The sequence below is a fragment of the Cypionkella sp. TWP1-2-1b2 genome (genome assembly GCF_049896245.1).
Classification (GTDB): domain Bacteria; phylum Pseudomonadota; class Alphaproteobacteria; order Rhodobacterales; family Rhodobacteraceae; genus Cypionkella.
Map to the genome: position 1 here is coordinate 1 of NZ_JAFCTX010000019.1, position 53,519 is coordinate 53,519.

The 53,519-nt window shown below is 59.1% G+C and carries 65 protein-coding genes and 1 pseudogene (1 of these 66 running past the window's edge); 39 read left to right on the plus strand and 27 right to left on the minus strand.

What is annotated here, in order from left to right; translation table 11 throughout:
- Positions 1-88: 88 nt before the first annotated feature.
- The 4 genes from ACP7AP_RS13425 to ACP7AP_RS13440 all read right to left on the minus strand — a co-directional run bounded on the left by ACP7AP_RS13425 (position 89) and on the right by ACP7AP_RS13440 (position 3,922).
- Positions 89-499 (minus strand): VOC family protein, encoded by a 411-nt coding sequence (locus ACP7AP_RS13425; protein WP_426034718.1) that lies wholly within the window; start codon positions 497-499, stop codon positions 89-91.
- A 507-nt stretch (positions 500-1,006) separates the two neighbouring features.
- Entirely contained in the window at positions 1,007-1,645 is a 639-nt protein-coding gene (locus ACP7AP_RS13430; protein ID WP_426034719.1) for a toprim domain-containing protein, read from the minus strand.
- 120 nt (positions 1,646-1,765) lie between these two features.
- On the minus strand, positions 1,766-2,413 hold the full coding sequence (locus ACP7AP_RS13435) for a hypothetical protein (protein WP_426034720.1): 648 nt from the start codon (positions 2,411-2,413) through the stop codon (positions 1,766-1,768).
- Between the two features lie 72 nt (positions 2,414-2,485).
- Positions 2,486-3,922, minus strand: a complete 1,437-nt coding sequence (locus ACP7AP_RS13440) for a DUF6880 family protein (RefSeq protein ID WP_426034721.1) — start codon at positions 3,920-3,922, stop codon at positions 2,486-2,488.
- A gap of 225 nt (positions 3,923-4,147) precedes the next feature.
- Here ACP7AP_RS13440 and ACP7AP_RS13445 point away from each other — a divergent pair, with 225 nt between their 5' ends.
- From ACP7AP_RS13445 to ACP7AP_RS13460, 4 genes are all read left to right on the plus strand, one after another.
- Complete coding sequence (locus ACP7AP_RS13445) at positions 4,148-4,645, plus strand: integrase family protein (protein WP_426034722.1); 498 nt, start codon at positions 4,148-4,150, stop codon at positions 4,643-4,645.
- A gap of 123 nt (positions 4,646-4,768) precedes the next feature.
- Positions 4,769-5,098, plus strand: coding sequence for an HNH endonuclease (locus tag ACP7AP_RS13450; protein WP_426034723.1), 330 nt, complete (start codon positions 4,769-4,771; stop codon positions 5,096-5,098).
- Positions 5,095-5,838: a GIY-YIG nuclease family protein gene (locus ACP7AP_RS13455; RefSeq protein WP_426034724.1), complete on the plus strand. Its 744-nt coding sequence runs from the start codon at positions 5,095-5,097 to the stop codon at positions 5,836-5,838. The genes ACP7AP_RS13450 and ACP7AP_RS13455 overlap by 4 nt, the downstream gene beginning before the upstream one ends.
- Positions 5,839-5,843: 5 nt before the next feature.
- Positions 5,844-6,014 (plus strand): hypothetical protein, encoded by a 171-nt coding sequence (locus tag ACP7AP_RS13460; RefSeq protein WP_426034725.1) that lies wholly within the window; start codon positions 5,844-5,846, stop codon positions 6,012-6,014.
- Here the strand turns inward: ACP7AP_RS13460 and ACP7AP_RS13465 are convergent.
- The 3 genes from ACP7AP_RS13465 to ACP7AP_RS13475 are packed head-to-tail and all read right to left on the minus strand — an operon-like array spanning position 5,986 to position 7,712.
- Entirely contained in the window at positions 5,986-7,230 is a 1,245-nt protein-coding gene (locus ACP7AP_RS13465) for a phage portal protein (RefSeq protein WP_426034726.1), read from the minus strand. The genes ACP7AP_RS13460 and ACP7AP_RS13465 overlap by 29 nt on opposite strands.
- 3 nt (positions 7,231-7,233) lie before the next feature.
- Positions 7,234-7,449: a phage head-tail joining protein gene (locus ACP7AP_RS13470; protein WP_426034727.1), complete on the minus strand. Its 216-nt coding sequence runs from the start codon at positions 7,447-7,449 to the stop codon at positions 7,234-7,236.
- Positions 7,446-7,712, minus strand: coding sequence for a hypothetical protein (locus tag ACP7AP_RS13475; RefSeq protein WP_426034728.1), 267 nt, complete (start codon positions 7,710-7,712; stop codon positions 7,446-7,448). The genes ACP7AP_RS13470 and ACP7AP_RS13475 overlap by 4 nt, the downstream gene beginning before the upstream one ends.
- A 48-nt stretch (positions 7,713-7,760) precedes the next feature.
- Here ACP7AP_RS13475 and ACP7AP_RS13480 point away from each other — a divergent pair, with 48 nt between their 5' ends.
- The 4 genes from ACP7AP_RS13480 to ACP7AP_RS13495 all read left to right on the plus strand — a co-directional run bounded on the left by ACP7AP_RS13480 (position 7,761) and on the right by ACP7AP_RS13495 (position 9,147).
- Positions 7,761-8,117, plus strand: coding sequence for a hypothetical protein (locus ACP7AP_RS13480; protein ID WP_426034729.1), 357 nt, complete (start codon positions 7,761-7,763; stop codon positions 8,115-8,117).
- 64 nt (positions 8,118-8,181) lie between these two features.
- On the plus strand, positions 8,182-8,418 hold the full coding sequence (locus ACP7AP_RS13485) for a hypothetical protein (protein ID WP_426034730.1): 237 nt from the start codon (positions 8,182-8,184) through the stop codon (positions 8,416-8,418).
- On the plus strand, positions 8,408-8,632 hold the full coding sequence (locus ACP7AP_RS13490) for a hypothetical protein (protein ID WP_426034731.1): 225 nt from the start codon (positions 8,408-8,410) through the stop codon (positions 8,630-8,632). The genes ACP7AP_RS13485 and ACP7AP_RS13490 overlap by 11 nt, the downstream gene beginning before the upstream one ends.
- 14 nt (positions 8,633-8,646) lie before the next feature.
- Complete coding sequence (locus ACP7AP_RS13495) at positions 8,647-9,147, plus strand: DUF3489 domain-containing protein (protein ID WP_426034732.1); 501 nt, start codon at positions 8,647-8,649, stop codon at positions 9,145-9,147.
- A 78-nt stretch (positions 9,148-9,225) separates the two neighbouring features.
- Here ACP7AP_RS13495 and ACP7AP_RS13500 read toward each other — a convergent pair whose 3' ends face one another.
- From ACP7AP_RS13500 to ACP7AP_RS13510, 3 genes are read right to left on the minus strand one after another with little or no spacing between them, the layout of a single operon-like run.
- Entirely contained in the window at positions 9,226-9,666 is a 441-nt protein-coding gene (locus tag ACP7AP_RS13500) for a hypothetical protein (protein ID WP_426034733.1), read from the minus strand.
- Complete coding sequence (locus ACP7AP_RS13505; protein ID WP_426034734.1) at positions 9,641-9,949, minus strand: DUF7220 family protein; 309 nt, start codon at positions 9,947-9,949, stop codon at positions 9,641-9,643. Before ACP7AP_RS13505 ends, ACP7AP_RS13500 begins: the two co-directional genes overlap by 26 nt.
- Positions 9,946-10,329: a hypothetical protein gene (locus tag ACP7AP_RS13510; RefSeq protein WP_426034735.1), complete on the minus strand. Its 384-nt coding sequence runs from the start codon at positions 10,327-10,329 to the stop codon at positions 9,946-9,948. The genes ACP7AP_RS13505 and ACP7AP_RS13510 overlap by 4 nt, the downstream gene beginning before the upstream one ends.
- Positions 10,330-10,515: 186 nt before the next feature.
- Between ACP7AP_RS13510 and ACP7AP_RS13515 the strand changes: the two genes are divergently transcribed.
- On the plus strand, positions 10,516-10,713 hold the full coding sequence (locus ACP7AP_RS13515) for a hypothetical protein (RefSeq protein ID WP_426034736.1): 198 nt from the start codon (positions 10,516-10,518) through the stop codon (positions 10,711-10,713).
- Positions 10,714-10,771: 58 nt separating this feature from the next.
- A complete protein-coding gene (locus ACP7AP_RS13520; RefSeq protein WP_426034737.1) occupies positions 10,772-11,026 on the plus strand; it encodes a hypothetical protein in 255 nt (84 codons plus the stop codon).
- Between the two features lie 520 nt (positions 11,027-11,546).
- Here ACP7AP_RS13520 and ACP7AP_RS13525 read toward each other — a convergent pair.
- Complete coding sequence (locus tag ACP7AP_RS13525) at positions 11,547-12,455, minus strand: LysR family transcriptional regulator (protein WP_426034738.1); 909 nt, start codon at positions 12,453-12,455, stop codon at positions 11,547-11,549.
- 97 nt (positions 12,456-12,552) lie between these two features.
- Between ACP7AP_RS13525 and ACP7AP_RS13530 the strand changes: the two genes are divergently transcribed.
- From ACP7AP_RS13530 to ACP7AP_RS13570, 9 genes are all read left to right on the plus strand, one after another.
- A complete protein-coding gene (locus tag ACP7AP_RS13530) occupies positions 12,553-13,551 on the plus strand; it encodes an Ldh family oxidoreductase (RefSeq protein ID WP_426034739.1) in 999 nt (332 codons plus the stop codon).
- A 115-nt stretch (positions 13,552-13,666) separates the two neighbouring features.
- Positions 13,667-14,671, plus strand: coding sequence for a glycine betaine ABC transporter substrate-binding protein (locus ACP7AP_RS13535; protein WP_426034740.1), 1,005 nt, complete (start codon positions 13,667-13,669; stop codon positions 14,669-14,671).
- Positions 14,672-14,744: 73 nt separating this feature from the next.
- Positions 14,745-15,617 carry an ABC transporter permease gene (locus ACP7AP_RS13540; protein WP_426034741.1) on the plus strand — a complete coding sequence of 291 codons (873 nt, stop codon included), beginning with the start codon at positions 14,745-14,747 and terminating at the stop codon, positions 15,615-15,617.
- Positions 15,618-15,620: 3 nt separating this feature from the next.
- Entirely contained in the window at positions 15,621-16,637 is a 1,017-nt protein-coding gene (locus ACP7AP_RS13545; protein ID WP_426034742.1) for a quaternary amine ABC transporter ATP-binding protein, read from the plus strand.
- Positions 16,638-16,658: 21 nt separating this feature from the next.
- Positions 16,659-18,110, plus strand: a complete 1,452-nt coding sequence (locus tag ACP7AP_RS13550; protein WP_426034743.1) for an aldehyde dehydrogenase family protein — start codon at positions 16,659-16,661, stop codon at positions 18,108-18,110.
- Positions 18,107-19,111 (plus strand): membrane dipeptidase, encoded by a 1,005-nt coding sequence (locus ACP7AP_RS13555; protein WP_426034744.1) that lies wholly within the window; start codon positions 18,107-18,109, stop codon positions 19,109-19,111. Before ACP7AP_RS13550 ends, ACP7AP_RS13555 begins: the two co-directional genes overlap by 4 nt.
- Complete coding sequence (locus tag ACP7AP_RS13560; protein WP_426034745.1) at positions 19,108-20,787, plus strand: hypothetical protein; 1,680 nt, start codon at positions 19,108-19,110, stop codon at positions 20,785-20,787. The genes ACP7AP_RS13555 and ACP7AP_RS13560 overlap by 4 nt, the downstream gene beginning before the upstream one ends.
- 5 nt (positions 20,788-20,792) lie before the next feature.
- Positions 20,793-21,476, plus strand: coding sequence for a DUF3726 domain-containing protein (locus ACP7AP_RS13565; protein ID WP_426034807.1), 684 nt, complete (start codon positions 20,793-20,795; stop codon positions 21,474-21,476).
- A gap of 16 nt (positions 21,477-21,492) precedes the next feature.
- Positions 21,493-21,867: a RidA family protein gene (locus ACP7AP_RS13570; RefSeq protein WP_426034746.1), complete on the plus strand. Its 375-nt coding sequence runs from the start codon at positions 21,493-21,495 to the stop codon at positions 21,865-21,867.
- 711 nt (positions 21,868-22,578) lie between these two features.
- On the opposite strand, the gene ACP7AP_RS13575 is transcribed toward ACP7AP_RS13570, so the two are convergent.
- Positions 22,579-23,451 (minus strand): LysR family transcriptional regulator, encoded by an 873-nt coding sequence (locus ACP7AP_RS13575; RefSeq protein ID WP_426034747.1) that lies wholly within the window; start codon positions 23,449-23,451, stop codon positions 22,579-22,581.
- Positions 23,452-23,546: 95 nt separating this feature from the next.
- Here ACP7AP_RS13575 and ACP7AP_RS13580 point away from each other — a divergent pair, with 95 nt between their 5' ends.
- The 8 genes from ACP7AP_RS13580 to ACP7AP_RS13615 all read left to right on the plus strand — a co-directional run bounded on the left by ACP7AP_RS13580 (position 23,547) and on the right by ACP7AP_RS13615 (position 28,460).
- Positions 23,547-23,771 (plus strand): putative inorganic carbon transporter subunit DabA, encoded by a 225-nt coding sequence (locus tag ACP7AP_RS13580; protein WP_426034808.1) that lies wholly within the window; start codon positions 23,547-23,549, stop codon positions 23,769-23,771.
- Positions 23,768-24,127: a hypothetical protein gene (locus tag ACP7AP_RS13585; RefSeq protein WP_426034748.1), complete on the plus strand. Its 360-nt coding sequence runs from the start codon at positions 23,768-23,770 to the stop codon at positions 24,125-24,127. Before ACP7AP_RS13580 ends, ACP7AP_RS13585 begins: the two co-directional genes overlap by 4 nt.
- Positions 24,109-25,197 (plus strand): restriction endonuclease subunit S, encoded by a 1,089-nt coding sequence (locus tag ACP7AP_RS13590; RefSeq protein WP_426034749.1) that lies wholly within the window; start codon positions 24,109-24,111, stop codon positions 25,195-25,197. Before ACP7AP_RS13585 ends, ACP7AP_RS13590 begins: the two co-directional genes overlap by 19 nt.
- A 79-nt stretch (positions 25,198-25,276) precedes the next feature.
- On the plus strand, positions 25,277-25,690 hold the full coding sequence (locus tag ACP7AP_RS13595) for an MbcA/ParS/Xre antitoxin family protein (RefSeq protein WP_426034750.1): 414 nt from the start codon (positions 25,277-25,279) through the stop codon (positions 25,688-25,690).
- Positions 25,684-26,394 carry an RES family NAD+ phosphorylase gene (locus tag ACP7AP_RS13600; RefSeq protein WP_426034751.1) on the plus strand — a complete coding sequence of 237 codons (711 nt, stop codon included), beginning with the start codon at positions 25,684-25,686 and terminating at the stop codon, positions 26,392-26,394. The genes ACP7AP_RS13595 and ACP7AP_RS13600 overlap by 7 nt, the downstream gene beginning before the upstream one ends.
- An 83-nt stretch (positions 26,395-26,477) precedes the next feature.
- Complete coding sequence (locus ACP7AP_RS13605; RefSeq protein ID WP_426034752.1) at positions 26,478-26,609, plus strand: hypothetical protein; 132 nt, start codon at positions 26,478-26,480, stop codon at positions 26,607-26,609.
- A gap of 227 nt (positions 26,610-26,836) precedes the next feature.
- On the plus strand, positions 26,837-27,880 hold the full coding sequence (locus ACP7AP_RS13610; RefSeq protein ID WP_426034753.1) for a hypothetical protein: 1,044 nt from the start codon (positions 26,837-26,839) through the stop codon (positions 27,878-27,880).
- 1 nt (position 27,881) lies between these two features.
- The gene (locus tag ACP7AP_RS13615) at positions 27,882-28,460 is read left to right on the plus strand and encodes a hypothetical protein (RefSeq protein ID WP_426034754.1); all 579 of its coding nucleotides are present in this window, start codon (positions 27,882-27,884) and stop codon (positions 28,458-28,460) included.
- Between the two features lie 463 nt (positions 28,461-28,923).
- Here ACP7AP_RS13615 and ACP7AP_RS13620 read toward each other — a convergent pair whose 3' ends face one another.
- The 3 genes from ACP7AP_RS13620 to ACP7AP_RS13630 all read right to left on the minus strand — a co-directional run bounded on the left by ACP7AP_RS13620 (position 28,924) and on the right by ACP7AP_RS13630 (position 30,025).
- Complete coding sequence (locus tag ACP7AP_RS13620) at positions 28,924-29,403, minus strand: VOC family protein (RefSeq protein ID WP_426034809.1); 480 nt, start codon at positions 29,401-29,403, stop codon at positions 28,924-28,926.
- A 79-nt stretch (positions 29,404-29,482) separates the two neighbouring features.
- Positions 29,483-29,737 (minus strand): hypothetical protein, encoded by a 255-nt coding sequence (locus tag ACP7AP_RS13625; RefSeq protein ID WP_426034755.1) that lies wholly within the window; start codon positions 29,735-29,737, stop codon positions 29,483-29,485.
- An 81-nt stretch (positions 29,738-29,818) separates the two neighbouring features.
- Positions 29,819-30,025 carry a hypothetical protein gene (locus ACP7AP_RS13630; protein WP_426034756.1) on the minus strand — a complete coding sequence of 69 codons (207 nt, stop codon included), beginning with the start codon at positions 30,023-30,025 and terminating at the stop codon, positions 29,819-29,821.
- A gap of 322 nt (positions 30,026-30,347) precedes the next feature.
- Between ACP7AP_RS13630 and ACP7AP_RS13635 the strand changes: the two genes are divergently transcribed.
- The 4 genes from ACP7AP_RS13635 to ACP7AP_RS13650 all read left to right on the plus strand — a co-directional run bounded on the left by ACP7AP_RS13635 (position 30,348) and on the right by ACP7AP_RS13650 (position 33,396).
- Positions 30,348-31,106, plus strand: a complete 759-nt coding sequence (locus ACP7AP_RS13635; RefSeq protein WP_426034757.1) for a PRC-barrel domain-containing protein — start codon at positions 30,348-30,350, stop codon at positions 31,104-31,106.
- Positions 31,107-31,178: 72 nt separating this feature from the next.
- Positions 31,179-32,243: an NADP-dependent oxidoreductase gene (locus ACP7AP_RS13640; protein ID WP_426034758.1), complete on the plus strand. Its 1,065-nt coding sequence runs from the start codon at positions 31,179-31,181 to the stop codon at positions 32,241-32,243.
- Positions 32,240-32,917: a type 1 glutamine amidotransferase domain-containing protein gene (locus ACP7AP_RS13645; RefSeq protein WP_426034759.1), complete on the plus strand. Its 678-nt coding sequence runs from the start codon at positions 32,240-32,242 to the stop codon at positions 32,915-32,917. Before ACP7AP_RS13640 ends, ACP7AP_RS13645 begins: the two co-directional genes overlap by 4 nt.
- A gap of 86 nt (positions 32,918-33,003) precedes the next feature.
- Positions 33,004-33,396 carry a DUF3775 domain-containing protein gene (locus tag ACP7AP_RS13650; protein ID WP_426034760.1) on the plus strand — a complete coding sequence of 131 codons (393 nt, stop codon included), beginning with the start codon at positions 33,004-33,006 and terminating at the stop codon, positions 33,394-33,396.
- A gap of 166 nt (positions 33,397-33,562) precedes the next feature.
- On the opposite strand, the gene ACP7AP_RS13655 is transcribed toward ACP7AP_RS13650, so the two are convergent.
- From ACP7AP_RS13655 to ACP7AP_RS13670, 4 genes are read right to left on the minus strand one after another with little or no spacing between them, the layout of a single operon-like run.
- Positions 33,563-34,105, minus strand: coding sequence for a DUF3489 domain-containing protein (locus ACP7AP_RS13655; protein ID WP_426034761.1), 543 nt, complete (start codon positions 34,103-34,105; stop codon positions 33,563-33,565).
- A gap of 12 nt (positions 34,106-34,117) precedes the next feature.
- Positions 34,118-34,342, minus strand: coding sequence for a hypothetical protein (locus ACP7AP_RS13660; RefSeq protein ID WP_426034762.1), 225 nt, complete (start codon positions 34,340-34,342; stop codon positions 34,118-34,120).
- Positions 34,332-34,559 carry a hypothetical protein gene (locus ACP7AP_RS13665; protein ID WP_426034763.1) on the minus strand — a complete coding sequence of 76 codons (228 nt, stop codon included), beginning with the start codon at positions 34,557-34,559 and terminating at the stop codon, positions 34,332-34,334. Before ACP7AP_RS13665 ends, ACP7AP_RS13660 begins: the two co-directional genes overlap by 11 nt.
- Positions 34,560-34,573: 14 nt before the next feature.
- Positions 34,574-34,768, minus strand: coding sequence for a DUF6900 domain-containing protein (locus ACP7AP_RS13670; protein ID WP_426034764.1), 195 nt, complete (start codon positions 34,766-34,768; stop codon positions 34,574-34,576).
- Between the two features lie 116 nt (positions 34,769-34,884).
- Between ACP7AP_RS13670 and ACP7AP_RS13675 the strand changes: the two are divergent.
- The 3 genes and pseudogenes from ACP7AP_RS13675 to ACP7AP_RS13685 form a co-directional block, all read left to right on the plus strand.
- Positions 34,885-35,138, plus strand: a pseudogene (locus tag ACP7AP_RS13675) (hypothetical protein); the annotation flags it as partial.
- A 230-nt stretch (positions 35,139-35,368) separates the two neighbouring features.
- Positions 35,369-35,665, plus strand: coding sequence for a PRC-barrel domain containing protein (locus tag ACP7AP_RS13680; RefSeq protein WP_426034765.1), 297 nt, complete (start codon positions 35,369-35,371; stop codon positions 35,663-35,665).
- 86 nt (positions 35,666-35,751) lie between these two features.
- On the plus strand, positions 35,752-37,086 hold the full coding sequence (locus ACP7AP_RS13685; RefSeq protein WP_426034766.1) for a PQQ-dependent sugar dehydrogenase: 1,335 nt from the start codon (positions 35,752-35,754) through the stop codon (positions 37,084-37,086).
- A 64-nt stretch (positions 37,087-37,150) separates the two neighbouring features.
- On the opposite strand, the gene ACP7AP_RS13690 is transcribed toward ACP7AP_RS13685, so the two are convergent.
- Positions 37,151-38,260 carry an alpha/beta hydrolase gene (locus ACP7AP_RS13690; protein ID WP_426034767.1) on the minus strand — a complete coding sequence of 370 codons (1,110 nt, stop codon included), beginning with the start codon at positions 38,258-38,260 and terminating at the stop codon, positions 37,151-37,153.
- 462 nt (positions 38,261-38,722) lie between these two features.
- Between ACP7AP_RS13690 and ACP7AP_RS13695 the strand changes: the two genes are divergently transcribed.
- Both ACP7AP_RS13695 and ACP7AP_RS13700 read left to right on the plus strand, forming a co-directional pair.
- Complete coding sequence (locus ACP7AP_RS13695; RefSeq protein ID WP_426034768.1) at positions 38,723-40,813, plus strand: catalase; 2,091 nt, start codon at positions 38,723-38,725, stop codon at positions 40,811-40,813.
- Positions 40,814-40,865: 52 nt separating this feature from the next.
- Positions 40,866-41,966 (plus strand): flavodoxin family protein, encoded by a 1,101-nt coding sequence (locus ACP7AP_RS13700; RefSeq protein WP_426034769.1) that lies wholly within the window; start codon positions 40,866-40,868, stop codon positions 41,964-41,966.
- Positions 41,967-42,278: 312 nt separating this feature from the next.
- Here the strand turns inward: ACP7AP_RS13700 and ACP7AP_RS13705 are convergent, their stop codons facing one another.
- A complete protein-coding gene (locus ACP7AP_RS13705) occupies positions 42,279-42,710 on the minus strand; it encodes a CHRD domain-containing protein (RefSeq protein WP_426034770.1) in 432 nt (143 codons plus the stop codon).
- 437 nt (positions 42,711-43,147) lie between these two features.
- On the opposite strand from ACP7AP_RS13705, the gene ACP7AP_RS13710 reads away from it, so the two are divergent.
- Positions 43,148-46,699 carry a chemotaxis protein CheB gene (locus ACP7AP_RS13710; protein ID WP_426034771.1) on the plus strand — a complete coding sequence of 1,184 codons (3,552 nt, stop codon included), beginning with the start codon at positions 43,148-43,150 and terminating at the stop codon, positions 46,697-46,699.
- Positions 46,700-46,732: 33 nt separating this feature from the next.
- Positions 46,733-47,137 (plus strand): hypothetical protein, encoded by a 405-nt coding sequence (locus ACP7AP_RS13715; protein WP_426034772.1) that lies wholly within the window; start codon positions 46,733-46,735, stop codon positions 47,135-47,137.
- A gap of 59 nt (positions 47,138-47,196) precedes the next feature.
- Here ACP7AP_RS13715 and ACP7AP_RS13720 read toward each other — a convergent pair whose 3' ends face one another.
- The 3 genes from ACP7AP_RS13720 to ACP7AP_RS13730 are packed head-to-tail and all read right to left on the minus strand — an operon-like array spanning position 47,197 to position 50,617.
- Entirely contained in the window at positions 47,197-47,499 is a 303-nt protein-coding gene (locus ACP7AP_RS13720) for a hypothetical protein (RefSeq protein ID WP_426034773.1), read from the minus strand.
- Entirely contained in the window at positions 47,496-50,000 is a 2,505-nt protein-coding gene (locus tag ACP7AP_RS13725) for a cbb3-type cytochrome c oxidase subunit I (RefSeq protein WP_426034774.1), read from the minus strand. The genes ACP7AP_RS13720 and ACP7AP_RS13725 overlap by 4 nt, the downstream gene beginning before the upstream one ends.
- Complete coding sequence (locus tag ACP7AP_RS13730; RefSeq protein WP_426034775.1) at positions 49,997-50,617, minus strand: cytochrome c oxidase subunit II; 621 nt, start codon at positions 50,615-50,617, stop codon at positions 49,997-49,999. The genes ACP7AP_RS13725 and ACP7AP_RS13730 overlap by 4 nt, the downstream gene beginning before the upstream one ends.
- Positions 50,618-50,701: 84 nt before the next feature.
- Here ACP7AP_RS13730 and ACP7AP_RS13735 point away from each other — a divergent pair, with 84 nt between their 5' ends.
- Positions 50,702-51,211, plus strand: coding sequence for a DUF2231 domain-containing protein (locus tag ACP7AP_RS13735; protein WP_426034810.1), 510 nt, complete (start codon positions 50,702-50,704; stop codon positions 51,209-51,211).
- Here ACP7AP_RS13735 and ACP7AP_RS13740 read toward each other — a convergent pair.
- The 3 genes in view from ACP7AP_RS13740 to ACP7AP_RS13750 are tightly spaced (each overlapping or abutting the next) and all read right to left on the minus strand, a layout consistent with a single transcriptional unit that may run on beyond the window.
- Entirely contained in the window at positions 51,181-51,690 is a 510-nt protein-coding gene (locus tag ACP7AP_RS13740; RefSeq protein ID WP_426034776.1) for a CopD family protein, read from the minus strand. The two genes, ACP7AP_RS13735 and ACP7AP_RS13740, sit on opposite strands and share 31 nt — an antisense overlap.
- Positions 51,687-52,424 (minus strand): cytochrome c oxidase assembly protein, encoded by a 738-nt coding sequence (locus ACP7AP_RS13745; RefSeq protein WP_426034777.1) that lies wholly within the window; start codon positions 52,422-52,424, stop codon positions 51,687-51,689. Before ACP7AP_RS13745 ends, ACP7AP_RS13740 begins: the two co-directional genes overlap by 4 nt.
- Positions 52,425-53,519 carry the 3' portion of a PQQ-binding-like beta-propeller repeat protein gene (locus ACP7AP_RS13750; protein WP_426034778.1) on the minus strand. It continues 819 nt past the right edge of the window, so 1,095 of the gene's 1,914 nt are visible here — the last part of the coding sequence; its start codon lies off the right edge, out of view; it ends in the stop codon at positions 52,425-52,427. It abuts the gene before it with no gap.

Below are 53,519 nucleotides of genomic sequence, written 5' to 3' on the forward strand. Positions count from 1 at the left end.
TTCCACGCATAACACTCCAGCTGCTCCCGCCTAAAAGCGGGATTGTTGCACGACTGGGGTGGTCAGTTTTGGACGCTGTTCCACCCCGTCAGCTGGTCACTTTTGCACGCTGTTTTACACACAAGATCTCCCATACGTGGCCATCGAGATCGTCGAAGCTGCGCATGTACATGGAGTCGTTAAGCTGAGGTTCGCGCCTTGGTTCGCTGGCGCCCGCTGCGATAGCCTTGTCGACGATCTGATCGATTCTGGTCTTATCGTCAAAGGTAAGGCAAGTGAGCACTTCGGTTGACTTGTGCGCATCAGCCATCGGCTTTCTGGCAAACTCTTTGAATTTGCTGTGCGTAAGCAGCATAACATTGATCTCATCCGAAAAGACGATGCACGCAGCCGTCTCGTCGGTGAATTTCGGGTTGTGGGTGAACCCCATAGCCTTGAAAAAAGCCACTGACTTGTTGAGGTCCTTGACAGGGAGATTGATGAAGATCTGGGTCGACATGTAGGTCACCTTACTAAGTTGCGCTGCTACTTCTGCCGATTTTTGGGTTCACGCCCCTGTTCGCATTTGATTTTTTGCCCGTCAGGCACCGTCGCAGTTCGCGCGATAGATGGACTTGGTCGGCATCGCAGCTTTGTCTGTCAAAAATTCCATTGACGAGTATGTATAGCACGGCGAGCTCCATCGCAGATTGATCTGCATCAGCACTTGCAGCAGTCCGACCTGCGGAGATGATCGAACAGCGGTTAGACCAAACGACACGGCGCGCCACACCGCTGCATGCAGCCTCTTGCCTTAATGCTACGGCTTCGGGCTGAAGCGGAAATGTCAGTTTTGATCGGTTTGTCGGGGTGAAGCAAACTGCAGTTTCTGGCTTAACCTCGCCGACCGATGGAACCTTTCTATCTGCTTTCCGGTTCAATTATTGTGATTTAACCCATAAGGAGGGCTCCAGATGAGCTATATTTAGGGTTTCTTGGTTGCTGTGCCCAAAGCCAACAAACAAGCCTAAAGGCTTATCCCGTTGATCCCGGTCCCACTACATCTTGTGCTGTGCTGCGCACTAGAAGCCGCGATTTTTCGTTGTGGGATAGATGAAGGTGGGCGCGTTTGGCCCGGGAAGACGGCTCGACGTGCGTTGACGGTCGCGGTGCGAGTCAGTGACAGATTGTAGATCTGATCAGCCTGGCGGCGAGCAACAGCGGCGGCGTAGAGCCGGGCGTATTCTGAATTGGGTTTGGCCCGATCAAATGACTGGCGTATGGTCTGGGCGTCTTGAGCGGTAAACAGCACCCGCATGACATGGCCCCGATACTTGTAATGTTCGAGGATTTCCTGGCCGATGAGCTGACCTTCCCGATCACAATCGGTAGCAAGCCATACCTGCTTGGCCGAACGCAGCGCCTCACGAATTGCTTTGAGCTTCGCCGCCTTGCTTCCACCTTTTGCCGGTCGTGTGCCATAGAGTTCCTGGGGGCGCAGCAGAACCGGGGACCAACGCTTCCATTCCGGCACCACATCCTCTGGTTCGAGCAAGTCAAATAAGTGTCCCTCGGCGGGCAGAACCATGCCGTAGCGGGATCCAATGGCGGCGCGGACGTCTTTCGCCTGGCTGGTCTTCTCGGTGATGACGATCTGATCGATCATAATGCCCTCGTTTAGGGCAAAGAGCCCTGACAGGAACATAAAGCGAACATCCGTATACCGCAACCGAGATTAAATGAACAAAAATCACCCAAATGCCCAGATTGTCATTACGCATCATGGTCAGTGAAGGGTGGTGGGCCGCCCCATGGGCAGTGTTTCCAAGGTTTGTGCCCGCGCCTTCTTGCAAGACTGGATGACGACGTTGATTTCGTGCTCGGCGATCCGGCTCATCTGCTGAAAATGCTTGATGGTCTCGGTGATGCTGGCCACGCTCGCGGGCTGCGAAGCCAATTGCTCCACTGCTGCGAAAATCGAGCGCATCTCACCGAGAATGCTGACCGACTTGTGCGCACTCTCCGGCAAATCCATCTCATCTTTGTCGACAAACAACCCGTCAACAAAGCCTTCGATCTCCTCGCGCCGAACACGGGAGAACCTGGTCAGGAATGCAAGGCTCGCAGGAGCCGTTGCGATCCGGGCGAGCTTGAAAGGGTCCATTCGCTTTTGATGCGTGCTGAGGGCATTCCACAACCCTTGAAACAGCGTACCAAAGAACTCCTCGGCGTCAGATTTGCTCTCGAATACCGGCAACTCGTTGTTCCAGATGCGCTGTATCTCCTGCATCGGGGAAACCGTCATGTCCGGCGTCGCAATGTTGCCCATGAAGCGCGCTCGGACCTGATGATACGGGAGGGGGCAGGCATAACGCTCGAGCAACGCTTTCGGAGAGAGAACGCTGGTTGCCTGATTTTTCGATGGTTTTCTCATCCAATCTCATCCTTATAGTAGGCATCACCGCAGGGCAGCGGCCGCGCAAGAGTCGAGCCGCGCCGTGTATTGCTAACTTGAGTGTTCCCAGAAACTATACTTCCGCCCGTGCTGCGCCTTCAGCCGCGCCACATAAACATCATGCGTCTCAAACGCTCCGAAGTCGTCGATCCTGGACGCGAGTTCGGCGCATTCGGCGAAGTGCTGAGCAGCATAACCGTAACGTTTTGACCTGGCCGCGGTCAACGTAAAGTCGATCATCGCCCGCAGGGCCAGCGTGGCGGCCAAGGGGTAACGCTCGGACAAGGCTTCGGCGGCCGGGGTCAGGATTTCATAGTGATTGCCGTCGATTTCGCTATGGCGGTCAATCAGAAGCCGGGCGGCGCGGTCCGGCGACGGCCAGTCCAGAAAGAAGCCAAGGGCGGGCAGCAGGCCCGGATGCGCCGCAGCGTAGACCATCGCACGTTCCTCGGCTTCGACATCGTCGAAATCGGGAAGCCGCTTCAGAAAGGTGCGCAGGTAGTCAGGCGAGAGATCGCGCTCGAAACAGGCCCAGCGGAAAGCCTGCGCCTCGTCGTTGCGGTCAAGCGCCTCCAGCACTTCGATGCGGGCATCCTGCCATTCGTGCGAAACCCAGCGGCTGTTGTCCACTTCCGCCCGCTCGATGAAGCCGAGCGCATCTTCTGCCCTGCCTGCGGCCAGCAGGCGCGCCGCGATTTCGGCGGCGATCTTTGGCACCTTGCGCGTGGCAGGATCGTACTGGGCGATGAACGCATCCACGTCGCCCATCGCATCGGCGATGTCCTTCAGCGCCATCCCGACCAAGCTTTGCCGGGCGCGTTCCTCCATCTGATGCGCATAGGTGGCACCACCGCTGCCATAGGCCACCGCCTCCCATTCGCCTTTCGGCGGCACAGGAACTGGCGTCGCTGCCAGGACCTCGATCCGCTGCTTGAGATGGGCGAGCCCCTCGGCCCCCAGCGCGGGAGTCAGGATGGCGATCAACCCGTCATACTGTCCGTAGCCGTTGTCGCGCAAAGCCTCGAGTGCCGCATCGGCCAGCGCCGCTGCCGGTGTCCCGGCGGCAAGTGCAATCTCGCCCAACAACGCGCAGGCATCGTGAAACACGCCAATGACGATGCCGCTGCTGTCATCGCGCCGCTCGAACAGCGGCGTTGCGACCTGCATGAAGCGCCACAGAAGTGCCAGCCCTTCGGTCGGGTCGGCTGGTGCGATCTGCTCCCTGATAGCCCGAAGCTGGCTTTCCAGATCGGTGACCAAGGGCTTGCGGTTCTGCCAGTTCACAAAGCTGCGCGCCCGCGCGATGCTGGTCAGTCGTTTGGCCACTTCGCGTCCAGCTTCCTTCGGGCTTTTCGCACCCGCCAGTTCCAGCCGCAAGCGCCGCTTCGCCACCGCAGAGCCGGTGCTGATTTCGATCAGCAGTTCCGCCAGACGCATTGCGCCCAGAGTTTCGAGGTTCTTTGCATTCAGGGTTGTCTTCGATGCCATTGGAAATCCGTATCAATTTTGAGCCACCCTAGCAGCGCTCGGCGACGAGCGAAACGCCGACGCTGATTCGACACCAAGACCGGTATTGCGTCATTCCCAGCAAGTTCAGCCGCCCCAATGCCTACGCAGATTTTCCTTTTATTGCGCAATTTCAATGTGTTCGTTGACTGTTCCCAGATGATCCCCACAGTAGGGGTCAACCACGATCATCGCGCAGGATCGCCCATGCCCAAACTGACCAAACGCACCATCGACGCCACCGAGCCGCAGGCAACGGAATTCTTCCTCTGGGACGAAGGCATCCCCGGCTTTGGGCTGCGCGTGATGCCAAGCGGGCGAAAAAGCTTCGTTGTGCAGTTCCGCGCCGGGCGGCGTGCCCGGCGGATGAGCCTCGGGCCTAGCACGGTATTAACCTGCGATCAGGCGCGCACCCGGGCGATCACCATCATCACCGGAACCCTGCCCGGCAAGCCACTCAGCGACCTCCAGCCCTTCTGGCAGCGCGTCCGCGCCCGCGCAGGGGTCAAGGATGTCCGGATCCACGACCTGCGCCACACCTTTGCATCGACTGCCGTCGCATCCGGCCAGGGGCTGCCGATGATCGGCAAGCTGCTCGGCCACACGCAGGTGCAGACCACGGCGCGTTACGCCCACCTCGCGGCAGACCCGGTCAGGAGTGCCGCGAATTCCGTGGCTACATCGCTGCGCGAGGCGCTTGGTTAGGTCTGCCGGATTGTTTGCCTCCGACACCTATTGTGCCGCCCAGTCGCCGCACGACCAGTATTTCTTTGAGCGGCGCAATGAAATGGTGGCAGGGGTCGTGAGGCCATCTTCCGCGACCGACTGATGACCTATTGGCAAGGCCGCTGCCCCCTGACCGGGATCACCGACCCGGCCCTGCTGCGCGCCAGCCACATCATCGCGTGGAAGGATTGCGCCAGCGATGCCGAGCGGCTGAACGTGCACAACGGCCTACTGCTTTCGGCGCTGTGGGACGCGGCCTTCGACCGGGGTCTTGTGACCTTCGATGACGATGGGCGTCCTAAATTCTCGCCGAAGCTAAGTGAAACAGCGCAGTCCGAGTTGCGTTGGCATGCGCCCATCCCGCTCACCGACAAACACCGCGCCCGCCTTGATTGGCATCGGGCGAAAGTCTTTGACAGGACTGCACCATGAAGCCCCGCTCGATCAACATCTTCCTCCTCGACGGCGATCCGAACGGCATCCGGGTTGCCCAGATCATGATGTCGACAATCCAAGCCATCGCCTTCCGCCGCAACAAGTTGGGGGAAGTACGCAAGACATTTCCTGAGATTGAGCGGCCTGGGGTGTACATCTTGATCGGCGAAGATGAATCCGAACAGGATCGTCAGCTTGCCTATATCGGCGAATCCGAGGGTGTGGGTGCCCGTTTGTCATATCACAACTCGAACGAATTGGGGCGAGACGCCAAGGGCTTTTGGGTCGACACCGTCGTTCTCATAAGCAAAGACGAAAACCTCACGAAGAGCCATGCGCGCTATGTGGAAGCATGCCTGATCCGTAACATTGGCAGCAATCCTCGCTGGTCGCTTCCAAACGCCAAACGGCCATCTGAAGATGCCGGCAAGTTGCCGCTGCCTGATCGCGCGGCAATGGACGAGTTCGTCGATCAGACAAAAACCCTCGTCGGTGCCCTTGGCTGGGATCTTTTTCGCGAGATGCTAGGGAGAGCGACAGAAGCGGTCCAGGCCGTGCGCGACATTCCAGCGGGTCCGTCTGCAGACAAGTCGCGTTTTTTCTTTCGCGGCGAGGGGTTTGCCGCCGAAATGGAACTCGGGCCATCCGGCGAGTTCATGGTCAAGTCTGGGTCCAAAGCACGTTTGAGGACAACGACGACGATCCCATGGTCGCCGCCAGGTTGGCGCCAATGTTGACCTGATTGCCAGTCGCGCCAGACGCCACGAAGGTGAAGGCCGTGCCGTTGATCCTAAGGGTGCTGTTGACGGCTGGTTGCGCCGAGAAGGTGATCGCCCCGCTTGCAGCGACCGTGCCAGCGGTGATTGGTGCCCCGAAAGCCGCCTTCAACCAGAAGCCGAAACCCACCGCCTAGATTGGCACCTCGACATCGCCGTCGGTGGTGATCGTAGGTCCAACGCCCCCGCCAGCACCGCCGTTTCCAGCCAGCGCGCCCAGACCGGGCGGCACAGCTGATGCGCGATCACCCCGTGCTGCAACTGCTCGACCCGGCGGCGAAACTCGACCAACTCTGCCCTGAGACTCGAATAGTTGGCCTGCCGCACATCGCCGGTCACCAGATGATAGGGCAGCCCGAGCGAGGCCGACACCGACAGCAGGGTCCGATATTGAAACGCCTCATAGCCGCCACCAACATCGGCAGGGCTGGAGAACTTCACATCCTCACCCGGCAGCAGAACCTGCAAAGTGCCGGGCTCCAGACTGACGGTTGCGCCGCTATCGTCGGTCGCCTCGATCTCGCCCATCAGCTGCTCTTCGGGTGCTGTCTTGGTGATGAAGCCCGCGAACATCGCCGCCGTCTTCTTCCGGTCAAGTTCTGCATCGTCGTACTGGTCGAGCAGGAACAGGCGCACCATCGCCGGGGCCACATGCGGCAGACCCCGGATTTGCCCTGCATCAATGGGGCGGTAGATGTGCAGAACGTCCCCGGCCGGGACACGCACCGTCTCAGACGTGGCCATGCCCTGATCGGTACTGTCGCCGGGATGGCGGCGGCGGAAGTGATAGGCCTGACGCCGCCCGATGGCATCGAACTCAATACCGCAGCGGATGCGGTTGCCATTGGGCGCAGTGTCGGTTGCATCAAAGGGCAACATTTCCGATTGCAGCAGTTGCAGCTGAAACGGCACCAGCAGACCATCTTCTGCCCGGCGCGAACGCAGTCGCACAAAGCATTCGCCCGCAACGAACATCTCGCGCGCCACCATCGCCTGGAGGCCGTAGAAATCGGTCAGCCCATCGGCATCCGCCTCATCGGTCCAGGCGAGCCAGAGCCGCTGCACCCGGTCGCGCAGGGCCGGATCCTCGATCAGCGACGAGGGTTTGATGCCATCACCGACGAGGTTCGACGCGAACGCCTCGCAGGCATTCGCCGCATAGCCGTTGGTCACCACCAACTCACGCGACCGCGCCAGCAGACGCGGCCCGCCCGAGGCAACCAGCGAATTGATGTTTTCCAGCGGCGGCAGCCAGCCCCGCAGCCGGCGCTGCGACATCGCGCCTTCCAGCCGGGCCCGCAAGGTTGCAGGGCCGCCGATCTTCCGGCGGCGAAAGGCATCGAGCCAGCCCATGCGTCAGGGTCCCTTGCTGGTGATCACGCGCACCTGCCGGATGATCTTGCGTCCTTCGGCGGTCGCGATCTCGCGGTCCAGCACTTCGATGGCCCGGTCGATCTCGGCCAGACTGCGGTAATCGACGGTCTTGCCGTCATAACTCACTCGCGCCACGCCGGAGGAGCGCTGCGTCGAGAGGGTGTCGCGGCGGGAGCGGAGTTCTGCAATCGTCGTCATTTGATTTGACCATAAGCTTGAAAGCGTTGCACTTGAGAGACTTGCCGCCCGCTGAAAGCGAATCCATGACCCCCTCCGAAATAATGCGCGATCTCGCGCGGAACGACATTTTTCCAAAAGCTGCCATGGCCGCCGAAGGCGAACGGCGTGAAGAAATGACACCGATCTTCGTCGAACTGGTTGAACGGCTCGGACGCCAACAGGTGACCGCCGCCACTGCCGGTCGCTGAAAGGATCAAGCCATTACCATCGACACCATCCACAAAGATGTCGCCACGCTGCCCGGGATGCAGCAGATCTGAGGCACGCAGATGAGCACCCGCGCGCAGATCGCCATCCAGATCGGCCCCGACGAATGGGCCCATGTCTACGTCCACTTCGACGGCTACCCCGCCCATATGCTGGCTGCGCTGGAGCGCTGGAAGCCCGAAGATATCCTCGCTGCCCGCGAAATCTGGCAGGTCACGCCCGAGGCACTGGATTGCTTCGCCCCGCCCTGTGCCCCGCGCATCCTGCCGCGCCCGACGCGAGAGTTTGCCCATCTTTACATGTGGATCGGATGCCGCTGGGTCAGTGTGGTGCCGCAGGAGGATGCGGATAGACCCCGGACACGACAGCCCGGAGTACAATCAGAGAGCACTGATATTGCTTGGAATTACCTACCCTAAGCACCACGTCAGAGCGATTGTGATGACACGGAAACGATGCAACTCACCCAAGGAAAACCACGCCATGACCACCCGCCGCGCCACCGCCACCGCCACCAACGACAAAGCCCTGAACGCCTTCCTCGCCGCCAAGCGCGAGATCGACGGGATGCTGGTGCGCATCAAGACGCTCAGCGACGACCATTTCGAGACCAACCCCGACGAAATCAACTGGGGCGATGTTGGCACCCTGAACCACTACGCCGGCCTGCTGCGCCAGATCACCGACAGCGCATTCCATGAGGGCGAACATGCCGCTTGACCCCGCACAGCGCCATCAGATCGAACAGGACGCCATCACTGCCGCGTGGGAGGCCAAACGCCTCACCGCCTGCGACGACGCCATCGCCTTGCTGCTCGAGATCGCCGATCTGCAAACCGACGATGATGGCGATGTCATCATCGGGGCCGACGAGACTGGCCACAACGATCTGCTCGCCCGCATCAACGCCTTCCTTTCCGACCATGCCGAATGACAGGAGCCAGAACCATGACCGACCTCACCGACACCCAGACCCTGATCCTCAGCACCGCCTGCGCCCGCGAGAATGGCCTGATCTTCCCGGTCACCGCCAACCTCAAGGGCGGCGCTGTGGGCAACATCTGCAAGAGCCTCCTGAAGCGCGGGTTGATCGAGGAAATCCCCGCCGCTGACCCGGATACTGTCTGGCGGCATGGCGAAGCGGGTTCGCTGACCCTGCGCGCCACGCCACTGGCCCATCAAACCCTCGGGATCGGCGATGCGCCAGAGACCCCCGAGCCCACGCCAGTCCCCAAGCACCAGCGCAGCGGCACCAAGCAAGAGGCGGTGATTGCGCTGCTGAAATCCGAAGGCGGCGCGACCATCGCCGAGATCATGGCCGCAACTAAGTGGGCCGGTCACACCGCGAGGGGCTTCCTGTCCGGGGCGCTGAAGAAGAAGCTCGGCCTGACCATCACCTCCGAGAAGGTGGATGGCAGAGGGCGCTGCTACAATATTCCTTCAGCCTGATTGAATGCCGCACCGCTGCCCCTTGCGCCGCCGTCGACCGATACCCGGTCGGCGGCTTTCGCCTTCAAGCCCGTCAGACTATTTGCCGATCTGGCGCTGCTCCAGCGTCTCGTCATCGCCGTCGGACTTCATGACATCGGCGATGAGGTGGTTCACCATTTCGTCGAAATAGCGTGTCAGTTCCCGATGCAGGTTCTGAAACTCGGCGGCGATTGTTCGCTCGAAATCGCGCTTGCGGGCTCGCACCATGACAGTCGTTCGTCGCTGGCGAGGGTGCCGATAGGGCTTCACATCATGCTTTCGACACAGCGCGACGAACACCCGAACGGCCCAGACATCCGGAAGGATGTACTGCAATTCGATTTCAGGCTCCGAGGCATTAGCTCCGGCCAAGTCCAGCCGGGCCTGCATCCGCCCGAGCGCTGCCCCGGCCGCTGCCCGTTCTCCGGGCGTCGCGCCACGCGCGAAGAGCGCCTCGAGTTTCTCCAGCTTATCACGGATGTGTTCGTGGTTGTTCATCTTCACCGCAGCCTGATGGTTCAAGTTCAGGCGTAAAGCACCACCGTCTCAGCAGGTCAACCAAGGTCTGGAGGCATCGCCCTCGCTCGAACAGCCGCCGCAGCACATAGCCACGCACCAGCGACACGCCGGCGAAGGCAAGCCCGATGGTCAGGTGCTCTGCCAATCCCGTTTCGATCCCGAACCATGGGAACACCACGATCTGCGTCGCGATGGCCAGCACATAGCCCACGACCACATTGGCGACGGCCTCGACCAGCGACATGGCGCGCGATTGTTTCATGCTGGCACTTCATCCATCGGCCAGCAATTCAACTGCCAAAGTTCTGAGCGCATGCGCTGCAACCAAAGGGACCACGCCGTTGCCACAGAGGCGAAGCCGGTCCACCCGGTGGGCCAGCCCATCAGCGCCTCGACGAACAGCGGGTTCAAGGTCCGGCGCACATCGCAGGTATCGCTGCCAGCCACCTTCATCACCAGGACCTGGCGGCCAAGCAGGCCGTTCACCGGCGTGTTGACAAGGCTTGTCGCCCCGTCCTTGTGATCGCGCGCCGTCGGCGTCATCCACAGGCGGCTGGCATGGGTCAGATCGGCGGTCTTGCGGTTGCCCGCGCTCGGCTTGCAGCCATCGTTCGCCATCGGCGTTGGCCAATCCCGCGCCATACGGTCCAGACCCTTCTCGTCGCGCCTCTCGCCACCCCGGCTGCGAAAGCTGGGTTCGCGCTCTGGGGTCGCGCCAGCAGGGCAGCTTTCAAGAGCGGTGTGTTCATCCAGTCGGGTATGGAGATACCAAGTGGCTCGATCGCGGCACTGGAGCCAACGGCACTCCAGCCGGGAGATGATTGCGCCGTGGCACTTCCAAGTGGCGTCTGGACTTTCAGCCGTGGCTCCGAACCGGCGCGGGAACTCACCTTCTTTTCCGAGCGACTCGGGATTTCGGTTTCATTGTTGCATTTCGATGATGACCGCAAGGGTGCTGAGATCGTCGAGGATGAGCCATGGGATGCCTATGATCAGTTCACCGCCAATGGCCAGTTTTCCACTTAGCGACACTTCCAGAAGATGAATACAAAACAAATACTTAACGACGACGAGGGGCGATAAGATGACAGAAACCACCGAAGCTCCGAGATCCTATTGGTTCGTTGGCGCAAGCTACGGTCGAACGGAAGACCAGACGCCTCGTTTCCTGAGTGAAGGCATCTGGGAGAATGGCTACGACGACAAGCATCTCGACCTGGTGCGCTCAATGCAGCCCGGCGACAAGATCGCGATCAAGTCGTCCTATACCAGAAAACACAATCTACTAGATGTACGCCTATCTGCGTTCAAAAAAGGGCTCCGGCGATGGGTATTCTGACGACGCCGAAGGGCTGTTGCTGCATCCGGCTGCTGATTCCCATCTCGACGAACCTGTCGTCATTCAAGGCCACAAAATCAGGTTCATGACTGTCGACCTGACGGCCAGCGCGTCAGACATTCGCGCGGAATTGCTGCGCGTGCCATATGGTAAGAATGGTGACACAGAACGGAAGCACTGACGTTGGGGCTCGTGCGACCCAAAGTCAGTGGTGATTGCCATGAAAAACTTCGCAGGGCGGGATCGCCGGGCGAACTCGAAGCGTGCCTTGCACGACATGTTCTTCGCTGCAACGAGCTTGGAGCGCGCTCACAATGATGTTCTTGGGCGCGGAGGGCGGAGAACGGACGTCCAAATTGTTATTTGGTCCTGTACTCGCATGGCTAAAGCGGTCGTTCATTGGTGGAAAGGGGTCTGCGGGCGAATCTTAGCTGGGACGAACGTATTCCGCGATACGGTCGGCCAGTGTTAAATAGGAACTTACGATTTGGAACGCCGCGCACGGAACTTCGCTGCTGCCCTACTCAGAGTAGATCGATACGATGCTGTGCTGTTCTGTCATTTCGGCGATGGCTGAAATGAAGTGTTCTTGGAACGCACGCGCCAGCGGGCTTTGCACGCGTCCTTCACGTCTGAGTATGCCCACTTTGCGGCGGCAGCTTTGGTCGCTTACAGGGCGCGCAACCAACTGCGGTGGAAGCCCGACGGTGGCCAGCCCGGGCAAAAGGGTAACCCCGATGCCGGCGCGCACCATGGCGAGCAACGAGGTCACATTTCGCACCCGCAGTTTCGTTCGTGTAGCGATGGCCTGAAAGTCTGCGGCGCGGATCCCGCGCGTCGTCTCGTTCAAGATCAGGGGCACATTTTCCAGATCATGCCAATCTACCGGGTCTGCGCGCTGTGCCAAGGCGGAGGTTGCCAGACAGACCAACTGCATTCGGTCCTCAAAGATCGGCGTCACAACAAGGCCCGCATCGGCGATCCCCATGCTGGCGATGCCCAGATCGGCCTGCCCCGTCGCCACGAGCCTGAACACGTCCGCACTGTCGGTATCCACCAGATCAATTTCGGCGCTGGGCCGGTCTGCCACAAACTTTGCCAGCATCTCGGGGATCAACAAGGCCGCTACCGAAGGGACCGAGGCGATACGCAGCCTGCCACTGTTGCCGAAGGCATGCTGTTCGATCAACTCGATCGCGGTATCGTGGTCGCGCAAAAGCACCCGTGCGACCCCTGCTACATAGCTCCCCAGTTCCGTCAAGCTATGTTTTCGGTCCGATTCAAACAGCGGTGCGCCCAGATGGTCCTCCACCTGCTTCAAGGTCATGGAAATGGCGGATTGCGTCCTGAACAGCCGGTCGGCTGCATCGCGGATATTGCCGCATTCGGCAACTGTGACAAAGACGCGCAAAGCCTCGGTTCGAATCATGGCAAACTTCAATAACTCTGAAACAGAGTCAATTAATAGTCGTTTGGCTGAAGCGGGTCAAATGGCTAACTGCCAGTGGCAACAACAGGAGAGTGCCATGACCGGAAAACAGTTCAGTTTGAATGAGGTCGAGGCGCTGGCTTGCCAAGTCTTGCTGACGGCAGGTGCCTCCCCTGCGGCAGCTTCCGCCGTTGCCCGGTCTATCCGTCAGGCTGAGCGGGATGGCATCCGCAGCCACGGCCTGCTATATTTGCCCATCTATGCAGAACATCTGCGCTGCGGCAAGGTTCTGGGACTGGCCGAACCCATCTTCTCGCATCCCAAGCCCGGCAGCATCCGCGTCGATGCAGGCAACGGCTTTGCCCATACCGCGATTGATGCTGGTTGGGAGGCTTTTACCAATGCGGCGCGTGTTTGCGGGATTGCAGCCCTGACACTGCACCGATCCTACAATTGCGGCACGCTGGGCCACCATGCCGAACGTTTGGCCGAAGGAGGCCTGATCGGTCTGTGTTTTACCCACGCGCCCGCATCTATTGCGCCGATTGGTGGCAAGGTTCCAGTGATCGGCACCAACCCCTTCGCCATTGCGGTGCCGGATGGAGCAGGTGGAGCGCTTTTGGTGATCGACCAATCGGCCAGCATCATTGCCAAGTCCGAAATCCTGCTGCGCGCCCGCAAGGGCGAACCGATTGAACCGAACTGGGCGCTGGATGTTGAAGGCAGGCCCACCACGGTCGCAGAAGAAGCTTTACGGGGTTCAATGCTGCCGAACGGAGGGCAAAAGGGCTTTGGTCTGGGCCTGATGGTGGAAATTCTGGCCGCCGTCTTGTCTGGTGCCAACCTTAGCCAAGACGCCAGCCCGTTTTCGGGCACGGCGGGCGGGCCGCCCGGCACCGGGCAATGCTTTATCGCGCTGGACCCGTCAGGGTTTTCCGGGGCGGTCTTTGACCAAAGCTTGCGACGGCTAGCGGGGTCGATCACGGAACAGCCCGGCGCGCGCCTGCCAGGTTCGCGGCGCAAGGCCAACCGCACGCGCATTGAAGCCGAGGGCGTTCTGGTGGATGCCGCTTTGCTGGCCCGCATCGCGGCCTAACTTCATTTTTTCTGAATTTTACTTGATTTATATTCGTTTGATTGAAGCTGTCCCTCCGCCTAACGTTCCGTCAATGCCTTGCGACCAAGGCGAATCAATCAAACGGGGAGCCAGAATGAAAACCACATTGAAACTGACGGCTGCGGCGCTGCTTGCTGCGATGAGCCTAGCCTCCACCTCAGCCCAAGCCGCCGATTGCGGCACGGCGGGCACGGTGACGATTGCCGAGATGACCTGGTTGTCCGCTGGGACCCTCGCCCATGTCGCGCAAAAGATCATGGCCTCGGGCTATGACTGTGACGCGCAGCTGATCCCGGGCGATACGGTGCCCACGGCGACCTCAATGCTGACCAAGGACCAGCCTGATGTGGCGCCCGAACTGTGGGTGTCCACCGCGCAGTCGATCTGGGACGAGATGCAGACCAAAGGCAATGTCTACAAAGCGTCCGACATCTTCGCTTCGGGCGGGGAAGAGGGATGGTGGATTCCTGACTACGTTGCGGCGGAACATCCCGAAATCAAGACGATTGAAGATCTGAAGGCCAACTGGGCCGTGTTCGCTGATGCTTCTAACCCCGAAAAAGGCCGCCTTTACGGCTGCCCGCCCGGCTGGGGTTGCGAGCCGATCACCAACAACCTGTTCAAAGCTTTGGGTTTGGCTGACACGTGGGAATTATTTCCGTCAGGCTCGGGCGAGACTCTTAAAGCGTCGATTGCCAAAGCCGTGTCCCGCAAAGAAGCCTTCATCGGTTACTACTGGGGGCCAACCGATGTGATCGGCAAATATAATATGGTGCGGATGGCAACCCCACCGTTTGACGCTGAAAACTACAAGTGCCTTGTCGATATCAACTGCGCCGATCCCAAAGTCAGCGGATGGGCGAACGGCGAAGTGGCTGTAGCTGTCGTGACCTCGCTCAAAACGCGTGCGCCGGATGTGGCCGAGTTCCTGAGCAAGATGCAGGTGCCGAACGATGACATCAGCGCTGTTCTGGCTTGGGGCGATGACAATGGTGCAACCACCGACGAAGTCGCGACCTATTTCCTGAAGAACTACGAAGCGATCTGGACCACATGGGTTCCTGCCGACGTGGCCGACAAAGTGCGCGCCTCGCTCTGATCCGAGGCGACAATATAGGGGCAGCGCAAGACATTGCCTGCCCCTTCCCTTTTCCGCGACCAGAGGAACCACCATGGCCGAAGGCTTTCCCGAACTGTTCGATGTCCGTGCCTTTGGACGCGCTATAGATTCCGGCTTCAACCAGATCGTTGCCGATTATGGCCAAACGCTTGAGGCGATCTTTCTGCCCGTTCTCAAGCTGTTGCTGGTGATGGAGAAAATCCTGCAATGGCTGCCGTGGTGGGCGGTTCTGCTGGTGCTGACGGCACTCGCCTATGCCGCCTCGCGACGCTTGACGGTGGCCCTGACAGTAGCCTCCATGACCTTTTGCATCGGTCTGATTGGCGTGTGGGACGCGGCGATGGCGACCATCGCGCTGATGGTGGTGGCGACCTTGCTTGCGGTTGTCATAGGTCTGCCGATTGGCGTGGCCATGTCACGTTCGAAACGAATGCAATCTATCACGCTTCCGGTGCTGGACGTGATGCAGACCATGCCGATTTTCGTCTATCTGATCCCCTTCGTCATGCTGTTCGGTCCTGGCAAAATTCCCGCCCTGCTGGCCACCATCGTCTTCGCCATCCCGCCAGTGATCCGCCTGACCAACCTTGGCATCCGGGGCGTGGACGCGGAAATCGTGGAAGCCACGCGGGCTTTCGGTGCCTCCTCTGGCCAGATCCTGTTTACCGTCCAGATCCCGCTTGCGCTGCCGACCATTCTGGCGGGCATCAACCAGACCACGATGATGGCGCTGTCGATGGTCGTCATCGCCTCGATGATCGGGGCGGGCGGGCTTGGGTATCAGGTCTTGCAAGGCATCCAGCGGCTGCAGATCAGCAGCGGTCTGATGGCCGGGCTTGGCATTGTTCTGTTGGCCATCATCTTCGACCGGATCGCGCAGTCTTACGGCAAGCGGATGCAGACCTCCCTGAAGCTGGAGCACTGAGTCATGGCATATCCTTTTAAGATCCGCGTCGAGCATGTGTCAAAGGTCTTTGGTCCCGATCCACAAACCGCGCTGGCCAAGGTCAACGCGGGCATGTCCAAGACTGACCTCCTTGTGCAAAGCAAGAATGTCCTGGGCCTGCACGACATCAACTTGAACATCCGCGCTGGTGAGACCTTTGTTATCATGGGCCTGTCGGGCTCGGGCAAATCCACCCTGATCCGCCACTTCAACCGCCTGATTGAACCGACCGCTGGCCGGATTCTGGTGGATGATGTCGACGTGCTGACACTAAACGAGGCCGCGCTACGCGCCTTTCGCCGCAAGAAAATCTCGATGGTGTTTCAACGATTTGCTCTTTTGCCGCACAAGACGGTAATGGAAAACGTGATCTACGGGCTGGTGATTGACGGTATGCCCAAGGCGCAGGCGCAGGCCAAGGGGACCGAACAGATCACCCTCGTAGGGCTGGCGGGGTTTGAAAACCACTATCCGGGCCAGTTGTCAGGCGGCATGCAGCAGCGCGTCGGTCTGGCGCGGGCCTTGGCGACCGATGCTGAAATCCTTTTGATGGACGAGGCGTTTTCAGCACTCGACCCGCTGATCCGCCATGACATGCAGTTGCAATTGCGAGACATTCAGGCCCGGCTGCACAAGACCATCGTGTTCATCACCCATGACCTGGACGAGGCGCTGTTGATTGGTGACCACATCGCGATCCTGAAAGACGGCTTGCTGCGGCAGGTTGGCACCGGGCCCGAAATTCTGGTGGCCCCCGCCGATGACTACGTCGCCCGCTTTGTGCGCGACGTGAACCGGGCGCGGATCGTCACTTGCGGCGATCTGGCGGCCCCGGGGCAAGGGGTGGGCGACACGGTCCTCACCTCTGAGCAAACGATTGAATCCGCCTATGCCGCGCTGGCCTCCAGCGATGCGCCGATTACAGTGCGACACGCCAATGGCGATCTGGCAGGCGTTTTGACCCGGCAACGGGTGTTTGATGCGCTGGCACGGACCTGAGGCCCAAAGGAAGACATGACCATGACGCTTGAAACCCGCAACCATATCGCAGGCCGTTGGCAGGACGGGGCTGAGACGCAGCCGAACGTCAACCCCTCGGACCTGACCGACGTGATCGGCCAATACGCTCAGGCCAGCGCCGCGCAATTGGACGAGGCGATTGCCGCCGCACGTGCCGCGCAGCCCATTTGGTGGGCCGCAGGGATCCAAAAGCGGCATGATGTGCTGATGGCGATTGGCACCGAATTGATGGCCCGTGCCACCGAAATCGGCAGCCTTCTTGCCCGCGAGGAAGGCAAGACGCTGGCAGAGGGCAAGGGCGAGGTTTACCGCGCCGGTCAATTCTTCACTTACTACGCCGCCGAGGCCCTGCGTGTCATCGGTGACCATGCCCAAAGCGTGCGCCCCGGCATTGAGATTGACGTGCGCCGCGAGGCGGTGGGTGTGGTAGCGGTGATCAGCCCGTGGAACTTCCCGGTGGCCACGCCTGCGTGGAAGATCGCCCCGGCCCTGGCCTATGGCAACGCGGTGGTGTGGAAACCGGCCAACCTGACGCCCGCCAGTGCCGTGGCGCTGACAGAGATTATCGTTAGGCAGGACATTCCGCCGGGACTCTTCAACCTCGTTGCAGGTCCGGGCCGCGATGTGGGGCAAAAGCTGGTCGAACACCGGGGTATTGATGCGATCAGCTTTACCGGATCGGTTCCCGTCGGACGCAGGATTGCAATGGCTGCCATCCAGAACATGACCAAGGTTCAGATGGAGATGGGGTCGAAAAACCCGATGCTGGTCATGGACGACGCCGACCTTGATTTGGCTGTCACCCATGCCGCTGGTGCCGCCTTTGGCGGGACCGGACAGAAATGCACGGCGGCCTCGCGGTTGATCGTTCATGCTTCCATCCATGACGCATTTGTCGAAAAGCTGGTTGCGGCTGCCAAGGCTTTCGAAGTCGGCCATGCCCTGACCGAGGGCATGCAGATCGGCCCGGTGGTCAGCGCGGGGCAACTGGCGCAGAACCTCGATTATGTCCAGATCGGTAGGGCCGAGGGCGCTGAACTTCTCTGCGGTGGCACCAGGCTGGACCGCAACACCGAGGGCTATTTTATGGCTCCCGCCGTCTTGGCCGGAACCCGCAACGATATGCGTGTGAACCGCGAGGAAATGTTCGCCCCCATCACCTGCGTGATCAAGGTTGACAGCTATGCCGAGGCCCTCGCCACCGCCAATGCCAGCGAATTTGGCCTGACCGCTGGCATCATGACCCGCAGCCTTGCCCGCGCCAGCCATTTCCGCGCAAATATGCGGGCGGGCTGTGTCATGGTGAACCTGCCCACGGCGGGCACCGATTACCATGTGCCCTTCGGCGGGCGCGGCGCGTCAAGCTATGGCCCGCGTGAGCAGGGGTCCTATGCCTCGGAATTCTACACCACGGTCAAGACCGCCTATGTAGCGGCAGGAGTCCCGGAATGACCCCCAGAATTGACGGGTTGCAATATGCCAACTGGTCGGAAAAGATCTTCCGCCAATTGCGCCAAGGCGGGGTGGATGCGGTGCATGTCACCATCACCTACCATGAAACCTTCCGCGAAACCGTGCTGAACATCGAAGCCTGGAACCGCTGGTTCGAATGCTTCCCCACCCTGATCTTTCAGGGCCGCACTGCTGCCGATGTGGCGCGCGCCCGCGCCACCCGACGCACGGCGATCTTTTTCGGCTCGCAGAACCCCAGTTGCATGGAAGACGACATTGGTCTGGTCGAAGTACTGCACACCCTCGGCCTGCGCTTCATGCAGTTGACCTACAACAACCAGTCGCTGCTTGCGACCGGCTGTTATGAAGCTGAAGACTCCGGCCTGACCCGCATGGGCCGCGCCGTGGTATCCGAAATGAACCGCGTCGGGCTAGTGGTGGACATGAGCCATTCCGGCGAAAGATCCACCCTTGACGCCATCGCCCATTCCACACGGCCCATCGCCATCACCCATGCCAACCCGGCCACTTGGCACCCGGCACTGCGAAACAAGTCCGATAAGGTTCTGCGTGAGCTTTCGGCAAGTGGTGGCATCCTTGGCTTTTCGCTGTATCCGCATCACCTCAAGGGCGGCTCGCACTGTACGGCGCAGGAATTCTGCCAGATGATTGCCCGCACGGCAGACCTTATCGGCATTGGGGCCTTGGCCATCGGCACCGATCTGTGTCAGGACCAACCCGATTCCGTGGTGGAATGGATGCGCTCGGGGCGCTGGACCAAGGCCATTGATTTCGGCGAGGGTAGCGCTGAGTCACCGGGTTTTCCACCAATGCCCCAGTGGTTTCAAAATAACTGCCATTTCGGCGCCATCGAGTCCGGACTGCACGATTTCGGCATGTCGGGGTCTGAGGTGGCGGCCATCATGGGCGGCAACTGGCTCGACTTCTTTTCCCGCAGCTTTACCTTTGAATCGGTCAAACAGGAAAGGGCAGCCGAATGAGTGTGCTTCAGCAATCCGCCACCTCGGACATTTTCGCCTTTTGTCGTCCGCCCTCGCAGGTAATGCGCTTGGCCCGTATGGGCAGCGCCCATCCTACAAGGTTGTCGTTCTTGCGCGTTGTCTTGCGCCGGATGGTTGCCGAAGGCTGGCAGTTTGACCGCCCGGTCTGGCAGATGGATGCCAAGGGCGTTGGCCGCGCTGTCTACCGCGCAATAGGGCCAGAGCGCACCTACAGCCTGGTGGCTTTTGCCCATGATCTGCCCGATCACTTGAGGTCAGACCGGGTCATTGCTACCGCTTGGGATGCGACATTCGCGCTGTTCGACGGCACGCCCGATGCCGCAGATCTTGACCGTCTTGCCGCCAACGTGCCCTTGCAAGAAGCCGGGCGTGTCTCGGTCAAAGAACTTGCGCTCAGCCGCGCCAACCGGTCAGTCCGCTTGTTCGGGCATGTGGTGGACCGGCTGTCAGTCGGCCAACAGCCCGATCTGGCCGAGATTGAGGCAGTGGGATACCTGATGCGCACAACGGCGGTCTATGGGTCGGGCAAGTTCGGTGCGGCTGACCGTGCCGTGATCGCGGATCGCCCCGAACTTGCCGGGCCATTTCGGGCTGAAATGCTGTCGGTGTGGCTGACTCGCGCGTTCACAGTTGATCTGGTGGAACATATGGCAAGGGTAAGAGGTGGCGACACAGCCGTGCGTCTGGACAAAGACCTGCGCAAAAGGCTTGGCGTCGGCAACTCAACTGGCCTTGGCATGGCACCCTTCCTGGTGCGCCACCCAGTTTTGCTGAACAACTGGATGCAGGCGCGGGAGGAGGCTCTGGCGCGCGTTCGCGCGCAAGCTTTCGCATCCCCGAACTCAGTTGCCGGGCTGCGTGCGGCCCTCACAGCGGCGCAGGACAACGCTCGGACTTGGGCCTCGGAACATCCAGTGCAACTGGCAAAATTGGTCGATCTGCGCCGCGACTTGACCCTCATCGAAGCCGCGCTGGACGGGTTTCCAACCGGTGACCAGCCCTGGAACGCGCTTTGGCTTTGGGCCGAGGCCAATCTGTCGGTTGAGGGGCAGGAAGCCCTGCTGGCCATGATGCTGGAACCCCACGGCGATCTGATCGATGATCTGGCCGAGACGATGAGCACCGATGAAGCCTCCGCCTTCACGCTGGATGGCAGCGTAAGGGTGGTGGATTTTCGTGCCGACCTGGCCGCACGATACGGCTGGGCGTTGGGCTGTGACTACACTGCTCGGGCAGATGTCGCCCGGTTCTGGTACGTGTCCGAAGAAAAACTGGAGCCACGTCTCGGCGAACGGTTTACCGATGAGGGTGCAGCACTGGAACAACCACTGGGCATTGGCAGACTGGCCGCCGATCTGGCCCGCGATCTGGCCGACTGGCCGGATGAAGACCCTCTGGCCGCCTTTTTGCTGGCCCATCCCGAACATCGACTGATGGCGCGGCGCGTACAGCAATCTGCCCGCAGCCCTTATGCCGAGATTCAGGACAATCTCTTAGCCGCCGACATGCTGCCAATCGATATTCTGCGCTGCAAACTGGCGTTCTTTGGTGCCAGCCACTTTGATCCGCGGTCCGACAAGTGGGTGCGTATCAGCCTTTACAAGGGCGAACCCTTTCCCGACGACTTGGGCACACGGCAGGCATCTGTCAATTGACCGATATGAAGCACACCAACGACCGGGTGATCCTGTCGCGGAATGAGACGGAAAGCTTGTGCATGAAGGCCGCCCGTGGTGCAGGCTTCAGTTGGGGACTGGCCGAGGAAGTGGGTTTTGCCACAGGTTGGCTTGCCGCGCAGGGGATAGATGGGGCCGCGGCACTTCTGGAGATGTTGACCCGAAAACTGGTACGACCGGCAATCATCGGCACGCCCAGACCCGTGCCGGGGCATTGGCAAAGCTTCGACGACAGTCCCCTGTGCCCGATCCAGCTTGGCGTCGCACTGGTCGACCGCGCAGCGCTTGAAGACAGCCCGTTCAGCCAAGTAACGCTGCTCGATCCGGTGGAAACACCACTTTTGCTGCTGCCTTTCCTGGTTCGCGCGGCCCAGATCAGTCAAAGATCGTTGACGCTTGACTGGCAAGGGGGCCGTCTGGTCATCACGCCGGACGGTACTTTTAATAGGCAGGCAGCAGTCGCCTGGATCGATCCAAATGCGCTGGCGATGAAGATCACAACGTCATCGAACGTCAGCGTGGAGCAATTGTCGGCAGACCCAGCCCACCTTCCGTCCATTCTGGCGTCAACTATGAACGGGCTTGGCGCCATTGCCCTTAAAACGACTGTTCCCGCAACGAATGCCTCCCGAAGCGGCGCTGGAAGCGCCACAACCGACAATGACTGACCCCAAAGGACTGCAAATGAACCTTACGCGCCTGAATCCTGGGCCACGAATGAGCGAAGCTGTGACCGTAGGCGAAACGGTGTACCTTGCTGGGCAGATTCCGCACAGCCTGACCGCGGACATCACCGTTCAGACACGCGAAGTTCTTGCGGAGATTGACGCGGTGTTAGCCCAACTGGGAGGCAGTAAATCCGACCTGGTATCGGTTCAGGTCTGGCTCAGCGACATGGCAGATTTTTCCGGGATGAACTCTGTTTGGGATACATGGGTTGACACCACCAACCCGCCTGCACGGGCGACCTGCGGCGTCGACCTGGCGAGGCCAGGAATGCGAGTTGAGATGATAGCGATTGCCCGTCTGATGGGCGCTGTTGAAAGGCACCCGTCATAGCGATGAATTCCTCTTTACACGAAGCAGTTGAGACCAGATGCATTACCCGAGATATCGCTGGGCTACACGTCCCCGCGCGTGTGCAGACGCGATTGGAAGCCGATGCAAATCACGACCTCCGCGGCGCAAATGAGAATGAAAACGCCACCGTTCCCGCTGAGCGCTTGGGTGGTCTGAGTCGAGCACCATCTCTACAGCGTCTATAGGTAGCAACGAGCCGCTCACGACCCTGTCGTTGAACGAAATCGGTGCGACCACCATAGCCAGCCGCTTCTGTTTGTTTATGATTTTCGCTTTGCTACCAAGGACTTCGCGCCCTCTTGCTTCCGCAGTGCTTCCGGGCAATATCGCAACGCAAAAAGCGCCCCTGGGGGCGCTTTGCAAGTAACTGATAACACCAGATATTTTGGTTGCGGGGACAGGATTTGAACCTGTGACCTTCAGGTTATGAGCCGTAATTTGCCAAAAGTTGAAAAATGAGCGACTTCAGACTCTTACCTGATAAGCATTTGATAGCACGACCTTTGTTGGACTGGATTGGCATGGTTTCACCGGGTTCCGGCGGAACAAGACATGCACAGAACTGCATTCAAGGGTTGACCAGGCGTTGACAAGAGCTGCTGCTAGGATCCTCGAAAGATCATCAGTTAGACTCCAAAAAACCCTCGTCGCCGTCCTTGCGCATCGCCGTAAAGGGCGGAGACCCTTTGCTCAATACTTCAGCAATAGGGTCAGCAGCGGATTGGGAAATCGTCGCTCTCGGGTGATGGCATAAAAGGTTTCAGACATCCCCTCGATCTGCGCGGCCTCGACCAGAAGACCTGTCGTCAATTCGTCCTGCACCACGATGGACGGGATTACCGCCAGCCCTGCATCCTCACGGGTCAGAAGACGCAGCATGGCCATGTCATCTGCCTCGGCGGCGATGACCGGTGCCAGTTGCAGCCGCGCGGCCAAGGCATCGAATGCCAAGCGCAAGGAGGTGCCCGGGCCCGGCAGGATCAGCGGCTCTTCGGCCAGCAGCTCCAACAATGGGCGTGGCAAGGTCCCCACCCGAGTTGGCGTTCCGATCAGACTTACGGGTTGCTGGGCCAGCTGATGCACCAGCAAGAGGCTGCCCGCCTCACGGCTTGGCGCAAGGTTCGTCAGCACTACGTCCAGAGCAAGAACATCGAGGTCGCGCAGAAGTTCCGCCTGGCTACCGGACCGCAGCACTACATCGACATCCGCGCGTCCGATCAGCGGCCGCACGAACTGCATCTGAAAGTTGCGCGATAGCGTCGCCAAAGCGCCTACCCGCATGGGACGTCGCGCCTGACCCGTCTCGCGCAGAGTCGCGGTCAAATCATCGGCGGTGCGAAAGATCGCCTCGGCATGATCAAGCGCGATCCGCCCGGCCTCGGTCAGAACCAGGCCGCGCCCGCGTCGTTCAAAGAGATCATGGCCCAAAGTAGCCTCAAGCGTCTTGATCTGGGTGGAAAGGGCCGATTGCGACAGGTTCAACCACCGTGCAGCGCCAGTCAACGTGCCATCGGTGGCGACCGCGCGGAACAGACGGAGGTGATGCAGGTTCAGGACATCCATTTATTTCACCAAACAGAACAATATGATCTAAAATATGTATTTTTCTGGAAGTTACGCAAGCGCTATCTAAACGGCCATATTTCTCGAATAGGAGCCTGCCGGATGACACTGCTTCCATCCTTGACCCGCTGCGACTTTCGGTGATGATCGAAGCGCCGCAGACGGCAATCTCGGATGTGCTGGCCCGCTACGACGGCATGCGCGCGCTGTTCGACAACGGCTGGTTGCATCTGTTCGCGCTGGAGTTGGGCCGGATCGCCGCCCGCTATCGGCCCGGACTGGCGTGGCAGAGCCAAGCCACCATGCGGCAGGCGGCATGACTCTGCCCTCCCGCGCCGCGCTTGGCACGATGCACGGCAAGGAAGCAGCGCTAGCGCCGCCCCTAGCCGCCCTTGGAATCACCCTAATCCGGCCCGAGATCGACACCGACCGTTTCGGCACCTTTACCGCCGAAACGCTTCGGTCTGGCACAATGGCGGATGCTGCGCGCGCCAAGGCCAAGGCGGCCATCGCCGCAACTGGCCTGTCTGTCGGCATCGCCAGCGAGGGTGCCTACCTGCGGTACCCAAACTTCGGTTTCCTGAATTCAAAGAGCCTTGGAAGCCGGGCCATGCTGGCGACGCATTCAAGAACAGCCGCGCGAAAGGAGCCGCTGGCTTGCCCATCTATTCGGTGACGATGGACCGGGGCCTTGTTCGGCGCGACAGCATGGACAGACACATGGCGGCCGATGCCGCTGACGGCCGGAACCTGCGGGCTCAGCGAGGCGACGTCGTCTACAACATGATGCGCATGTGGCAGGGGGCCGTCGGTCTTGCCCATGAAGAATGCATGGTCAGCCCGGCCTATGTCGTCCTTTCCCCCAAGAAGCAAACATCGTCCGGGTTCTTCGACCAATGGTTCAATGCTAGGCGGATGCTTTACCTGCTCGGGGCTTATTCGCACGGCATCACCAGTGACCGACTGCGACTGTATGCAGATGACTTTGCGCGCATTCCCCTGCATCTGCCCACACTTGACGAACAACAGAGGATCGCGGCGTTTCTGTCGGAGGTGGATGGCAAGCTTGCGGCGCTGGCGGCAAAACAGGCGGCGTTGGGTCAATTCAAGTCCGGGTTGATGCAAAAGCTGTTCAGCCAGGAGTTTCGCTTTACAAAAGATGGCGGGCAGGCGTTCCCGGATTGGCAGGAAAAACGGCTGGGAAATGTAGCAACATTCCAAAAGGGAAAGGGTATTGCAAAGGGCGATATTGCTCCGTACGGCGCGACGCCCTGCATCCGCTATGGGGAAATCTACACACATTACAGCGAAACGATTCGAACAATCCTGTCTCGAACCAATGTGCCGACCCGAGAATTAACGCTCAGCCAGTCGAATGATGTGATCATTCCCGCATCCGGTGAAGATCCCCTCGCAATGGCGCGGGCATGCTGCGTTTTGCAAGAAGGTGTGGCACTCGGCGGGGATATCAATGTTCTTCGTTCACAGGTGGACGGAGTCTTTCTTGCGTACTATTTGACCCACGCCAAGCGGATTGAAATAGCAAAAATTGCGCAAGGCAATTCAGTGGTCCATCTTTACTCTGCCCAGCTGAAGCAACTCGCGATCTCTGTGCCGCATCCGGACGAACAACTGAAAATCGCCAAGGCCCTCTCGGCGATGGATGCCAAAATTCAGGCGGTCACGGATCAAGCCACCAAACTTCAGACCTTCAAAAAAGGTCTGTTGCAGCAAATGTTCGTGTAACACCCGAGCAGCGCTGGCGTGCTGTTGACATTTTGCAGCTTTTTCGAATATACCTGCCATATGCCACAGGAGGAAGCGCATGCCACAGCTACACCTGATCGAACAGCCCCCGGTGCCGCCCGTGCAGCAGATCACCCCGGTCGAGGTGCAGGCGATGCAGCGCGCTTTTGTCAATCTGGCCGAGAAGTGGGATATCACTGACGATCAGGCGGCGGTGCTGATGGGCGATATCTCGGTCCGCACCTTCCGGCGCTGGAAGGCGGGCGATCTGGGCCGCGCCGGTGTGGACACGGCCGCGCGCCTGTCGAACTTGATGGGCATCCACAAGGCACTGCGCCTGCTGTTCAAAGAACCCGTCCGCGGCTACGGCTGGATCAAGCGACCCAATGACGTCTTTGGCGGGGCCCCGGCACTTGACGTGATGCTGCACGGTCAGTTGACCGACATCATGCGCGTGCGCCGCTATCTCGATGCGATGCGCAGCCCGTGGTAGCAGCGCCGCCCGACGTCCCTTTGGTGCGGCTAACATGGGACCGGTATCATCGGCTGATCAATTCCGCCTATCCGCCAATCGACCTATTCGAGGATATCTCCGACCCCGCCGACTGGCTGCTGATCGGCGCGGGCGAGGGTAAGACCAACCCACGGATTGCCCAGACCATCGGAAATCTTGATCTGGTCCCGCCCGGACGGCGGGTCGGCGGACCAGGCGCGTCATATGTCATGGCACCTTTCACCCATGTCAGCCCCGACCATCCGGGGCGGTTTCACGATGGCACCTTTGGCGGGTTCTACGCTGGCGAGAGCTTCGAGACCGCGCTGTTCGAGACCGTGCATCACACGCAGATATTTTGTGCCGTGACGCATGAGGTGCCCGGCTGGATCGCCGACAAGCGCGAACTGGTGGGACGTATCGACGCCACGCTCACCGACATTCGCACCGACTTCCCCGCGTTGCTGGCCCCCGACTACTATGGCGCGTCGCAGGCGTTTGCGCGCAGCGCGAAGGCTGCCGGATCGGACGGGATCGTCTATCCCTCAGTCCGCAACCCCGGCGGCACCTGTTTCGTCGCCTTCTACCCCGATGTCATGGCCCCACCCGTTCAGGGGCGGCACATCAGCTATCATTGGAACGGCTCCCGGATCGACATGATCAAGGATCTTGCCCACTCTGCCGTTTATTCGATTTCGCCCTGAGGCATTTTTCATGATTCAATCCGAAGCGCAGCTTGAAACAGGTCTAGTCAAACGGTTGCAGTCTCTGGGCTGGGAAACCGCCCTTGCGGGAAGCGGTCATCGACGTTCTGGAGCAAAAGCCCAAGATCCTAGAGCGCAAGAAAATCACTGAGCGGATCATCGACAAGCTGCTGGGGCTGGTCGCGACGTTTGATGATGGGTTGGGCGGGATATGACAATCCGGGTGAAGGTGGGTGTTCATCGACCGAGTGTCCACAGTCAGGCTGCCAGCAGAAAACTTCTGACCGCGAAAGGCGTACTAAGTTGCGCTAAGGTAGGGGGGAAATCGAAAATCGTTCACAACCATAAGATGCTGTATTTTTCTGCACTCTGAGCATAACGTTCCGAAAATTCTCACTAAGCGAAGGGTCCACCAATTGAGCAGCGAGGCAATCAGTAAGCAATGACGAAGCCAAACTACCGCTACCACAAAGTTCATTATCGCCGGATAGAAGCCAAGGCTGGAGAACTTTCGTTCGAGCAGCTGTGCCGAGAGGCTCTGGAAGCGATGGACTCGCACGGCCAAGCGCTATCGATGCGTCCGGATGATCGTGTAATGAGCGTTTCGGATGGCGACGTCCAGAAGCAGGTCTTGATGAACCGGGTGGCTGATCTAACCACCGCGGTTTTTGGCGAGATCTGTCTTGTTCTCCCCAACGATCTCCAAGCGATGCTTCGGCGTTCGACCAAGCAACTGAAATTGTCAAACAAAACGGTGGCAACAGTCTTTGATCTTTCGGAAGCCCATGCCCCAGCCAATAGCCAGTTTATACGTGGAACTGCGTATTGGCTCAGCATAGGAAACAACCTTTTCTTCATTCAGCTGAACGCCCTTTCCTCGCGTTTTGTGCAGTCCTATCTGGAATGGCTCGTCAAATCAGTTGCTGCGAAGCGTGGTGTAGTTCGAACGGTCGAGTCCTTCCTCGTTGAGGTTGACGTGTCGAAAACGGGTGACAAGGGCATAGGAGAAATTAAAAATCTGCGCATTTCTGGCAGTTCTCCTCGAGGTTTGCCAGTCTCGGTAGATGACGACGAAAAAAAGCGCCCGACGAGCAGAAGGGTCAAGAGCGAGCATCAAGTTTCGGCACTCGCCATGCCGCTGGTCGAAGCCATTCTGGGAAAGCAGCGAGCCAAAAGTCTAGCCGACAGTCTTGGGCCGGATGAATATCTGTCTGCTAGCGGTGAAGTTCGCGTGTCTGGCAGCCGAACTGAACAATCTCGTGAACGCATCCGGAAAATCGCGCATGAGATCGCCGACACAACGGATGCAGAGGTGACGGTCGAAGGTAAGGATGGCAAGATCAAGTCTGGGGACGTCATCCTCCGAACCGACATGCCATTCGCTCTGCCGGTGGAAGGCGGGACCCTGCTCGATTTTGACAACGTGGCGGACCAGTTGCAGAAAGTCTATGAGCGCTTTGTAGAAGACAAGAAGATCGATCCATAAAATGATGAGGTTGCTGCACATCTTGCTACCGGCAATTGCGGCCTACTGCTTCTGGCGGTGGGTTACCTTCGCGCAACTTCCCCTCACCCTTTCTCAGATGACCAGCGCTCTTTCAATCTTCATCGCCGCTGTCCTCGTTCGTCTCGCCCGTGGGATGCCAACATTGGATTGGAAAACGGTTCCGATCGAGAAAAGAAAATTACTAACCGGTCAACTTGTTGATGTTTCGCGAGAATACGCCGGTCTTCTGGCGTTGCTGATGCTTCTTCTAATCATGGCTTTTTCTATCGGGAGCACTTCAGTTTGGTTGGCAAGTCTCGATGAGGTATGGGGTCGCATGGTCTCTGCCGCCACTGGCTTTCTGGTCGTGCTCTCCATACTTCGGTTCGGCTACGTTGTGTGGCGAGACTTGGACATTGTTTCGCTTCAAAAAGTTGTCATCGATGAAATGGCAGATCAAGAGCGTGCCGTAAAAAATGCGGAGATAGCGAGCGCAAAATTGCAGCAAATGCGGCAAGCCAATTTGTCCGGCGGGCCTGGCCCCGCAATCGAAACTCTTGATGACAGCGAACAACGCTAGATCGCGAATTTTTGGTCAATTGAACATCCCCACAGGATGCAATCATGCGCTCAATTAAATGCCACTAAACGGACACGCCACGAGGCCCCCCTGGCATGGTTCCTCCTCGGCCCTGTTTGTATACGGGGGGGCGCAGCGCGGCATTTCGCTAGCGTCTAGCTTTTTCACCGGGGAATCCAGGCGGAATCCACTTGGTGAAAAATCTTGCGTAAAAAGTAGCAATATCAATATCTTATTAAATCACGATCTGGCCGTGCTGGATTCTTTTGCGGAAGCCACCTGAGCCAGTTTGCGGAAGCCAGCAAATCCACTTGGTGGAAGCCACCCACTCCGGAATCCACCCCCGCAAAGCCACAATGCGTCGCGATTTTTCGGCCGTGCCCGCCCGTGGCGGCGCAATCATTTGGAACGTAGGCGCGACCGACATAGTCGTCCAGAAGCCCTTCCCGCGGCAACAAGTCAGTTAGCCCCGGCGGGCGGACTCAATCGCTGCGACGTCGATTTTCTTCATATCCATCATGGCCTCGAACGCGCGCTTTGCTTCAGCGCCACCAGCCGCCATCGCCTCGGTCAGAGCGCGCGGCGTGATTTGCCAAGAGATGCCCCATCTGTCCTTGCACCAGCCGCAGGCACTCTCCTGCCCGCCATTGCCGACGATGGCATTCCAGTAGCGATCGGTTTCGGCCTGGTCGTCGGTGGCGATCTGGAACGAAAACGCCTCACTGTGTTTGAACGCGGTGCCGCCGTTCAACCCGAGGCAAGGGATACCTGCTACAGTGAAATCGACCGTCAGCACGTCGCCAGCTTTACCGGACGGATAATCGCTTGGGGCAAGGTGGACTGCGCCGACCGCGCTCTCAGGAAAAGTCTCGGCGGAGAAGCGCGCCGCCGCTTCGGCGTCCTTGTCGTACCATACGCAGATTGTGCTCTTCGCAATTGCCATCGCTTGCCCTTTCCCTGTTAAATCAGTTTTCGGCTCAGTTTTCATGCGTCACCTGAACTTCTCGCTAACGATGGGTGAGTCAATCAGCCGAGGCATAGAGCAAGGCAATGTCACGGTGAAACAGCTCGCAAACTTCACTTTCCGTCAAAACTATTGCCCGGTCCGGCTGCAGAACGATCACACATCCATTGGCAAACCGATATTCCCGGTCGCCGCTCGAAAGGAGCATCTGAACAGGTACCTCGTCCATCGGACGATCTGAAACTGACGGCACAGGTTCGACACAGGCGGACAAGAGTAGCGGCAGCAGAAGCTGAAGCTGAATTGATCTCATCTTTCGTCCTCCGGTTTCCACCAGTCGACGATGATGGCGCGAATGAACTTTGCGGGATTGCTGCGGGCCAAAACGCTGAAATCACTCCCCGCCGTTTGTTGCCCGGTCATTCATCCGCGCCTTGCGATCCCCCGCTTCGCGGTTCGCGCCACCAGCATTGGGCTCGGTATTGCCCTTTATCTTGCCAGCATGTTTTGTTGCAGCGTGGTTCATTTTTTGCTTCTGCGCTTCGGCCTGAACGTTGAACTTCGTGTCGTCAGCCAGATTGTCGAGGTTCTGTTTGGTCATGGCAATTTCCTCCTTCATGGAGGATCAACGCGCTGGTCAGGATCGGGTTCCCCTTGATGGCCGCTGCGGCCATGCAGGACAGTCTGTTGCGCTGGCAAGGCCAACCTGCATCAAAAAAGCCAGGAACGATATCGCCCGCAATGCGTTGTCATTGGATGGTAGTTCTGCCCTGCTTGCGCCTGCCCCGTTGTGTCGCGCACAGCCCGAACCCATAACCGAACTATTCCATGAGCGAATTTGTACAAGGCGCATCGCGCCAAAGGAGTTGAACCCATGTTAATCAGGGCAACGGATACAACTGGTTACGATGTAAAGGCCAGCGATGGCACCTTGGGGGAAAGTGGTTGATTTGCTGTTTGATGATGCCAGCCGGACGGTGCGATTGGTGGTGGTTGAGACGGGCAACTGGTGGGCGGACCACCGCGTTCTGATCCCGGGGTCCGCACTTGGTCATCCCAACACAGCGGCGCATATCTTCCCGGTCAACCTGACGATGGCGCAGGTCAAGGGCAGCCCGGATGTCGACACCCACCGTCCGGTGTCGCGTCAGTTCGAATCCAGCGCCTATGACTATTATGGCTTCAGCCCCTATTGGGGGACCGATCTTTATATGAGCGGTTTCGCTTATTGGGGTGGCATGGTGCCGATGGCGCCGTCTCTGGAAATGGAACGGCGTGAGGAAGAAATCGCCCAGATGATGCGTCAAAACGAAGACGCCAACCTGCGCAGTGTGACCGAGATCAGCGGCTATCACATTCATGCCACCGATGGCGACATTGGCCATCTGTTGGATGTGTTGATCGAGGATACGGATTGGTCGCTGCGCTATCTGATCGTCAACACCAGCAACTGGTGGCAGGGCAAAGAAGTTCTGATCTCGCCACGATCAACGCAATCCATCCGCTGGACCGAGCAGCTGATCTACCTGGGCGTCACCCGCGACCGTATCCGAACCAGTCCGGCATATGACGCGGACCGCCGGATCGACGCGGCTTTTGAGGCGGATATGGCCAGCCACTACGGCCCGACAAAGCCAGCCGACGCGGCCATAGGCGGCGGGAATTTTCTGAAGGTGAGGTAGAAGCTCGCCCTTGGGCCGCCGAAAAACGGGCAAGCCGTGCCAGATATCCGCCAAGTTCAGCAGGAGTTGATGATGTTGCAGACAGATACCCAGAACCGCCGGTTCGTTTTGGCCGAGCGCCCGAAAGGCGAGCCGACATTGTCCACTTTGCGGTTCGATTCGACCCCAATTCCAACGCCGGGGCCGGGACAGATGCTGTTGCGCACAGACTATCTGTCGCTCGACCCGTACATGCGTGGCCGGATGAGCGACGCGCCCTCCTATGCCGCCCCGGTGGCCGTTGGCGGCGTGATGGAGGGCGGCACGGTTGCACAGGTCGTCACATCGCATGTGGCCGGTTTCAGCGCGGGCGACCGGGTGCTGTGTTTCAACGGTTGGCAGGACTATGCCCTGTCCGATGGCGTGGGCGTCACCTTGCTGGATGCAGGCATGGCGCATCCGTCTTGGGCACTGGGGATTTTGGGGATGCCGGGCTTTACGGCCTGGGCGGGCTTGACGCAAATCGGGGTGCCGAAGTCCGACGAAACGGTTTGTGTGGCCGCCGCAACCGGGCCTGTCGGGGCGACGGTGGGCCAGATTGCCCGGCTGATGGGCTGTCATGTGGTAGGCATCGCAGGCGGGGCCGAGAAATGCGACTATGCAGTGGCATCGTTGGGGTTTGACGCCTGTATCGACCACAAATCTGCCGACTTCGCCACAAAGCTGCGGACGGCGGCGCCCAAAGGCATCGACGTCTATTTTGAAAACGTCGGTGGCGCGGTGTTTGACGCGGTCCTGCCTCTGCTGAACGCGCGCGCCCGCGTGCCTGTCTGCGGCCTTGTCTCGCAATACAACGCAACAAGCCTGCCTGAAGGGCCAGACCGGCTATCTTTGCTGATGGGCCAGATCCTGCGCAAGCGGCTGACGATGCGCGGGTTTATCATCTTTCAGGACTTTGGGCACCTATATCCCGAATTTGCCAAAGCGATGGGCGCATGGCTGGCGGCAGGTCAAATACAGTACGTTGAGGAGATGATCGAAGGGCTGAAGGCCGCGCCACAAGCCTTTATCGGCCTGTTGCGCGGTGAAAACTTTGGCAAGCGGGTGGTCCGTGTCGGGCCATCGCAGATGATAGAGAACAAGGAAAACCGCGCATGAATATCCTGATGGTCCTGACCTCGCATGACACGCTGGGCGATACCGGCAAGAAAACCGGCTTCTGGCTGGAAGAGTTTGCAGCACCCTATTATGTCCTGTCGGAAGCGGGGGCTACAATCACGCTGGCCTCGCCAAAAGGCGGCCAGCCTCCGCTAGACCCCACAAGCGATGCCCCCGACGCCCAGACCGACGACACGCGGCGATTCAAGGGCGATGCCGCCGCACAAGCGGCACTGGCCAACACGATCAAGCTGTCAGACCTTGATCTGGCCGACTTCGATGCCGTGTTTTACCCCGGCGGCCATGGACCGCTGTGGGATCTGGCCGAAGACCCGGTCAGCATCCAACTGATCGAGTATTTTGCCCAAGGCGGCAAACCCATCGCCGCAGTTTGCCACGCGCCCGCAATCTTTCGCCACACCAAGGCAGCCGATAGCAACCCGCTGGTATCGGGCCGCAATGTCACCGGGTTCACCAATACCGAAGAGGCTGCGGCTGGTTTGACCGAAGTGGTGCCGTTTCTGGTTGAAGATATGCTGGTGGCGAACGGCGGCGTCTACTCCAAGGGTGCCGACTGGGCGTCGCATGTCGTTGTCGATGGCAAACTGATCACCGGGCAAAACCCGGCCTCGTCCAAAGAGGCCGCGCTTGCGTTGGCTGCGTTGCTGGCCTGAGCCGTGACCGGCGGCTTTGCGGCCCTGCCTGATCTGAAAAGCTGCAAAGCACTTTCCTCAAGACCCCAATTGCACAGGAGTTACCCATGCCCGCACTTCCGTTTGACGATGCCGAGATTGAAGAACTGGTGCTGCGCTTCAACGCCGTGATGGCCAAAGAGGGGATGGATGTTGACGATCTTGGCGGCAATGCCACGGACGACGAGGTGGCAGAAACCTTGCAGGAAACGCCGGGCGATCTGAGCCGCGACGAGATCACGCAAGAGATTGAGAGCATGAATGACGAACAGAAAGATGCGCTGGTCGCCCTGTTCTGGATCGGTCGCGGCGATGCGGAACCTCAAGAATGGGAGGCGACCAAAGCCCTCGCGCGCCAACAACATGACGGCCTTGTCAGCCGCTATCTGCTTGGACAGCCGGAAGTGGGCGAGTTCCTGACCGAAGGTCTGGAGAAGATGCTGGAATACGGTGTGGACTGATCCCCGCTTTGCGCTCAATCAAAACAGTAATGGAGCGTAGCGGTCACCACTGCATCTGAAATGCATTGCCTGATCCAGTCCCCCATCTCAGCACATACGCAGCCGCGCCGCAAAATCCCGAAACGGACGACCAAAGGAGTTGCTTAAAGCGGCGGTTGGATCAACTCTATTGGGATATCAGGATCCGATAAACCCGCCCTCTGCCTTCCTCCTTCGCCGAAGTCACAATTAGCCCCAGTTTTTTGCCCAGCGCACCCGATATCGTCCCCCTCGCAGTATGAGCCAACCATCCCGTCGCCGCGACGATTTCGGTGATGGTGGCACCTTCGGGTGCTTGAAGCATCGCGATCAACATGGCCTGTTTCGTTCCGACGCGCTGGGCCGACGGCATAGGCTTCGGCACCTCAAACGGATGTTCGGCTGTGGCGATCACCGTCTTCACGACCACCGGCTCGATCCCGACGGCCAGTAGCCCCGCGTCCGTCACCACCAGCGTGGTGCCGTGCCCGTCACCGGTTTCTCGCCAAAGCGGCTCATTCCGGCGTAGGTTGGCGTCGACTTCCTGCAGCCAGCCATGTTCGATCATCTTGTTGACCGCCATTTTCGCCGCAGCACCAGCCAACCCATTGGGCAGCGGCATGGCGATGTTGTCCGCGCGCTTCGCCCCGGCGCTGAGGATGATGGTCTGAGTTTCGGTGAGTTTGGTCATGTTGGGTTCCTCTTACTGGTCGTGTTCGGCAAGGAAGTCTGCAATGCGCGACAGCAAATCGTTGTGGCCATCTGCGTCCGCCCCGAGGATTACATCGCCATCATCGTCGCGCTCCAGATCGGCGATCTCGCATAAGAGCGCGATGGCGTCGTCGCAGGTGGCGAGGCGTTCGGCCTCCCATGCGGCGGTGATGGCATCGTGTTCCTTCTGATGGCGCTGGGCGGGATCAATCGGCATGCTCGCCCTCCTTGAAGGCGCTGTCGGTGATCTGGCGAAGCAGGCTGGCGTAATGGTTCAAATTGCCGACGTGGCCCCAGTTGATAGCGTCGGGGTGGGTGTCGAAATGGTCGTCGCTGAGGGACTTGAGGCGTTCCAGCATCGCGTCGATCTCGATCTTAGCTGTCAGGAATGCGGTCAGGACTTTGGAATTGGCAGTGGTGCGGCGGGTGTTCATCGCTGTGCTCCTGTTCAGCGCGTTGCGGCTTGACCAGCGGCGAAAGCCGCTTCCAGTGCAGCGCGGATCGACCAGACCGCGACATCGTGGAAGTCGAGGCCGTCGCTGTTTCGGGTTTCCAGTGTTTCCAGGCGGAAGTGCTTGGCTGCGATTTCCAGCAGCAGGGTTTCGCTCGGGGCTTTGGCGGCGGCTGCGGTCTTGGCGGTCACGGCGTGGTCTCCGGGGTGAGATGCATCGTTTTCGTGTAATCAGATTCGCTCTTTCCCGGAGTGTAATCAACTGAATAACAAGCAATATCATTACTTTACGAGAGGCGCACGACAGAATGGACGGGATGAGCGAGCGCGAATACTCCAGTCACTCCGGACTGTCGCGCGGAGCGATCCAAAAGGCCCCCAAGACGGGACGGCTGATGGTTCATGGCGATGGGTCGATCAATGCAGCGGCATCCGATACGCGCCAATCAGTGATGATAGATCCGGGCCAATACCGCCGCACAACTGGCGGAAACTCCAGCGGAGACAGTTGCTTTCGGGGCCGTCCGACATCTTGTCCTATCTCAAAGTCAGGACAGCGATGCCAGCCCGCAAATTCTAAAGGTATGTAACCTGCAGTGGTTGACTGTTGGCTATGCTGCGGAATTTCTGCGCACAGGGACGTGTGAATTACCCCTTTTCGATTTGGGTTATGCCTTTCCCATCAGATGGCTATATCCTGTTTTGCGGCGGCAACAGCGGAACGCAATGTGAACTTGCGCGTTGCTGATAAGAGCATTTTAGCTCTTGTCTGAACCCAAGGAGACCTACCAAATGGATCATTCATCACACGCACTGCTTGTCGACAGCGAACTCAATGAGGAATACTTGCTCGATTCCGTCGTCTACGGCGCTGACGATCAAAAAATCGGGACGGTGTCACATGTTCACGGTATGGGAGCCGCCACCCAAGTGATCGTTGATGTTGGCGGTTTTCTTGGTATCGGCGCGAAACCGGTTGCACTTACCACCAGCCAGTTGACGTTTATGCGTGACGAAGACGGCGACGTACATGCGGCCACTACTTGGACCAAGGAACAAGTCAAGGCCTTACCCGAACACCACCACTAAACCCTACAGCGGCAGCGTGCGAGCATCTGGAAACATTCGGGGCGGCGAGTGCTGTAGTCGGCCCGTTCGATTGATAGGGGTGAAGTGTGTTGAAAATCTTGCTTGGCAGCGGCGTGGTCGTTGTTCTGGTTTCGACGGGCGTGTTGTTGACCTCCTGCGAACGAGCGACCGTTTCAGTGGCCGAAGGCTATGGCGCGCGCCCTGTTTTGCCCGCCGCAAACCCTGGCCTGATCCCGACAGTCAACATAGCACCGGCGGTCGGCTGGCCGGATGGAACGACGCCGATTGCAACCGACGATTTCTCGGTCAATGAATTTGCGGGCGGGTTTGATCACCCGCGTTGGCTGCATGTTCTTCCGAACGGCGACGTGCTTGTGGTGGAAAGCAACGCACCGGCGAAACCTGACACCAAGTTCAGCCTGAAAGGCTGGGTAATGGGTCTGGTCATGGCGCGGGCAGGTGCGGGCGTGCCCAGCGCGGACCGTATTTCCCTCGTCCGCGATGCAGACAACGATGGGGAAGCCGAAATACGAACGGTCTTTCTGGACAACCTCCACTCGCCGTTTGGTATGGCTCTGATCGGAGGCACACTTTATGTGGCGAACACAGATGCAGTCATTGCATTTCCCTATGTGACCGGGGCAACAAGCATCGAGGCAACTGGCACGATAGTTGCCCCCTTGCCCGCAGGCCCGATCAACCATCACTGGACCAAGGACTTGATCGCAAGCCGGGATGGGGCACGGTTGTATGCGACGGTTGGGTCGAACAGCAATGTGGCAGAGAATGGAATACCCGCCGAAGAAAACCGTGCCGCCGTGCTGGAAATCACCCTTGCATCCGGGGCTAGCCGCGTTTTCGCGTCGGGTCTGCGCAACCCCAACGGGTTGGCGTGGCAACCTGACAGCGGCGGTTTGTGGGTCGCGGTGAACGAGCGCGACGAAATCGGCAGTGATCTGGTGCCTGACTACATGACCTCGCTACGCGATGGAGGGTTCTATGGCTGGCCCTACAGTTACTATGGTCAGACGATTGACGACCGCGCGCAGCCGCCACGCCCCGATCTGGTGGCGAGTGCAATCGTGCCGGACTATGCCCTTGGCGCACACACCGGCTCGTTGGGTCTGACGTTCAACACCGGCAGCCTGTTTCCGGCCAAATACGCAGGTGGGGCTTTCGTTGGTCAGCACGGCTCGTGGAATCGCGAACCGCCATCGGGCTACAAGGTGATCTTCGTGCCGTTCAAAGACGGTGCGCCGACCGGAGCACCGCAGGATATTCTTTCGGGATTCCTGGACGCTGACGGCGATGCGATGGGTCGGCCTGTGGGTGTTGTGTTCGACCGCACCGGGGCGCTGCTGGTTGCAGACGATGTGGGGAATAAGGTTTGGCGGGTGGTGCCCGAGACGCCGCAACCATAACGGCTGCGGCTTGAGATGTTTACTGGCCCAGCAGAGGTTGCGGCCCCGCAATTTTTTCACAACATTACTTGGCGAAAGCTGCCTTCAAGTTGGCGGTTGCAAAGTCCATAGCTTCAACCGCCTGTGGGACAACGGCCCCCATGCCGAAGAATTCATGGGTTACAGCGTCAAAGTTTCGCGTCTCGACAGTTACCCCCGCCGCGATCAGCGCCTCGCCATACGCCATACTTTCGGAACGGAGCGGGTCAATTTGCGCTGTGATCAGTGTTGCAGGCGGCAGGCCTTGCAGATCATCGCGATCCACCAGGTCGATGCGCGGATCGGCGGTGTCGTCCATTTTCGCAAAAGCATGCTCGACGAACCAGGCCATGTCTGCCTTGCCAAGCGGAGCGGCTTCGGCATTTTCAAGATAAGAGGGCGTGGTCATGTCATTGCCAGCGACAGGATAGACCAGAAGCTGATGCAAGGGCTGCGTGATCTTGGCATCGCGCGCCATGATCGCCACGTTTGCCGCCAGATTGGCACCTGCGCTTTCGCCTGCAATCGCCATGCGCGCCGCATCGCCGTTTAATTTGCCTGAGTTCTCGACAGCCCAGATATAGGCCGCATAGGCATCGTCATGCGCCGCCGGAAACACGTTCTCCGGACCCTGGCGATAGTGCGATGACACCACGACCGCTTCTGCGCCAAGCGACAGCGCCCGGGCCGACGCGTCATAGGTGTCGATGTCGGCAATCACCCAGCCGCCACCGTGATAATAGACGACAACGGGAAATGGCCCGTCTCCCGCCGGAGTATAGACCCGCGCCATGATATCACCTGCGGGCCCCGGAATCACGATATCACGGGTAGAAATCGCCGCAGCTGGTCCTGCCTCGATGCCTTTGTCTGCCATAACTGCGGCGACGGCATCACCCGGGGTTGGCTGCGCCCGCGCCTCATCTGGGGTCAGCGTATGCAGCGGCTTGGCACCGAGTTCTGCAAGTTTGTCGAGAACGGCTTGCATTTCCGGCGCGGGTGTCGCCATTTTTCGCGCGTTTTCGGCATTGGTTTCCGTCTCAGTCGTCGCGGCGACGGCTCCTGCGGCTGCATCGGTCTGAGCCACTGCGGCAAGCGGCGGCGCGAAAGCGACTGTTGATGCTAGCACAAGGGATGGAAGTGGTTTCGTTTTCATTGCGACATCCTTGGATCACCAGGCGCGACGGAATGCCTGCGTGGCGAAAGGGCAACGTGGTTGCGTCGCTGTCGTTCCCAAAGATTTGGGCCTGATTTGGTTTTGGCGGGTTATGGCCGACCATAACGTGTTGCCCGCTTCAAGCGCAACTGGCGTCGTCTGTTGTGGAACGGTTGGCGGCGAACGGCGTTGGTATTTTGCAAATCACGCGAGCCCAACGTCAGGAGGCCCCAATGCAAAAACCAACCGCCAAAAAGCCTGCTCTGCACGGCGATTCCAAAGAATTGGACGCAGACGCAAAGGCCACCAAAACTGCGCCAGAACCAGCAATGGCCAAACCCGTGGAAGCCAAGCCGACCGTTCAAAGCAGCGAAGCGGAAAGTCACACCAGATCGTGTTGATCTGGGCTGTCACAGGGCCGGGCCAGGGTTCCGTCCTTTGAAATTCAGAAAAGGAACGTCCATGAAAACGCCATCCCAATCGTCAGACCTCAATGACCTGATTTCAGCCCGTGGAACGGGCGGCGAGATCCAGCAGCACGCAGTCGAGGGAACCGAACGCCTGACCACGGCGCAAGGCGTGGTGATTGCCGACAACCAGAATTCATTGCGGGCTGGCGCGCCGGGCCCGACATTGTTGGAAGATTTCGCATTGCGCGAAAAGATTTTTCACTTTGACCACGAACGCATCCCCGAACGGGTCGTTCATGCGCGCGGCTATGGTGCGCATGGCACTTTCACCTGCACCCGCGCCATGGCTGATGTAACGCGCGCCGCTCCCTTTGCCTCAGTTGGCAAACAAACCGAGGTGTTCGTCCGCTTTTCCACAGTTGCGGGCAGCAAAGGCTCGCCTGACCTTGCGCGCGACATCCGGGGCTTTGCCGTCAAGTTCTACACTGATCAGGGAAACTGGGATCTGGTGGGCAACAATGCGCCGGTGTTCTTCATTCAGGACGCCATCAAGTTTCCGGACCTTATCCATTCCGTCAAACCGGAACCGGACCGTGATTTTCCGCAAGCTGCGTCTGCACATGACAACTTCTGGGATTTCATTTCGCTGACACCTGAGGCGATGCATACGATCATGTGGGCCATGTCTGACCGTGCAATCCCCAGATCCTTCACCACGATGGAGGGGTTTGGCGTTCACACCTTCCGGTTTGTGACCGTAGATGGTGTGTCCACCTTCGTCAAATTTCACTGGAAGCCCAAGATGGGCCTGCAATCCGTGGTCTGGGACGAAGCGGTCAAAAGCAATGGGGCCGATGCCGACCGCCACCGCCGCGATCTGTGGGATGCGATTGATCGGGGCGATTACCCCGAATGGGATCTGGGTGTGCAACTGTTCGATCAGGCGTTTGCCGATGGTTTTGCTTTTGATGTGCTGGACCCCACCAAACTGATCCCGGAAGAGGATTGCCCGATTCAGATCGTCGGCACGATGAAACTTGACCGCGCGGTAGAGAACTTCTTTGCCGAAACCGAACAGGTGGCATTCTGCACGCAGAACGTTGTGCCGGGAATTGATTTTACCGATGACCCGCTGCTGCAAGGGCGAAACTTCTCTTACCTTGATACTCAGTTGAAACGCCTTGGCGGACCGAATTTTACCAAAATCCCCGTCAATGCGCCAAAGGGCTGCCCCGTCAGCAATTACCAGCAGGACGGCCATATGCAGACGGCCCACCGCAAGGGCCGGGTGAATTATGAACCCAACGGGTGGGGGGAAGGCCCCCGCGCACATCCATTGGAAGGCTATGTCAGCTACCTCTCGTCGGTATCTGGCGACAAGGCCCGCCTGCGGCCCGAAAGTTTTTCCGACCATTACAGTCAGGCCCGGCAGTTCTACATCAGCCAGACACCCAGCGAACAAGGCCATATCGCAGCGGCACTGGTGTTTGAGTTGTCAAAATGTGCCGAGCCCGGTATCCGCGCGCGGATCGTGTCGCATTTGCGCAATGTAGACGAGGATTTGGCGGCGCATGTCGGTAACGGGTTGGGCCTTGAAGCGATGCCAGCCCCCGCCCCTGCCGCCCGTCCGACCCGCACCGACTTGAAACCCTCGCCTGCACTCAGCATCCAGTCAAATCCGCCTGAAAGCTTCAAAGGCCGGGTGATGGGCGTGATGCTGAGTGACGGTTTTGACGGGTCGCTGCTGGCGGCACTGGAAAAAGCTGTGGCTGATGCTGGTGGCCTGATCAAGATTATCGCACCCCGGATCGGCGGAGTGACCTGCAGCAAGAACAACCTGCACACGGTGGATGAAAAGATCGGCGGCGCGCCATCGGTCTTGTTCGACTCGGTCGCAATACTGCCCGGAAAAGACAGTTTGGCCACGACCGCGGCTGCAAAGGCTTTCCTGTCGGATGCCCATCAGCACTGCAAATATGTGGGGTGGTCCGAAGATGCGAGCGCGCTTGTAGCTGTTTGCGGTTTGGCCGGGGCAGAGGACGATGCCTTTTGCGCGTTGACTGATGCTCCTTCGGTTCAGGCGTTTGTGAACGGCTGTAAAAACCTGCGGTACTGGGCACGAGAGACCCTGTTGCAGGGCTGATGGTTCTCGGCACCTCCCGGCAAGCTACCCCTTTATTGAAAGGAAGACCGCCATGCCTTTGACGCCAAAACCGGGCAAAGCCATCAAACCGCGCAAGGGCATGCCCAGCCCGCAACTGGCCGAAGCCGAATTCAAACAGCGCTACAATGATCAGTTCTTCGATCCGGCCTTTCGTGGCGTGCAGGCCGAACTGGACAAGGTTGTCGATATTGCCTGGGATGCCTATGACAAATCGCGCAAAAGCCCGGTCACTCAAAAAGCCGGGCCGGGCTTTTCAAACGCCAAATATGATCTTTCGGTCAATTGGATTGCCGCACACGAGGCCGTAAAGGCGGCACAACTGCGCCACGACGACAAAAAGCAGACCCCCCGTATTCTGCTGATCAACGGATCGTCCCGGTCTGAACACACTTGCCCAGGCGAGATGTCGAAAAGCTTTCGGCTGATCGAAATTGCGCAGGAGGTGATTGAAACGGAATTCAAGGTGAAGGTCGACATCCTCGATCTGTCAAGGCTCGCGTCCGAATATGGTCGTAATATTCACCCCTGCAAGGCGTGCTTTTCCACCGCAGCCCCACTGTGTCACTGGCCCTGTTCGTGCTACCCAAACCACGCCATGGGGCAGACGCAGGACTGGATGAATGACATATATCCGTTGTGGGTTGCGGCCCACGGCGTGATGATCATAACCCCGGTCAACTGGTATCAGGTTACTTCGCCGATCAAGCTGATGATGGACCGGCTGGTTTGCGCCGATGGCGGCAACCCCGACCCGACCCTGACCGATGGCAAGGATGCATCCTTGGCCAAAAAGATCGAGCTGGCAGGCTGGGACTATCCGCGCCATCTGGCGGGCCGAGCGTTTTCCGTGGTGGTGCACGGCGATGTTGCGGGCGTTGAAAACGTGCGCCGGTCGTTGTCGGATTGGCTGAAATTCATGAAGCTGATACCTGCTGGGCCAAGCGCCGAGGTTGATCGCTACATCGGCTATTGGGAGCCATATGCGACAAGCCACGCGGCGTTGGATGCGGACAAGGACATTCAGGGTGAAGTTCGCAACGCCGCTCGTGAATTGGCAACTGCTGTAATTGAAACACGCAAGGGGCGAATGGTGGTTGCTGGCGCTGAATTGATTGATCCCAGGCAGAAGTAGGGCCCGGCGTTCGAAATCATCAACTGATGCCGATCCTTGTTTTCGGTAAGGGCTCATCCAGTCGCGGAGCAAAAGTGAAGCAGGCGACAAGCAGACGGGATAAAGGCTCGACTACCGTTGCGTTGGTCAGGGCGGGAAATCAGAAAAACCACTCTGTTCCTTGTGCCGTCAGGTCTGATTGACAGGCCTGCCACCCGCTTCACTTAATTAACGTGACGGTAGTCATAGGGTTCCGTCTGCAGTTTGAGATCTGGATTTCCCTGAAGTCGCGCACGCACTGCAGGCAAGCAGAGCGTGCGGAAATGCCGGTCGCTATTTCATCAGCGCAAGTTGACCACGAATTTCGCCATCGGGGAACTTTTCCGTGTGAACGTTGAAGTAATAGGTGCCCGCCATCAGTTCTGCCGCCTGTGCATCGGTGATCGGAGCCGAGCCTTTCATCGTTTCACCCGTGGTGTCGATAACCGGTCCTGCGGATTCGGTTGCGGTTGCGGGGCCATGAATGTGCGACGCTGTCATGTCACCGCTCAGGCCATCGTGGGTATACACCCAAGTCACAGTTTTCGCTTCGGTATCAAGTGTCACTTCGGCGGTTCCGGTTGCAGCGCTGTCAGTTGGCGGCACTTCGGCAGCGCCGGTCATTTCGGTGGTAAACTTCATCATTTCGGCTTGGGCTGTGGCTGCTGCAAACATCATACTGACGGCCAGCGCGGCAACAACACCTGAATTTTGGATACGGATCATGGTGAACGTTCCTTTAAAACCGGAGCAGTATTGCCCCTGTTTCCAACGTTTCGACGATCAAGTGGTTCCGAGATCAAACTTGCGCCGACCGGCGCTGCAGGCAGAATGCCGCGCAGCCCATTGGCCGATTGCCAAAGCCAAGCTGTCAAGCATGGTGTCGCGACCACGCAGGCTGGTTTTGTATGGGTCCAGTACTGGACAAGCGTGCTACCCTTGGCATGTGACCTACTGATCGGGCCTTGACCTAGATGTCAGCGCGCCGGTCTTGCGGTCATCGCAATAGCCCGCCCGGCCTCCAGCGCTTCGTCCCACTATCGGCGATCGCCATCGAAAAGGCGTCGACTCTGGGCGTTCATTCGCCTACCGATAGAGACCGACAACAAAATGCGAGCTTCAGCTTAAGCCAACACACAGCCCAGAAAAGGTGCGACTCCGCGATGGAAAAAAAGGCACCTAAATCTGCAAAGACGTCGGGTGTGTCCCCAACAGGTTTGGCATCAGGTCCAGCGGCACCTTTGATCGTTGGCATTGGCGCATCGGCCGGTGGCCTGGAGGCGTTCCGTAGCTTTTTCGCCAGCACCGGTCAGGATACCGGAATGGCTTATGTCCTTGTCCAGCACCTATCACCTGACCACAAAAGTATGTTGGCAGACCTTCTTGGAAAATCAACGTCAATGCCAGTGATCGAGGCGGTTGACGGGCTGCAGGTAACAGCCAACAACGTTTTTGTCATTCCGCCCGATGCGACAATGACGATCAGCAGCGGCCACCTTCAGGTCGTCAAGCCTGCGCCACCACGCCACACGCGCCGACCCATCGACACCTTTCTTCAGTCGCTTGCCTCCGATCAGGGCGAAAACGCGGTTTGCATCATCCTGTCAGGGACCGGAAGCGATGGCACGCTGGGATCCGCCGCGATCAGGGAAAACGGCGGACTCACCCTTGCCCAAGCCGAATATGACAGCCATGCGTTGCCGGGCATGCCGCAAAGTGCCGCTGCATCCGGGCAGGTTGATGAAGTGCTAGCGGTTGAGGCCATGCCTGCGCGGCTGGTAAAATACCGAAAACACCTGCATTCAGTGTCAGTCAACAAAGACGACAATGGAACAAGGACCGATGCTGCCCAACACATTGCGACGATTTTCGGCGCACTGCGGGCAAGGACCGGGCACGACTTTCTGCAATACAAGGAAAAAACGCTGCTGCGACGGCTGCAACGCCGGATGCAGTTGCTGCAGATTGAAACCACCGAAGCCTACATTCAAAGGGTCCGCGATCAGCCGGAAGAGCTGGACCAGTTGTTTCGAGAGTTGTTAATCGGGGTGACGCAATTTTTTCGCGATCCGGCCGCCTTCGAGGCGTTGAATGAAACTGTTCTGAAAGGCCTTGTTGCCAACAAAGGTGCAGATGAGACGGTCCGGGTTTGGGTGCCGGGGTGTGCGACGGGGCATGAAGCTTACACCATCGCCATATTGCTGCGAGAAGCGATCGGAAATCGACGTCCAAAGCCCAAAATCCAGATATTTGGCACCGATATTGATGATCGCGCTATCGCGGCGGCACGGATTGGACGCTACCAAAGTCCAATCGCTGGCATTTCGCCTGAACGCATGGAGCGTTGGTTCAAGCAGCAAGGTAATGACGCGGTTATAGTGCCTGAAATTCGCGAAATGTGCGTATTTTCGGCGCACAGCATCATTAAGGACCCGCCATTTTCCAAACTTGACCTGATCTCTTGCCGCAATCTTTTGATCTATATCGACCCGATGATGCAGGACCGCGTCATGCGAAGCTTTCACTACGCACTGAAACCCGGTGGGCGGCTGTTCCTGGGATCTTCCGAATCTGTAACCCGCACTGCCAAATTGTTCAGCGCTACAGACAAGAAATATCGCATTTTTGAGCGTCGCGACACCGATGGCACAGTTCTGCCTGATCTGCTGATGCGCAGCACCGCTGGCGATTCCAAGCCGGTACCTGCCGCACCGGTAACGGGCTTTGGTGACCGGATCGACAAGAACGCCCGCCGTGCGATGGAGAAATACTATCCGCCACATATTGTGGTCGACAGGAACCAACAGATTGTCAGTTTTTCAGGTGGGGCAGTCGGTCCTTACCTTGAACCATCGGCTGGCACGCCAAGTTTTGCGTTATACGACATTTTGCGAAAGCCGCTGCGCGCCGCTGTGCGGGCGATTTTGCAAGAGGTGACAGCAACAAATGCGCCGGTGCAAAAGCGCGACATACCGCTGCGGCTGGCAGGACTGCCACATATGGTCACGCTGATCGCAGAACCGATAGGCGAAGCGGCGGAATACATCGTCTTGGCCTTTCAGGACAGCGGCAAAGCAGCCCCCGCCGAAACGAAAGCGCAAAAAACGAAAGACGCCAATGACTCAATACATGCGCTAGAACAAGAATTGCGCACCACCCGTGCGCAGTTAATGTCGACGATTGACGAATTGGAAGTCACAAATGAGGAAATGAAATCGTCGAACGAAGAATACCAGTCCGTCAATGAAGAACTGCAATCATCCAATGAGGAACTTGAAACCTCGAAAGAGGAAATGCAGTCGATCAACGAAGAGTTGCAGACCATCAACGTCGAGATGATCGGCAAGACTGAAATGCTGACCCATCTGAACAGCGATATCAAAAACCTGCTGGAAAGCACCGATATTGCTACTCTGTTTTTGGATGAACATTTGCGGATCAACAATTTCACGCGGGGCATTGCCGATATCTTCAGCGTCCGGGATACCGATATCGGCAGACCAATTACCGAGATCGTCAGCCTGCTGGATTATTCGGCTTTGGCGACCGATGTAAAATCCGTGTTGCGGACGCTTTCGCCCACTACGCGCCCGGTGACGCTGAAGGATGCGACGATGTCATTCGAAATGCGCATCCGCCCCTATCGGACCGTCGACAACGTCATTACCGGAGTGGTCTGCACATTCGTGGACGTCACGCTGCGCGACAAAATTGAAGCCGGAATTCGTGAAAGCGAAAAACAATTTCATGCGCTTGCGGAATCCATTCCACAACTTGCGTGGATCATGGACGCAAAGGGGTATATCTTTTGGTTCAATCAGCGTTGGTTCGATTACACCAACACAACACTTGAAGGAATGAAGGGTCAGGGCTGGCGCAGTGTCCATGATCCAGCCGAAGTCGAGCGGGTGGTCAAACACCTCAATCATTGTGTGAGCACGGGCGAAGTCTGGGAAGACACTTTCCCATTACGTGGCGCAGATGGAACCTATCGTTGGTTCTTGTCACGCGCCCAACCCATTCGCGACGAAAGCGGCAAGATCGTCCGTTGGTTTGGCACAAATACAGACGTGGAAGATCAGAGACTCAGCGAAAAGCTGCAGGACCTTTTGCTAAAAGAAATGGATCATCGGGTAAAGAACCTGTTTTCCATCATTAGTGGCATGGTGTCACTCAGCGTGCGCTCGGCTCTGACGGCTGGAGATTTGGCCAAGACAGTTCGCGGAAGGATCGCGGCACTCGCCCAAGCGCACGCCCTTATAAGAATAAACAAACCCGCGTCAGGCGCATCGCGCGAAACTACGCTCGAGGATCTCGTTCGGGCGATTGTGGAGCCCTATACGGATGCCGCAACCCCTGATGACGACATTCGGGTGGTGGTTCAGGGACCGCAGGTCATTTTGGGGACAGAATCCACGACAGCAATGGCGCTCGTGTTGCACGAGTTAGCCACCAATGCTGCAAAATACGGTGCATTCTCAACACCACTAGGTCACATCAAGATTTCCTGGGTCATCAAAAAGAACGAAATTGAGTTGTCGTGGCAAGAACGGGGTGGGCCGTCAGTCCTTGGGCCGCCTGCCAAGGAAGGCTTCGGAAGTGTCTTGGCCCGGCACGGTATCGAAGGTCAGCTTCATGGCAATCTTGCGTTCATCTGGGACGCGGACGGGTTGACAGCAAATCTTTCGGCGACCGTGGAACGCCTTGCTCTGTAGGGCGTTGTTAACTATGGATAGGCGTCGTCACAAATGGGAGAAATTCCGGTGCTAACGGGTTCTCTCGTGCTTGTTGCCGAAGACCAGATCTTCATCGCCATGGATTTGGCGTTGGCGGTAGAGGATGCAGGGGGAGAGGTTGCGGGGCCGGTCGCCAGCGTTGAAAATGCACTAGCGCTGATCGAAAAGCGACCAATCACCGCCGCAATTTTGGACTTCAATTTGACGGACGGCGATGTAACACTGGTCGTGATGCTGCTTCTGGACGCTAATATTCCGATAATTATTCAATCAGGGGTGGGCATTACGCCCCAACTGGCAATGCGTTTCCCCAACCTTGTCGTGTACATAAAACCCTACGATTCTGCCGATCTGGTTTCCAAACTGGCGGTGCTGATCGCGGCAAAGCGTAGCCATGCTGAAAACTGGACCGAGTAACGAATCGTGAACGCCCGCCCGAGCAACCTCAATCCATTTCGCCAGAAAGCTGCCCGGAATTACAGACAGACCGATGCAGCCAGCACAGCTACCATCGTCCAGATCGCCGCAATCAGCGCTGTCCCTGCAATCGCAATAGCCGTCGACTGGATGAAACGTGACCGCGAGGGCGCGTATAAGACTGCCATCAGGCAGAGCATCTGCACAGCAATCGTGACGCACCATGCGGCCAGCAGAACCGGGCGGGCCTCCAAGTCATCAGGCCAGTGGCGTGAACAGGACAGTCCTTGAAGGGCATACACAGCGCTGAACCCGGTAATCCAGAGAGAAATGGGCAGCGACAAGCGCAGAATTTCGATCATCCAAAAGCTCCCGGTAGCCACGCCGCCGCCAGCGCGACAAGCCCGGTCGCGGCAGTGAAATCGGCCCACAGCGCCACAATCCGCACCTCGCCAATGCGAGCGGGCGAGGCATACCCTGCGGCCACCCGCGCAGCCAGAAAGCACAGCATGATCGCTGACAGGAAAGTGTGCAGCCCGACATGGCCCGCCAGCAACCACAGCGTGGCGTCATAGGCATGACTGGCGGGGTCGGGGCGATCCAGAATCACCGTTGCGGCAGCGACAGACAGCGCCAGAGCGCCAACAAGTCCGAGGCCCAATGCGGCCCATGCAGCGTGACTGCGCCTTATCGCACGCATCGCAAGGCGCGGCCCTACAGTAAGCGCCAACGCACCCGTCAGCGCAAGGGCAACGGCCCAAAGTTGGGGCTGAAGATAGGACTGCGGCGGCCAGTTCGGGGCCACGGTCCACAGGAACGCGTAGCCGAACAGCAGTGATCCGAAATGCACCCCGTCTGCCAGCAGCAAAAACAAAGATCCCCACCAGCCCGGCGGGTCAGCACTTTCGGATGCCGGCGGCAGCATCGCACCGTGCCCCGCGTCAACCAGCCCCTCGTCCACACGCGATCCCAGACCCCACGCCCATACCAGCGCGAGCGCGATCACGCCCACCAACGCAAGCCCCGCGACAAAGTAGGCGTCGAACAGGGGGGCCAAAAACGATGTGCTGGTGACCACCGCCAGCAGGAAGGGAAGCACTGAATTGCCCGGTAGCACCACCACTTGGGCAGGCACGCCCCGCGCAGTTGACACGATCAGGTTTTCACGGCGGTTGCGCTGTGTGTCACCAAGATAGCCCTCGCCCCGCGCAATGCGCAGCGCCAGTTCCGGGTCGTCGTGCAGTGGATAGCGGCCCCGCACGATGGGGATCGACGCAAACCCGTAGGCAGGCGACGGTATCGCCGCCGCCCATTCCAGCGTGCCCGCCTCCCATGGGTTGCGCCGCCCGCGCACCGCGACAAACGCATTCACCGCCACATCAAGGATAATCAGCGCAAAGCCGATGGCCATCACGAAGGATGCCATAGAGGCCACGAGGTTCAATGCCGTCCATCCCTGATCTGCATCATAGGTCCAGGTGCGCCTGCGTTGACCCAGCAGCCCCGCCATGTGAACCGCAAGGAAGGTGATGTGGAACGAAGGCACCACGAGCCAGAACGCCACCTCGCCCAGCCTGAAAAAACGTGTGCTTCCCGTCAGCAGGGGCAGAAAATAGTATATGGCGGCCACCATCGGAAACACATAACCGCCGATCAGGACGTAATGCAGATGCGCCACCACAAAGTGGGTGTCGTGGACCTGCCAGTTGAACGGCACCACGGCCAGCATCACGCCCGTCAGCCCGCCGATCACAAAGGTCGCAAAGAACCCCATGATCCACAGCATCGGCAACTCCATCCGGGCGCGGCCTTTCCACAGAGTGCCTATCCATGAAAAGATCATGACCGATGTCGGCACAGCGACCAGCGTCGAGGCGGCGGAAAAGAACGCGAGCCCCAGGTGCGGGATGCCGGTGGTGAACATGTGGTGGACCCAGAGGCCAAAGCTGAGCACTGCCAGCGACACCGCCGCCGCCACAACCCAGCCGTAGCCAAGCAGGTTTGTGCGCGCCATCACCGGCAAGATGGTGGCGATCATGCCTGCGGCGGGCAGAAAGATGATATACACCTCCGGGTGGCCAAACAGCCAAAACAGGTGCTGCCACAAAAGCGGATCGCCGCCGTTTTCCACCTGAAAGAACGGCCAGTCGAGCGCGCGTTCGACCTCCAGCAACAGCGATCCCAGGATCATTGGCGGAAACGCCGTCAGGATCATCACCGACACCACAATGATGTACCACGCAAAAATCGGCATCCGCGACAGGCTCATCCCCGCCGCGCGATACCGCAGGACGGTCACGATCACCTCGATAGCCGTCGCGATGGCCGATACTTCGATTGACGTGATGCCCAGCAGCCAGACATCGGCCCCGATCCCCGGCGAGAATGCGGCGGATGACAGCGGCGGATACATGAACCAGCCGCCATCCGGGGCAAGGCCCATCAGCATGGCGATAATGACCGCAGAACCGCCAAAGATATAGACCCATAGCCCGTAGGCCCCAAGGCGGGGAAACGCCAGATCGCGGGTGCCCAGCATGCCCGGCAGCAGCAGCATCGACATCGCCTCGAAAAACGGGATGGCGAACAGAAACATCATCACGGTGCCATGCATGGTGAAGATCTGGTTGTAGACCTGCGGTTCCATGAAGGCCGAGTTTGGCGTGGCCAGCTGTGCGCGGATCAGCATTGCAAGGATGCCGCCAATGACAAAGAATGTGGTCGCGACGATCAGGAACAGGATGCCGATGTCGTTGTTATTGCTGGTGGTGAACCAGCCGCGAAAGCGCGGGTCGGATCCCCATATCCGCGCCAGTGCCCGGTGCAGGCGCAGGGCGGTGCCGCGTTTTGGCGCGTCGGTCATGGTGAGCCTTCCTGCAGGAATGTGGCCCAGGACGCCGGATCATGCGCCTCGACCGTGAACACATGCTCCCGGTAACCCTGCCCGCTGAATTCAGCACTTTGACCATCATATGTGCCCGGGTCTGCGGCCTCGATCCGCAGCACGTTCACATGGCCGGGGATCGCATCAAGTTTGCCCGCCAGCTGCGGAACCCAGAACGAATGGATCACATCGGTGCTGGTGATCTCGACATTCACCGGGCGGCGTGCGGGAATGTGCAGCACGCCCTCGGTCGCGGGCACGGGGGTGTCGGCATAGCGAAACGTCCAGGCCCATTGCCGCGCCTCGGCCTGAACGGTTACCAGATCGGGCGTATCGCGCGGCAACAGCCGCTCACCAATCACAAGGCCGTATCCCGTCAGCACGGCCAGCGTTACCAGTGGAAAGCCAAGCCCAAGGCCCCACATCCAGACACGCGCCCCGCGCTCGTCCTCGCCGTGAACCGACGGACTGGCGGGGCGAGACAGGGCGGCAAACAGCAAGGCCATAACCAACAGAAAGATCGCCACCCCGCCAGCCAGCATGATCCACCACAAATCGGCGATGGTCCGGGCTGCCGGACCCGCCGGGTGCAACATCGAAAGCCGTTCCTGGCAACCAGTTGCAATCTGAAGCGTTGTCCCAAGCACAAGGCCGCGAAGGAGTTTCGGGTGACACAAAAGATGAAGCAAGTGGCAGAGGATATTGCCCCGTTTGAGGACCCTATCGTCAACGACCCCGCCTTTCAGCAAACCGAAAGCCGCGTCGCGATCTGGGGTCATCCGTTGCATGCCATGACCGTGGCCTTTCCGGTGGCCCTGACGTTCTGTGCCTTTGGCGCGGACCTGCTGTATTGGTGGTCGGGTCAGGGAAACTGGGCTTGGGCCGCGCTTTGGGCCACCGGCACCGCCTTTCTGTTCGGCCTGCTTGCCGGGGCCAGCGGCGCAATGGAATTGCTGATGGTCCCCGGCATCCGCATCCGCGCCGCAGCCTGGACCCATTTCGTCATCGCCGTGATGCTTCTGTCCCTGCTCGGCCTGAACTGGGGGTGGCGGCTGACTGGATACGAGTCCGCCATTCTGCCTTGGGGCATGCTCATGTCCGGCTTTGCGGTCATCGTGGTGGCGGCGACGGGTTGGCATGGCGGAAAGCTCGTTTTCGACTATGGATTGGGAGTATCAAAGGGCAACTGACGCCCCAATGGTTGCATAAGCCACGACGGTATCGGCAGTTCGCCCAGTTCGGGCTTGGCCAGAACAAGAAACAGGACGCCGACCACGAGACTGAAAATGAGGATCGTTGGCACCAGCGGCTCTGGCGGGTCGTGTGCGCCTTCGGTTTCGGCCACGGCTATGATCGTGTGGCCGATCCATGCGTGCATCGCGACAAGCCCAGTCACGAGGACTAGCTTCACAAAAATCCAAACGGTGAAAATCTCACGTATGAAGATAAGGGCTGATCCGGTGAAAATTGCCAAAATCGCCACGGGGGTTATGACCCAAACATAACCAAAATGCGTGGCGCGACGGATCTGTGCGAATTCGGCCTGCACGATGGCGCGGTCGTGGCGGGCCAGCATCCGGGGTAAGGCGATCAGGCCAGCAACCCAGACTGCGACAAAGCTAAGGTGCAGCGCCTTGAGGTGCGGGACCAGTCCTTCAGCCCAGATCACAGTGGTTCTCCCATGTGACGCCACGCTCGCCGCGCCAGCATGGCGCCCCAAACTGCGAACGGCAAACCTGCGGGCATCCACATGATCAGGCCGCCAAGCTGCTGGTCAGACAGCGGCGACAGACCCCATAACAGCGGGGCCACAGCGTGGGTTGCATAGACGGCATTCGGCGCAAGAGTCAGGATCGCGCCCAGCATCCCCATCGCAAGGTAGGCCAGAAACACCCACCCCACGCCCGACCCGGCGGGTTGCGAAAATGCGGCACGCCAGAAGAGATATGCAGACCCAAACAAGGTCGCCTGCACGACCCAGTAGAGCGCCATATGCCCCAGTGCCGCATCATAGGCGGCGGGCGCATGCCAAAGCCACAGCGCGGCGGTGGCCAAGAGAAAAGGCAGCCCGACGCCCGTTGTCGCCCGCGCCGGGCGCGAGAGTGCAAAAAGCGGGGCCGCAACCGCCACAAGAAGAACGTGATGTACCACCCGCGCCGAAAACAGCGCCGACGACAGCGCGCAAAGCGGCGACAGGAACGCAAATACCAATACGATGATACCCGCAGCGCCGGGCCGGGTGCGCCCTGCCCACAGCGTCAGCGCCACCAAAATGGCCAGTGCCCAAGGATCAAAGTTCCAACGCGCCAATAAGTCGGCCGGGTTTGGCGCAGGGCCGCAATAGCTGCCCTGCCAACTGTTCACGGTGTGGCCCGCAATATAGGTGTGGCGATCCTCATACATTCACTCCTTCGGTGGCAGGCGGTAGGCGACCACCTGATCAGCAACCTGCGGTTTCAGGATGGAGTTGCCCCCGACCGCCCAGACCACATAATCGGCACCCTGATGCGTAAACACCGCCGGTATCGACACCGCAGGTGCAGCGACAAGATCTGACCACAGTTCTTTTCCCGTGGCGGCATCCAGCGCCCGCACCCGGTTATCCATCGACGCGCCGATCATGATAACCCCACCCGAGGTCAGAACCGGCCCGCCCAACGTAGGCGATCCCCATGATCGCAGGCCGTAAAAACCCCACTGCTGCGCCAGCCCGAACGGCACCTCATAAAGCCGATCGCCGGTGTTCAGATCATAAGCCGAAAACGTCCCGTAAGGCGGTTTCCAGCACGGCAGCCCAAGGGATGTGCGCCATTCAAACAGTTCAATGCCGTAAGGAGAGCCTTCCTGGGCATAAAACCCCGCCTCATTGCCACTGGGGTCACTGCCATCTGCCGTCGCGGCCTTCACCTCGGCCGCATAATCTGCGCGCGGGATCAAACGGATCACCTGAACTACCTGCGAGGTGTTCACATACAAAATACCCGTGCGCGGATCGACCGCCGCCCCGCCCCAATTGTTGCCGCCTGCGGTCGCGGGCCAAAGGAAAGTGCCTTGCACGGACGGCGGGGTATAAAGCCCCTCATAGCGATAGGTTTCCCGGTCGCGCGAACATTGACCAAAAGAAAGCGCATCGGCCAGCGGCCAGACCTCGGGCAGCGCCGCGTGGTTGATGGTGGGCTTTGGCACATCGGCAAAGGGCTGGGTTGGCGACAGTTGCTCGCCATCCGCATCGCTGGCTGGCACCGCGCGCTCCTCGACCGGGAAAAGGGGTTGGCCGGTGCGGCGGTCCAGCACGAAGATGAAGCCTTGTTTGGTCGTCTGCACCAATGCGGGAACCTTCTGGCCGTCGCGCGTCAGTTCAACCAAAGTCGGTGCCGACGGCGTGTCATAATCCCAGACATCATGGTGAACATGCTGAAAGCTCCACTCGACCTCACCCGTATCAATGCGGATCGCGGTGATAGATGTCGCCAGCGGAATCGGTGCAGTCCGGTTGCC

Excerpts from the sequence above, each read along its gene's own strand:
- ACP7AP_RS13425 (WP_426034718.1), bottom strand. The coding sequence starts at position 499 with ATGTCGACCCAGATCTTCATCAATCTCCCTGTCAAGGACCTCAACAAG.
- ACP7AP_RS13430 (WP_426034719.1), bottom strand. The coding sequence starts at position 1,645 with ATGATCGATCAGATCGTCATCACCGAGAAGACCAGCCAGGCGAAAGAC.
- ACP7AP_RS13435 (WP_426034720.1), bottom strand. The coding sequence starts at position 2,413 with ATGAGAAAACCATCGAAAAATCAGGCAACCAGCGTTCTCTCTCCGAAA.
- ACP7AP_RS13440 (WP_426034721.1), bottom strand. The coding sequence starts at position 3,922 with ATGGCATCGAAGACAACCCTGAATGCAAAGAACCTCGAAACTCTGGGC.
- ACP7AP_RS13445 (WP_426034722.1), top strand. The coding sequence starts at position 4,148 with ATGCCCAAACTGACCAAACGCACCATCGACGCCACCGAGCCGCAGGCA.
- ACP7AP_RS13450 (WP_426034723.1), top strand. The coding sequence starts at position 4,769 with ATGACCTATTGGCAAGGCCGCTGCCCCCTGACCGGGATCACCGACCCG.
- ACP7AP_RS13455 (WP_426034724.1), top strand. The coding sequence starts at position 5,095 with ATGAAGCCCCGCTCGATCAACATCTTCCTCCTCGACGGCGATCCGAAC.
- ACP7AP_RS13465 (WP_426034726.1), bottom strand. The coding sequence starts at position 7,230 with ATGGGCTGGCTCGATGCCTTTCGCCGCCGGAAGATCGGCGGCCCTGCA.
- ACP7AP_RS13470 (WP_426034727.1), bottom strand. The coding sequence starts at position 7,449 with ATGACGACGATTGCAGAACTCCGCTCCCGCCGCGACACCCTCTCGACG.
- ACP7AP_RS13480 (WP_426034729.1), top strand. The coding sequence starts at position 7,761 with ATGAGCACCCGCGCGCAGATCGCCATCCAGATCGGCCCCGACGAATGG.
- ACP7AP_RS13485 (WP_426034730.1), top strand. The coding sequence starts at position 8,182 with ATGACCACCCGCCGCGCCACCGCCACCGCCACCAACGACAAAGCCCTG.
- ACP7AP_RS13490 (WP_426034731.1), top strand. The coding sequence starts at position 8,408 with ATGCCGCTTGACCCCGCACAGCGCCATCAGATCGAACAGGACGCCATC.
- ACP7AP_RS13495 (WP_426034732.1), top strand. The coding sequence starts at position 8,647 with ATGACCGACCTCACCGACACCCAGACCCTGATCCTCAGCACCGCCTGC.
- ACP7AP_RS13500 (WP_426034733.1), bottom strand. The coding sequence starts at position 9,666 with ATGAACAACCACGAACACATCCGTGATAAGCTGGAGAAACTCGAGGCG.
- ACP7AP_RS13505 (WP_426034734.1), bottom strand. The coding sequence starts at position 9,949 with ATGAAACAATCGCGCGCCATGTCGCTGGTCGAGGCCGTCGCCAATGTG.
- ACP7AP_RS13510 (WP_426034735.1), bottom strand. The coding sequence starts at position 10,329 with ATGGCGCGGGATTGGCCAACGCCGATGGCGAACGATGGCTGCAAGCCG.
- ACP7AP_RS13520 (WP_426034737.1), top strand. The coding sequence starts at position 10,772 with ATGACAGAAACCACCGAAGCTCCGAGATCCTATTGGTTCGTTGGCGCA.
- ACP7AP_RS13525 (WP_426034738.1), bottom strand. The coding sequence starts at position 12,455 with ATGATTCGAACCGAGGCTTTGCGCGTCTTTGTCACAGTTGCCGAATGC.
- ACP7AP_RS13530 (WP_426034739.1), top strand. The coding sequence starts at position 12,553 with ATGACCGGAAAACAGTTCAGTTTGAATGAGGTCGAGGCGCTGGCTTGC.
- ACP7AP_RS13535 (WP_426034740.1), top strand. The coding sequence starts at position 13,667 with ATGAAAACCACATTGAAACTGACGGCTGCGGCGCTGCTTGCTGCGATG.
- ACP7AP_RS13540 (WP_426034741.1), top strand. The coding sequence starts at position 14,745 with ATGGCCGAAGGCTTTCCCGAACTGTTCGATGTCCGTGCCTTTGGACGC.
- ACP7AP_RS13545 (WP_426034742.1), top strand. The coding sequence starts at position 15,621 with ATGGCATATCCTTTTAAGATCCGCGTCGAGCATGTGTCAAAGGTCTTT.
- ACP7AP_RS13550 (WP_426034743.1), top strand. The coding sequence starts at position 16,659 with ATGACGCTTGAAACCCGCAACCATATCGCAGGCCGTTGGCAGGACGGG.
- ACP7AP_RS13555 (WP_426034744.1), top strand. The coding sequence starts at position 18,107 with ATGACCCCCAGAATTGACGGGTTGCAATATGCCAACTGGTCGGAAAAG.
- ACP7AP_RS13560 (WP_426034745.1), top strand. The coding sequence starts at position 19,108 with ATGAGTGTGCTTCAGCAATCCGCCACCTCGGACATTTTCGCCTTTTGT.
- ACP7AP_RS13565 (WP_426034807.1), top strand. The coding sequence starts at position 20,793 with ATGAAGCACACCAACGACCGGGTGATCCTGTCGCGGAATGAGACGGAA.
- ACP7AP_RS13570 (WP_426034746.1), top strand. The coding sequence starts at position 21,493 with ATGAACCTTACGCGCCTGAATCCTGGGCCACGAATGAGCGAAGCTGTG.
- ACP7AP_RS13575 (WP_426034747.1), bottom strand. The coding sequence starts at position 23,451 with ATGGATGTCCTGAACCTGCATCACCTCCGTCTGTTCCGCGCGGTCGCC.
- ACP7AP_RS13585 (WP_426034748.1), top strand. The coding sequence starts at position 23,768 with ATGACTCTGCCCTCCCGCGCCGCGCTTGGCACGATGCACGGCAAGGAA.
- ACP7AP_RS13595 (WP_426034750.1), top strand. The coding sequence starts at position 25,277 with ATGCCACAGCTACACCTGATCGAACAGCCCCCGGTGCCGCCCGTGCAG.
- ACP7AP_RS13610 (WP_426034753.1), top strand. The coding sequence starts at position 26,837 with ATGACGAAGCCAAACTACCGCTACCACAAAGTTCATTATCGCCGGATA.
- ACP7AP_RS13615 (WP_426034754.1), top strand. The coding sequence starts at position 27,882 with ATGATGAGGTTGCTGCACATCTTGCTACCGGCAATTGCGGCCTACTGC.
- ACP7AP_RS13620 (WP_426034809.1), bottom strand. The coding sequence starts at position 29,403 with ATGGCAATTGCGAAGAGCACAATCTGCGTATGGTACGACAAGGACGCC.
- ACP7AP_RS13625 (WP_426034755.1), bottom strand. The coding sequence starts at position 29,737 with ATGAGATCAATTCAGCTTCAGCTTCTGCTGCCGCTACTCTTGTCCGCC.
- ACP7AP_RS13630 (WP_426034756.1), bottom strand. The coding sequence starts at position 30,025 with ATGACCAAACAGAACCTCGACAATCTGGCTGACGACACGAAGTTCAAC.
- ACP7AP_RS13635 (WP_426034757.1), top strand. The coding sequence starts at position 30,348 with ATGGCACCTTGGGGGAAAGTGGTTGATTTGCTGTTTGATGATGCCAGC.
- ACP7AP_RS13640 (WP_426034758.1), top strand. The coding sequence starts at position 31,179 with ATGTTGCAGACAGATACCCAGAACCGCCGGTTCGTTTTGGCCGAGCGC.
- ACP7AP_RS13645 (WP_426034759.1), top strand. The coding sequence starts at position 32,240 with ATGAATATCCTGATGGTCCTGACCTCGCATGACACGCTGGGCGATACC.
- ACP7AP_RS13650 (WP_426034760.1), top strand. The coding sequence starts at position 33,004 with ATGCCCGCACTTCCGTTTGACGATGCCGAGATTGAAGAACTGGTGCTG.
- ACP7AP_RS13655 (WP_426034761.1), bottom strand. The coding sequence starts at position 34,105 with ATGACCAAACTCACCGAAACTCAGACCATCATCCTCAGCGCCGGGGCG.
- ACP7AP_RS13660 (WP_426034762.1), bottom strand. The coding sequence starts at position 34,342 with ATGCCGATTGATCCCGCCCAGCGCCATCAGAAGGAACACGATGCCATC.
- ACP7AP_RS13665 (WP_426034763.1), bottom strand. The coding sequence starts at position 34,559 with ATGAACACCCGCCGCACCACTGCCAATTCCAAAGTCCTGACCGCATTC.
- ACP7AP_RS13680 (WP_426034765.1), top strand. The coding sequence starts at position 35,369 with ATGGATCATTCATCACACGCACTGCTTGTCGACAGCGAACTCAATGAG.
- ACP7AP_RS13690 (WP_426034767.1), bottom strand. The coding sequence starts at position 38,260 with ATGAAAACGAAACCACTTCCATCCCTTGTGCTAGCATCAACAGTCGCT.
- ACP7AP_RS13695 (WP_426034768.1), top strand. The coding sequence starts at position 38,723 with ATGAAAACGCCATCCCAATCGTCAGACCTCAATGACCTGATTTCAGCC.
- ACP7AP_RS13700 (WP_426034769.1), top strand. The coding sequence starts at position 40,866 with ATGCCTTTGACGCCAAAACCGGGCAAAGCCATCAAACCGCGCAAGGGC.
- ACP7AP_RS13705 (WP_426034770.1), bottom strand. The coding sequence starts at position 42,710 with ATGATCCGTATCCAAAATTCAGGTGTTGTTGCCGCGCTGGCCGTCAGT.
- ACP7AP_RS13710 (WP_426034771.1), top strand. The coding sequence starts at position 43,148 with ATGGAAAAAAAGGCACCTAAATCTGCAAAGACGTCGGGTGTGTCCCCA.
- ACP7AP_RS13715 (WP_426034772.1), top strand. The coding sequence starts at position 46,733 with ATGGGAGAAATTCCGGTGCTAACGGGTTCTCTCGTGCTTGTTGCCGAA.
- ACP7AP_RS13720 (WP_426034773.1), bottom strand. The coding sequence starts at position 47,499 with ATGATCGAAATTCTGCGCTTGTCGCTGCCCATTTCTCTCTGGATTACC.
- ACP7AP_RS13725 (WP_426034774.1), bottom strand. The coding sequence starts at position 50,000 with ATGACCGACGCGCCAAAACGCGGCACCGCCCTGCGCCTGCACCGGGCA.
- ACP7AP_RS13730 (WP_426034775.1), bottom strand. The coding sequence starts at position 50,617 with ATGTTGCACCCGGCGGGTCCGGCAGCCCGGACCATCGCCGATTTGTGG.
- ACP7AP_RS13735 (WP_426034810.1), top strand. The coding sequence starts at position 50,702 with ATGAAGCAAGTGGCAGAGGATATTGCCCCGTTTGAGGACCCTATCGTC.
- ACP7AP_RS13745 (WP_426034777.1), bottom strand. The coding sequence starts at position 52,424 with ATGTATGAGGATCGCCACACCTATATTGCGGGCCACACCGTGAACAGT.